The sequence below is a fragment of the Lysinibacillus sp. FW301-JW8 genome (assembly GCF_058788755.1).
The window spans coordinates 1-41,573 of sequence record NZ_JBYTBB010000050.1 but is presented as its reverse complement, the minus strand read 5'-3'; the positions used below and the strand labels follow the sequence as shown (position 1 = coordinate 41,573).

General features: G+C 36.7%; 42 protein-coding genes and 8 tRNA genes. 8 read left to right on the top strand and 42 right to left on the bottom strand.

What is annotated here, in order from left to right; all coding sequences use genetic code 11:
- Nucleotides 1–200: 200 nt before the first annotated feature.
- From AC3WOM_RS18630 to acpS, 20 genes are all read right to left on the bottom strand, one after another.
- Nucleotides 201–274 (bottom strand) — tRNA-Gly (locus AC3WOM_RS18630).
- A gap of 10 nt (nucleotides 275–284) precedes the next feature.
- Nucleotides 285–361: transfer RNA gene (locus tag AC3WOM_RS18625), tRNA-Arg, on the bottom strand.
- 25 nt (nucleotides 362–386) lie between these two features.
- Nucleotides 387–472 (bottom strand) — tRNA-Leu (locus AC3WOM_RS18620).
- Nucleotides 473–538: 66 nt separating this feature from the next.
- Nucleotides 539–611, bottom strand: a tRNA-Lys gene (locus tag AC3WOM_RS18615).
- 15 nt (nucleotides 612–626) lie between these two features.
- Nucleotides 627–701, bottom strand: a tRNA-Gln gene (locus AC3WOM_RS18610).
- A gap of 5 nt (nucleotides 702–706) precedes the next feature.
- Nucleotides 707–782: transfer RNA gene (locus tag AC3WOM_RS18605), tRNA-Asp, on the bottom strand.
- A 22-nt stretch (nucleotides 783–804) separates the two neighbouring features.
- A tRNA-Glu gene (locus AC3WOM_RS18600) sits at nucleotides 805–876 on the bottom strand.
- Between the two features lies 1 nt (nucleotide 877).
- A tRNA-Asn gene (locus AC3WOM_RS18595) sits at nucleotides 878–954 on the bottom strand.
- Nucleotides 955–1,044: 90 nt separating this feature from the next.
- Nucleotides 1,045–1,506, bottom strand: coding sequence for a SprT family protein (locus AC3WOM_RS18590; protein ID WP_427546545.1), 462 nt, complete (start codon nucleotides 1,504–1,506; stop codon nucleotides 1,045–1,047).
- 65 nt (nucleotides 1,507–1,571) lie between these two features.
- Nucleotides 1,572–3,746 (bottom strand): Tex family protein, encoded by a 2,175-nt coding sequence (locus tag AC3WOM_RS18585; RefSeq protein WP_492447905.1) that lies wholly within the window; start codon nucleotides 3,744–3,746, stop codon nucleotides 1,572–1,574.
- A 155-nt stretch (nucleotides 3,747–3,901) separates the two neighbouring features.
- Nucleotides 3,902–4,687 carry an RNA polymerase sigma factor SigB gene (sigB, locus tag AC3WOM_RS18580; protein ID WP_427546551.1) on the bottom strand — a complete coding sequence of 262 codons (786 nt, stop codon included), beginning with the start codon at nucleotides 4,685–4,687 and terminating at the stop codon, nucleotides 3,902–3,904.
- Nucleotides 4,665–5,135: an anti-sigma B factor RsbW gene (gene rsbW / locus AC3WOM_RS18575; RefSeq protein WP_427546554.1), complete on the bottom strand. Its 471-nt coding sequence runs from the start codon at nucleotides 5,133–5,135 to the stop codon at nucleotides 4,665–4,667. The genes sigB and rsbW overlap by 23 nt, the downstream gene beginning before the upstream one ends.
- On the bottom strand, nucleotides 5,135–5,467 hold the full coding sequence (locus AC3WOM_RS18570; protein WP_492447904.1) for an anti-sigma factor antagonist: 333 nt from the start codon (nucleotides 5,465–5,467) through the stop codon (nucleotides 5,135–5,137). Before AC3WOM_RS18570 ends, rsbW begins: the two co-directional genes overlap by 1 nt.
- Nucleotides 5,468–5,540: 73 nt before the next feature.
- The gene (locus AC3WOM_RS18565) at nucleotides 5,541–6,539 is read right to left on the bottom strand and encodes a PP2C family protein-serine/threonine phosphatase (protein ID WP_492447903.1); all 999 of its coding nucleotides are present in this window, start codon (nucleotides 6,537–6,539) and stop codon (nucleotides 5,541–5,543) included.
- A 9-nt stretch (nucleotides 6,540–6,548) separates the two neighbouring features.
- A complete protein-coding gene (locus AC3WOM_RS18560; protein WP_427546561.1) occupies nucleotides 6,549–6,950 on the bottom strand; it encodes an anti-sigma regulatory factor in 402 nt (133 codons plus the stop codon).
- A gap of 301 nt (nucleotides 6,951–7,251) precedes the next feature.
- The gene (locus AC3WOM_RS18555) at nucleotides 7,252–7,602 is read right to left on the bottom strand and encodes a type II toxin-antitoxin system PemK/MazF family toxin (protein WP_004232054.1); all 351 of its coding nucleotides are present in this window, start codon (nucleotides 7,600–7,602) and stop codon (nucleotides 7,252–7,254) included.
- Nucleotides 7,603–7,606: 4 nt separating this feature from the next.
- Complete coding sequence (locus AC3WOM_RS18550) at nucleotides 7,607–7,870, bottom strand: hypothetical protein (RefSeq protein ID WP_427546565.1); 264 nt, start codon at nucleotides 7,868–7,870, stop codon at nucleotides 7,607–7,609.
- 281 nt (nucleotides 7,871–8,151) lie between these two features.
- Nucleotides 8,152–9,273 carry an alanine racemase gene (gene alr / locus AC3WOM_RS18545; RefSeq protein WP_492447902.1) on the bottom strand — a complete coding sequence of 374 codons (1,122 nt, stop codon included), beginning with the start codon at nucleotides 9,271–9,273 and terminating at the stop codon, nucleotides 8,152–8,154.
- A 202-nt stretch (nucleotides 9,274–9,475) separates the two neighbouring features.
- Nucleotides 9,476–10,540, bottom strand: a complete 1,065-nt coding sequence (locus AC3WOM_RS18540; protein WP_427546571.1) for a LolA family protein — start codon at nucleotides 10,538–10,540, stop codon at nucleotides 9,476–9,478.
- 381 nt (nucleotides 10,541–10,921) lie between these two features.
- Entirely contained in the window at nucleotides 10,922–11,275 is a 354-nt protein-coding gene (gene acpS, locus AC3WOM_RS18535; RefSeq protein WP_427546574.1) for a holo-ACP synthase, read from the bottom strand.
- A 64-nt stretch (nucleotides 11,276–11,339) separates the two neighbouring features.
- Here acpS and AC3WOM_RS18530 point away from each other — a divergent pair, with 64 nt between their 5' ends.
- The gene (locus AC3WOM_RS18530) at nucleotides 11,340–11,963 is read left to right on the top strand and encodes a rhomboid family intramembrane serine protease (protein ID WP_427546576.1); all 624 of its coding nucleotides are present in this window, start codon (nucleotides 11,340–11,342) and stop codon (nucleotides 11,961–11,963) included.
- Between the two features lie 54 nt (nucleotides 11,964–12,017).
- On the opposite strand, the gene AC3WOM_RS18525 is transcribed toward AC3WOM_RS18530, so the two are convergent.
- From AC3WOM_RS18525 to AC3WOM_RS18485, 9 genes are all read right to left on the bottom strand, one after another.
- The gene (locus AC3WOM_RS18525) at nucleotides 12,018–12,593 is read right to left on the bottom strand and encodes a GNAT family N-acetyltransferase (RefSeq protein WP_427546579.1); all 576 of its coding nucleotides are present in this window, start codon (nucleotides 12,591–12,593) and stop codon (nucleotides 12,018–12,020) included.
- A 114-nt stretch (nucleotides 12,594–12,707) separates the two neighbouring features.
- Nucleotides 12,708–14,180: a PH domain-containing protein gene (locus AC3WOM_RS18520; protein WP_492447906.1), complete on the bottom strand. Its 1,473-nt coding sequence runs from the start codon at nucleotides 14,178–14,180 to the stop codon at nucleotides 12,708–12,710.
- Complete coding sequence (locus AC3WOM_RS18515; RefSeq protein ID WP_427546585.1) at nucleotides 14,173–14,652, bottom strand: PH domain-containing protein; 480 nt, start codon at nucleotides 14,650–14,652, stop codon at nucleotides 14,173–14,175. Before AC3WOM_RS18515 ends, AC3WOM_RS18520 begins: the two co-directional genes overlap by 8 nt.
- Before the next feature lie 112 nt (nucleotides 14,653–14,764).
- A complete protein-coding gene (gene cshA, locus AC3WOM_RS18510) occupies nucleotides 14,765–16,294 on the bottom strand; it encodes a degradosome RNA helicase CshA (protein ID WP_427546588.1) in 1,530 nt (509 codons plus the stop codon).
- Nucleotides 16,295–16,644: 350 nt separating this feature from the next.
- Nucleotides 16,645–17,337 carry an alpha/beta hydrolase gene (locus AC3WOM_RS18505; protein ID WP_492447901.1) on the bottom strand — a complete coding sequence of 231 codons (693 nt, stop codon included), beginning with the start codon at nucleotides 17,335–17,337 and terminating at the stop codon, nucleotides 16,645–16,647.
- Nucleotides 17,338–17,383: 46 nt separating this feature from the next.
- Complete coding sequence (locus AC3WOM_RS18500; protein WP_492447900.1) at nucleotides 17,384–17,581, bottom strand: hypothetical protein; 198 nt, start codon at nucleotides 17,579–17,581, stop codon at nucleotides 17,384–17,386.
- A 19-nt stretch (nucleotides 17,582–17,600) separates the two neighbouring features.
- A complete protein-coding gene (locus tag AC3WOM_RS18495; protein WP_492447899.1) occupies nucleotides 17,601–18,965 on the bottom strand; it encodes a UDP-N-acetylmuramoyl-tripeptide--D-alanyl-D-alanine ligase in 1,365 nt (454 codons plus the stop codon).
- An 11-nt stretch (nucleotides 18,966–18,976) separates the two neighbouring features.
- Nucleotides 18,977–20,056: a D-alanine--D-alanine ligase gene (locus AC3WOM_RS18490; RefSeq protein WP_492447897.1), complete on the bottom strand. Its 1,080-nt coding sequence runs from the start codon at nucleotides 20,054–20,056 to the stop codon at nucleotides 18,977–18,979.
- Between the two features lie 133 nt (nucleotides 20,057–20,189).
- Nucleotides 20,190–20,942, bottom strand: a complete 753-nt coding sequence (locus AC3WOM_RS18485) for a BAR domain-containing protein (RefSeq protein ID WP_427546601.1) — start codon at nucleotides 20,940–20,942, stop codon at nucleotides 20,190–20,192.
- A gap of 219 nt (nucleotides 20,943–21,161) precedes the next feature.
- Between AC3WOM_RS18485 and AC3WOM_RS18480 the strand changes: the two genes are divergently transcribed.
- Complete coding sequence (locus AC3WOM_RS18480; protein WP_427546604.1) at nucleotides 21,162–22,349, top strand: FtsW/RodA/SpoVE family cell cycle protein; 1,188 nt, start codon at nucleotides 21,162–21,164, stop codon at nucleotides 22,347–22,349.
- Nucleotides 22,350–22,421: 72 nt separating this feature from the next.
- On the opposite strand, the gene AC3WOM_RS18475 is transcribed toward AC3WOM_RS18480, so the two are convergent.
- Complete coding sequence (locus AC3WOM_RS18475; protein ID WP_166672133.1) at nucleotides 22,422–22,559, bottom strand: Lmo0850 family protein; 138 nt, start codon at nucleotides 22,557–22,559, stop codon at nucleotides 22,422–22,424.
- 496 nt (nucleotides 22,560–23,055) lie between these two features.
- On the opposite strand from AC3WOM_RS18475, the gene AC3WOM_RS18470 reads away from it, so the two are divergent.
- The 3 genes from AC3WOM_RS18470 (at nucleotide 23,056) to cls (ending at nucleotide 26,790) form a co-directional block, all read left to right on the top strand.
- Nucleotides 23,056–24,216: an MFS transporter gene (locus AC3WOM_RS18470; RefSeq protein ID WP_427546607.1), complete on the top strand. Its 1,161-nt coding sequence runs from the start codon at nucleotides 23,056–23,058 to the stop codon at nucleotides 24,214–24,216.
- A gap of 186 nt (nucleotides 24,217–24,402) precedes the next feature.
- On the top strand, nucleotides 24,403–25,194 hold the full coding sequence (locus AC3WOM_RS18465) for a YwqG family protein (RefSeq protein WP_492447896.1): 792 nt from the start codon (nucleotides 24,403–24,405) through the stop codon (nucleotides 25,192–25,194).
- 138 nt (nucleotides 25,195–25,332) lie between these two features.
- Entirely contained in the window at nucleotides 25,333–26,790 is a 1,458-nt protein-coding gene (cls, locus tag AC3WOM_RS18460) for a cardiolipin synthase (protein WP_492447895.1), read from the top strand.
- Nucleotides 26,791–26,842: 52 nt separating this feature from the next.
- Here cls and AC3WOM_RS18455 read toward each other — a convergent pair whose 3' ends face one another.
- From AC3WOM_RS18455 to AC3WOM_RS18440, 4 genes are all read right to left on the bottom strand, one after another.
- Nucleotides 26,843–27,616 carry a M15 family metallopeptidase gene (locus AC3WOM_RS18455; RefSeq protein ID WP_492447894.1) on the bottom strand — a complete coding sequence of 258 codons (774 nt, stop codon included), beginning with the start codon at nucleotides 27,614–27,616 and terminating at the stop codon, nucleotides 26,843–26,845.
- Nucleotides 27,617–27,840: 224 nt separating this feature from the next.
- Nucleotides 27,841–28,092: a hypothetical protein gene (locus tag AC3WOM_RS18450; RefSeq protein WP_427546618.1), complete on the bottom strand. Its 252-nt coding sequence runs from the start codon at nucleotides 28,090–28,092 to the stop codon at nucleotides 27,841–27,843.
- 55 nt (nucleotides 28,093–28,147) lie between these two features.
- Nucleotides 28,148–28,909 (bottom strand): membrane protein insertase YidC, encoded by a 762-nt coding sequence (gene yidC / locus AC3WOM_RS18445; RefSeq protein ID WP_427546621.1) that lies wholly within the window; start codon nucleotides 28,907–28,909, stop codon nucleotides 28,148–28,150.
- A gap of 180 nt (nucleotides 28,910–29,089) precedes the next feature.
- A complete protein-coding gene (locus AC3WOM_RS18440) occupies nucleotides 29,090–29,884 on the bottom strand; it encodes a helix-turn-helix transcriptional regulator (protein WP_492447893.1) in 795 nt (264 codons plus the stop codon).
- Between the two features lie 504 nt (nucleotides 29,885–30,388).
- Here AC3WOM_RS18440 and AC3WOM_RS18435 point away from each other — a divergent pair.
- The 3 genes from AC3WOM_RS18435 (at nucleotide 30,389) to AC3WOM_RS18425 (ending at nucleotide 34,253) form a co-directional block, all read left to right on the top strand.
- On the top strand, nucleotides 30,389–31,039 hold the full coding sequence (locus tag AC3WOM_RS18435; RefSeq protein WP_054609424.1) for a LytTR family DNA-binding domain-containing protein: 651 nt from the start codon (nucleotides 30,389–30,391) through the stop codon (nucleotides 31,037–31,039).
- Between the two features lie 426 nt (nucleotides 31,040–31,465).
- Nucleotides 31,466–32,986 carry a succinyl-CoA:acetate CoA-transferase ScpC gene (gene scpC / locus AC3WOM_RS18430; RefSeq protein WP_427546628.1) on the top strand — a complete coding sequence of 507 codons (1,521 nt, stop codon included), beginning with the start codon at nucleotides 31,466–31,468 and terminating at the stop codon, nucleotides 32,984–32,986.
- A 121-nt stretch (nucleotides 32,987–33,107) separates the two neighbouring features.
- On the top strand, nucleotides 33,108–34,253 hold the full coding sequence (locus tag AC3WOM_RS18425) for an MFS transporter (protein ID WP_427546631.1): 1,146 nt from the start codon (nucleotides 33,108–33,110) through the stop codon (nucleotides 34,251–34,253).
- 13 nt (nucleotides 34,254–34,266) lie between these two features.
- Here AC3WOM_RS18425 and AC3WOM_RS18420 read toward each other — a convergent pair whose 3' ends face one another.
- The 8 genes from AC3WOM_RS18420 to AC3WOM_RS18385 all read right to left on the bottom strand — a co-directional run bounded on the left by AC3WOM_RS18420 (nucleotide 34,267) and on the right by AC3WOM_RS18385 (nucleotide 41,358).
- Nucleotides 34,267–34,578, bottom strand: a complete 312-nt coding sequence (locus AC3WOM_RS18420) for a YbyB family protein (protein WP_427546634.1) — start codon at nucleotides 34,576–34,578, stop codon at nucleotides 34,267–34,269.
- 840 nt (nucleotides 34,579–35,418) lie between these two features.
- Nucleotides 35,419–35,700 carry a GNAT family N-acetyltransferase gene (locus AC3WOM_RS18415; RefSeq protein ID WP_427546636.1) on the bottom strand — a complete coding sequence of 94 codons (282 nt, stop codon included), beginning with the start codon at nucleotides 35,698–35,700 and terminating at the stop codon, nucleotides 35,419–35,421.
- A gap of 113 nt (nucleotides 35,701–35,813) precedes the next feature.
- Entirely contained in the window at nucleotides 35,814–36,728 is a 915-nt protein-coding gene (locus AC3WOM_RS18410) for a DUF1002 domain-containing protein (protein WP_427546639.1), read from the bottom strand.
- A gap of 167 nt (nucleotides 36,729–36,895) precedes the next feature.
- Nucleotides 36,896–37,753 carry a CvfB family protein gene (locus AC3WOM_RS18405; protein WP_492447892.1) on the bottom strand — a complete coding sequence of 286 codons (858 nt, stop codon included), beginning with the start codon at nucleotides 37,751–37,753 and terminating at the stop codon, nucleotides 36,896–36,898.
- A gap of 42 nt (nucleotides 37,754–37,795) precedes the next feature.
- Nucleotides 37,796–38,212, bottom strand: coding sequence for a transcriptional regulator MntR (mntR, locus tag AC3WOM_RS18400; protein ID WP_283869818.1), 417 nt, complete (start codon nucleotides 38,210–38,212; stop codon nucleotides 37,796–37,798).
- Between the two features lie 197 nt (nucleotides 38,213–38,409).
- On the bottom strand, nucleotides 38,410–38,709 hold the full coding sequence (locus AC3WOM_RS18395) for a late competence development ComFB family protein (protein ID WP_427546656.1): 300 nt from the start codon (nucleotides 38,707–38,709) through the stop codon (nucleotides 38,410–38,412).
- Between the two features lie 170 nt (nucleotides 38,710–38,879).
- Nucleotides 38,880–41,006: a heavy metal translocating P-type ATPase gene (locus AC3WOM_RS18390; RefSeq protein ID WP_492447891.1), complete on the bottom strand. Its 2,127-nt coding sequence runs from the start codon at nucleotides 41,004–41,006 to the stop codon at nucleotides 38,880–38,882.
- Nucleotides 40,984–41,358, bottom strand: coding sequence for an ArsR/SmtB family transcription factor (locus AC3WOM_RS18385; RefSeq protein ID WP_427546648.1), 375 nt, complete (start codon nucleotides 41,356–41,358; stop codon nucleotides 40,984–40,986). The genes AC3WOM_RS18390 and AC3WOM_RS18385 overlap by 23 nt, the downstream gene beginning before the upstream one ends.
- Nucleotides 41,359–41,573: the final 215 nt, after the last annotated feature.

Genomic DNA, 41,573 nt, shown 5'->3' with positions numbered 1-41,573 from the left:
TTAGCTCAAATTGTTTTGCTGGCATCAATTTTGATGTCCAAAATTTTTGCTTTGTTCACCAGCAGAAGCTAGCTACTTAAAACTTTATTGATTACGTTTTGCTTGTTCAGTTTTCAAGGTTCATAATGTCGTCTTTAGCGACAACTACTATATCGTACTACATATAAGTGTAATTGTCAATAGTTTTTTAAAAGTTTTTTTGGAGCGGGTGATGAGAATCGAACTCACGACATCAGCTTGGAAGGCTGAGGTTTTACCATTAAACTACACCCGCATTTTTATTATGGCGCGCCCGGCAGGAGTCGAACCCACAACCTTCTGATCCGTAGTCAGACGCTCTATCCAATTGAGCTACGGGCGCAAATATAAATATTTCAAAATCGACTTGGTGCGGCCGAGAGGACTTGAACCTCCACAGGGTTGCCCCCACTAGGCCCTCAACCTAGCGCGTCTGCCATTCCGCCACGACCGCATTCAATTAGGAACTTTCTTATTATACTATGATAATCCGAAAAATCAACCTTTTTTCTTAAAAAGATGAGCCATGAAGGACTCGAACCTTCGACCCTCTGATTAAAAGTCAGATGCTCTACCAACTGAGCTAATGGCTCAAATTAAGAAATGAATGGCTGGGGTACTAGGATTCGAACCTAGGCATGACGGAATCAAAATCCGTTGCCTTACCGCTTGGCTATACCCCAATAAGTGGCGGTCCCGACCGGGATCGAACCGGCGATCTCCTGCGTGACAGGCAGGCATGTTAACCGCTACACCACGGGACCAATGTTGCTATATTTTTTAAAATGACCCCTACGGGATTCGAACCCGTGTTACCGCCGTGAAAGGGCGGTGTCTTAACCACTTGACCAAGGGGCCATGGCTCCGAAGGCAGGACTCGAACCTGCGACAACCTGATTAACAGTCAGGTGCTACTACCAACTGAGCTACTTCGGAATAATTCATGTTATTTGTCGTAGTTATCTTGTCGACTTTTACTATTATAGTGACATTTCAAGTAAACGTCAACACTTTTTTTAGTTTTTTTTATTCCAGTAATTTCAAACGACCTAAACATTTGCTACAGCAGTATTTCTCTACATTCATCCTAATTTTCCTTACATATAACTGTTGGCATTTAACACACGAATATGTATAGGGTCGACTTTGCTTTTTTCGCAAAGTGTTAGAAGTATGAAGAGTTGAACAAAACCGAGGAGCATTCACTTTTTTTAACAGCTCGCGAAAATCTCTATCTCGATGCTGGTAACCTTTACCCTCTAAATGTAAATGATAGTGGCAAAGCTCATGACGAACAATGCCCTTTACCTCCTCAAGACCATACAATTCATATGCTTTTGGATTAATTTCAATATTGTGTGACTGTAAGAGATAACGTCCGCCAGTAGAACGTAGCCTTGCATTAAAATATGCTTGATGCATAAAAGGCTTTTGGAAACTTTCTAATGATATTCTACTGACAAGCTTTTGTAGTTCCTCATTGTTCATATTAAGATCACCTCTAACAACAAGAATACCACACTGCGTAGTATAGACAGTGTGGTCTCATTTTATTACATTTCCGTTATTTGATTTTTAGGTGGTAACATAGTTAATGAAATGCGCCCTTTTTTTGCATCAATTTGTTCTACCCAAACTGTTACAATATCTCCTAGCGAAACTACTTCTAAAGGATGCTTAATACGTCTTTTTTGTAATTTAGAAATATGCACAAGTCCATCCTGCTTCACACCAATATCAATAAAGGCTCCGAAATCAACAACATTTCTGACTGTCCCCTGCAATTCCATGCCAACTTGTAAATCTTCCATCTTTAATACATCTGTTTTTAATAGTGGCTGTGGGAATGCATCACGTGGATCACGGCTTGGCTTCATTAATGTATCTATGATATCACGGACTGTAACAACCCCAATATCAAGTACCTCACTTAAATTTTGAACATTAAGGGTAGCAATCGCTTCCTCAGCCTTCTGAGTACCAAGCTCATTTTTATTAATTTGTGCAACCTCTAATATTTGCTCAGCCAAACTGTAGCTTTCAGGGTGAATTCCCGTCGCATCAAATGGGTTCTTTGCTTCAGGTATACGTAAGAAACCAATTGCTTGCTCGTACGTTTTAGCCCCAAGTCGTGGAATTTTCTTTAATTGAGCACGTGTCTTGAACTGCCCATTTTCCTCTCGCATCTTCACAATATTCTCGGCAACAGTTTTTGATAACCCTGAAACATGTTGTAGTAGAGAGGCTGATGCAGTATTAACATCTACACCCACCTGGTTCACGGCTGTCTCTACAATAAACGTTAAGGATTCAGTCAATTTCTTTTGCGATACATCGTGTTGATACTGACCTACCCCAACCGCCTTAGGCTCAATTTTCACTAACTCTGACAAAGGGTCTTGTAGACGACGTGCAATGGAAACTGCACTACGTTGCTCTACCTGTAAATCCGGAAACTCTGCCCGGGCAATGTCAGATGCTGAATAAACAGATGCACCCGCTTCATTGACAATAACATAGGCTATATCGGTATCAAGCTCGTTTATAACATCAGCAATAAATTGTTCTGTTTCGCGCGAGGCAGTCCCATTACCAATAGCAATTATTTGAATTGGGTACTTTTCTAATAATCCCTTCACAATTGCCTTTGATTTTGCTATGTCCGGCTTAGGAGGGTGAGGATAAATGGCTGTAACCTCTAACATTTTCCCGGTTTCATCTACAACTGCTAACTTACAGCCAGTACGATAAGCTGGGTCTACACCTAATACATATTTTCCTTTCATAGGAGGCTGTAAAAGCAGATTGCGCAAGTTCTCTGAGAAGATATGAATAGCCTGTGCTTCAGCTTTTTCAGTAAGCTCATTTCGTAATTCTCTTTCAATTGAAGGCTGGATTAAGCGTTTATAAGAATCCTCTATCGCAAGCTTGACCTCTGAAATCGCTGGAGAAGAACCAGTTGCAGGAATCCATTCTTTCCACATAATCATTAATACACGCTCTACTGGAACATTTATCGTAACCTTTAGAATTTCTTCTTTCTCTCCACGATTTACCGCTAAAATACGATGAGGAACAATACGATTTACAGGCTCTTCATACTCATAGTACATTTCGAAAACATTTTTATCATCAGCCTCTGCATTTTTCACACTTGTTACGAGTAGTCCATCTTTCCATGAATACGCACGAATTTTTTCACGAATTGCTGCGTCATCAGCAAAGCGCTCGGCTAAAATGTCTCTTGCACCAGCTAATGCATCCTCTGTGTTTGTAACGTTTTCCCCATCTATTAATTCGGCAGCCAATTGCTCTAATATATCAGGACGATATTCTACTAAAAGATCCGCAAGAGGTTCTAAACCTTTCTCTTTTGCAATTGTCGCCTTTGTACGACGCTTTTGTTTATATGGTCGATATAAATCTTCTACCCTCTGTAAAACAATTGCCGCTTGGATAGCTTGTTCTAGTTCTGGCGTTAACTTATTTTGTTCTTGAATTAATCGAATAACCTCTTCTTTGCGTTGTTCAAGTTGCTGTATGTAGTGATAACGCTCCTCTACAGCTTTAATTTGCACTTCATCAAGGGACCCAGTAGCTTCTTTTCGATAGCGCGCTATGAACGGTACGGTATTTCCCTCTTCTAATAATTTAATAACAGCCTCTGCTTGCCCTGGCTTGATTGCAACATCCTTTGCAATAAGCTGTAACAATTGCTTTTGATCCACATCATCACTACCTTTTTCTTTTCATTTTACCATTACACTTTACTAAAAATGCAAAAAAATAGTCTACTCAGAACTTAGAGTAAACTATTTTAATGACTTAGGAGACAACTATTACTTTTGATTAGCTTTAGCAATAAATGCCCCAATATAAAAGTTTAGAGCGAAACGCCACCACTTGCTAAGATAACCTCTTGTAATTTCTTTATTGCTTTTCTTTGTACTCGGGATACGTGCATTTGAGAAATTCCTAATAGTTCTCCAGCTTCTCTTTGACTAAGCTGCTCTAAATATGTAAGCTGAATGACTTGCTTTTCCCTATCATTTAAAACGTTCATAGCATCCAAAACAATTAATCTTTTATTGGTTATTTCGTAGCCATCGTCTACTTTACCCATTATATCAAATAAGGTTACTGTACTCCCGTCAGAATCTGACTCAATTGAATGATCCATTGAAAGAGCTTGATAGCTACGACTCATCTCCATAGCCTCGAGAACTTCTTCCTCTTCTACCTCTAATTGATCTGCAATTTCTTTGATAGATGGAGAACGCTGCAACTCAATGGTCAGCGCTTCCACTGTTGTTTTAATTCGTGGTCCTAACTCTTTTATACGTCTTGGCACATGAACATCCCATGTTTTATCGCGTAAAAAACGTTTAATCTCTCCAACAATCGTTGGTACAGCAAATGCTTCAAAACTACTACCAACATTGGTATCAAAACGTCTAATAGCACCGAGTAACCCTAGCATACCTACTTGAATAAGATCATCGTAGTAAGATTTCCCATTCGTATACTTACGTGCTATGGCTTCAACTAAATATCGATAATGAATCACTAAATTTGTTTGCGCTTCATCATCCTCCGTTGATTGGTACAATGCAATCCACTCTAGTACATCTTCATTGGACGAAGACTTATGTAGTGATTCTTTCGACATTTTTTTCCACCTGCTCCCTAGCGACATACTTTGTCATAAAGACAGTTACGCCACCATCGTTATTAATCATCACCTCATCCATCAAAGTTTCCATTAAATAGAGTCCCAAACCACCTTCACGTAAACCAGCTATACTCTCTCCTGGATGATATGGACCAATTTTTGACTTTATCTCTTCAAAATTAAAACTATTTCCGTAGTCCGCAATCATCATTTCTAACTTATTTTCATACAAGGCACACCCAATAACGATTTCACCCTCTTCGTCATCCTTATATGCATGATGTACTACATTCGTAACTGCTTCACTTGTTGCGATTTTTAAATCCTCGATATCATCATAATTAAAGCCAACTCGACTAGCCAAGCCAGAAACCGTTAACCGAATTACACTGACAAATTGCGGTTTTGCAGGAACCCTTATCTCAATATAATCAAATTCCTTCATTATCTTAATTCCACCTTTTTATCAGTTTCAATATCCATTAAATCGCTTAATCCAGTAATTTCAAATAATCTTTGTAATCTATTCGATAAACCAACAAGTTTTACTTTGCCATTCTCACGTAATGCTTTTTTATAAAAGGATACAAAAATACCTAAACCTGTACTGTCCATATAATTTACTTTTGATAAATTAAGTTCTATTTCTAACCCTTCAGTAATCTTTATAGCCTCTAGCTCTTCTCGAAGGACTGAGGCAGTAAAGGTATCAATTTCACCCTCTACAAATCCATATAATTTATGATCAATTTCTTTAAAATGTATCGCCATGTCCATATAGCACACCTCCACCATATTTGTTAGACTGTACTTCATTTCCCGCTTAGGGAAAAAATTAAACCTTCTAATCCTATTTTTTTAAAATAACAACTGTAAAATCATCTGATAGTTTAAAATCCTGTAGTTCTTCAATTTGTTTATAAAGAAGATTACATAGCTCTTGGGCTGTTAAATGCTTATTCTCTGCTAACAATGCAGTGATAACCTCTCGTGAGTTCAATTCTTCATGTGATCTAAATTCTGTAACACCATCTGTCATCATCATGACGATATCATTTTTCTCTAAAGTAATTTCATTATATATATACTTTGTTTCAGGCAGTACACCTAGTAATAAACCTTTTGCCTCCAAAGTAAAAAATTCATCTCGTCTAGCACAATAATGGAGCGCTGGCTCATGACCTGCTGAAGCGTAGGAAAAAATATTATTTTGAATATCCAAGCAACCGTAAAACATGGAAACAAACATACTATCATCCACGCCTTTTTCAATTACTCTATTAATAACTTCTAACACATATGAAGGATCTTTATAAGTATATTCTAAAGTTTCCAGACCATACTTCACCATAGACATACATAAAGCAGCCGGGACACCTTTTCCTACCACGTCTGTCACCGCTACGCTCAAATAATCCTCTCGGTCATGTAAAAAATGTACATAATCTCCATTCATCTTGCGAATTGGAATCGATATCATTCCTATGTCAATACTAGACAAATGTGGCACAACTGTTTTGAGTAATGTTTTTTGAATGTTTGTAGCGATTTTTATTTCCAAATCATATTCAGCCTGTTTCTGTAATAAGCTTTGGTGCTCTCTATGTGCCATGCCATAATGGACCATCACCTCAATTAGAAAATCATATGCTGACTGTTCCTCACTCATTCTATCAGGTAATATTTTGCTAACTGCGTTTTTGTGAATACTTACAACATCCTCTGGAGAGATATTCTTTTGGATTAACTGACGTGTGAAGTTTTGAGCAATATACAAATTCTTTTCTGTTTGGTCAGCCAAATAATCCGACAAAATTTTCTTATATTGTGACTCTAATTGATTCAACATTTCCACATCCTATCGCAGCCATTTTTCAGCTCTGATGGTTGTCCCCTCTCCGATAACTGAGTGGATGGTCATAGTATCCATTAATCTATTCACGCCTGGTAAACCTGCCCCAAGTCCTCCAGAAGTAGAGTAACCATCCTCCATTACCTTGCGAACATCTTTTATTCCTGGACCTTGATCAGTTGCAATAATCATTATTTTCTTTTCTGTGTCCGTCTCAACTCTTTCGATTTCAATGAAGCCTACATTTGCATATAAGTATATATTTCGAGCCAATTCACTAATAGCTGTAGTTATTCTAGCCTGATCAACAGTGCCAAATCCAAGTGCCTTTGCTTCATTGCGCCCCAGTTGTCTTGCTGTAACTATATCCCATTCAGTAATAATTTCAACCGAAGACCTCATTGCCACCGCTGTCCCCCCAATTCCTTTCGCAGTTATACTTTACACTTTTATTCAACCTGAATTATTTTTTATAGTTGATTTCATTTCATAATTATCTTATAAAGGGTATATTCTATGTATATTTTCATAAACCTTTCTATATTTTTTTCAAAAATCTATTTTGAATGATATCTTATTTTCTCCTTAAATCTATTAATACCATTTTCGAATTACAAATTCAATTTATGGTAATGTAGAATTTGAGAGTATAATACAAAAAAGCATCGAGATGATTTTTCATCTCGATGCCTCTATACATATATGTATATCAAAATTTGACAAGCCCTAAACTAATCATCAGTGCACCATCAACCTTCTCCATCACTGCATGATCAAGCTGCGTTATACGATCCGTCAATCTTGACTTGTCGATTGTTCGCACTTGCTCGAGCAGAATAACCGAGTCACGTTCAAAACCATACTTTTCAGCATTGATTTCAACATGAGTCGGTAACTTTGCTTTCTGAATCTGTGCAGTTATAGCTGCGATGATGACAGTCGGACTGAATCGATTGCCAATATCATTTTGAATAATCAGCACCGGCCTAGTTCCTCCTTGCTCGGACCCAATTACCGGCGATAAATCTGCAAAAAAAACGTCACCACGTTTTACATTCAAAGTGTCATCCCCCGCTAACGAGACGCTCCACCATATGTTGTGCTTCATATTCCGCATGCAAGCATTCACTTGCAATCATCAGATTTATATGAGACATTTCAACATATCCTTTCATCATAGCTTCCCGTATTTGATTTGGTTGCTCCTGCATTAAAATATTGCGCGACAAAACACGCGCAAACGATTCACCTTCAATTACTTCCTTTGTTTGTAGAAATAGTCTGTCTTGAACAGCAATTGTAGCTTCTCTTAACTTTTTCTCGTACACAGCAAGCACCTCCAACGGAACCATCCACTTTTCATTACTACTCATTCTATCATTGAAAGATATTGTTGAAAAGACATGAAATGACAAAATATCTGACAATTTGAAGGACAAGTTGTAAAAATATGTAGGTTGTCGAAGGTATGTGCCGATTCATCTTATTAGCAACAATCAGCAAATTAAGTTTTTAGTGAATTTATATTTTCTCCAGTGTTATCATTCACCAATTATGAAAGAAAGTCGTTGTTCAAAGCTGTATAGTGTAACTATTTTTGTGCCTGCTTCTAAATATATATTCGAGGTACTCTTGCGGTAATTATGCATGGTACTTCGTAATTAATGGTTTCAAGTTTAGCTGCCCATTCATCAATTGAAATGACATCTTTCCCTTGACGACCAATAAGTGTTACCTTCTCCCCTATAGCATATGCTTTTGGTAAGGCAACCATACATTGATCCATACAAATTCGTCCGACTATCGGCATTCTTTGACCATCAATTAATACTTCTTGTCCACCTAATTTACGAATTACCCCATCTGCATAGCCTACTGGTATTGTCCCTATCCACATATTTTTTGAAGCAGCAAACGTAGCCCCATAGCCAACAGAATCACCTGCTTGTAATTGCTTCACATGGACAAGCTCACTTTGAAGTGTAAATGCAGGCTGTAACTGGAAAGGCAGAATACTTTCCACATAAGGCGACGGTGATAATCCATACATTGAAATACCATATCTGACAGCATCATATTGTAAATGAGCATCTTTAACTAAAGATGCAGCCGTATTAGAGGCATGGACAAGTCTAGGCTTTTCAGGTAAAACAGATAGGCATTGCTCAAAGAATTGAGCCTGTTTATCGAAGTAGGATGTATCCTCCTCATCTGCTGTTGCAAAATGTGTGAATATCCCATCAAGTTTCATATTATTTGCAGTTTGAATTGTATGAGACAGCTCAAAAAGCTCTTGCTCAGAGCGAACACCGATTCTACCCATCCCGCTATCTACTTTTATATGTAGTCGTAAGGGGTCAGCTTCATGTACTATCAACCGAGCAGCATGCTGGACCCATTCACTTGCAAATACAGTAAGAATAATGCGCTTTTGAGCTGCAAAAGGTACAAACGAAACTGGAGACGCGCCCAAAACTAGTATGTCAGGTTCTTCAAAATGTGCTCGAATATGTAATGCTTCGTCTGGTGTTGCTACGGCAAGGATAGTTGCACCAGCTTCCAAGGCTGCTTTTGCAACAGCTACATCTCCATGACCATATGCATTGGCTTTTACTACAGCAATAATTTGAACATCTGGTTGAAGTAATCTTTTCAAATTTTGTACGTTTTGTTGGATTGCTTGTAAGTCTACAATTGCTTTTGTTGGTCTAAAATGTTGCTGTGTCATCATTAGGATACCCTCTTTATTTTTTATTAAAACATTATGTATTGCCATAATTTCGTTCCAATGCACATGTTACCGTTCATTATACTCACTTTTAATAACTACTATAATATACTATACAACTTAAAACTTTCTAAACAGTGATTAATCACTACTTAGCTTAATAAGCTACAGCTTTCAGTGATTTGAAAGCTGTAGCTGCAAAAAGTTACTTCATACTACTTATCGTCATAGAAGTAGCAACTTCTATCATTTCATCACGAGTTAATTTACTTGATGCAACAAAGAATGCAACTCCATCCTTTTCCCAACTAATAGATGTATCTGTAATTGCACCGATTGTAAAGCCTAAATCTACCGGATCACCTGGTGACGATACTGGTAACATTGCACTCTCTTTAGTAGCTGGTTGTTGCATAACTGTAAATGGCTTGTCACCCTCGAATGTTAAGATGACACGATCCATACCGTTCTCACGGATAACCTTTTCACCAGTCATCTTCGTATTTTCCCAATTAACAACAGGGTAATTTGTTTGGAACTCTTTATTTTCAATTTCAGCACCTACTGCTTCTTTACCATCTTTTTCACCTTTATCATCCTTTTCTGGAGGAGCAGCTTGTTCACCTTTTGTTTGATCTGTTTCCGTAAATTGCTCAACTGCATATTCCTTGGCAGCATGTTGAACACCTAATTTTATATTTTTAAATGTAATACGTATTTGTTCTTCCTTTACGTCATTCATTATGACTACAGAAGTTGGGAGCAATGTTTTCTTATCTACTGTAATCACTTGATGAGGCATACTATTTTTATAGCTATTTCTAGTAGCTGCTTCAAATATATATGCTTTTTCTTGCTCTTTCATGACTACATTTTTATCTTCAGCTAAATCTTCTGCCAGAGCACCTATTAAATATGCCTGACTGTTTTTCTTTGGCCAGTCACTTTGGAACTTATACATTTTGTTCAAAGTTGGTGTAACTACAAACACTCCATCTGCATTTCGTACTATCATCTGTGAAACATCTTTCCCACTTTCTACTACTTCTACTCGATAAAAGTCAGGTTTAGTATGCCAAACGGTTACATCATATTTCCTTGGCTCTCCACCCGATTTAATCTCCATCGAGGCATTTAACTCATAACCATTTGTCTCTGCCCATTTACCATTAACCTTCTTCAACACTTTTTCCTGTGAGGCTGTACCACACGCTGACAGAAGTAATATTGTACAAATTAAGACGAGCCATTTAACTATACGGTTGCCCACGCTTTCACCCTTTCTTCTTTCAAATCCACTACGACAATATATGAACCTTATTTGTCAGTTATGTCATCTGAAGAACAGGCAATATATTTATCTTCATTCAACAGAAGACTCCCACCTCTACAGATGGTGAGATGAATACGGTTTTTGGTTTCTTTTCAGTGGGTATCCAAACACCTACTGAAATAGAGGAACTCAGTCTAAGGACGCCACGTCCTGTGGCAATTTATCTGTGCGAAAGCGAAGCGACAGCAACAAATGTTTTCTGTAGCAAAAGCAAAGCGGCAGCTACAATTACGCCAAGGCGAAATTGACCTTTAATGTTCAAAATATTTACAGAAGGTAGAGCGTCTTTTTTTATGGCAGTCCGATATCCACTATTACTTACAGCAGCAATATTACTTGCGCTGCTGCGTATTGCTTAGCATGTGTGATACTGACAAACCCATTTACAAGTTTTCCTTTAAAATATAAAACAGGATTCCCAGCTTCTCCTCTTAAAATTTCAATATCATGAAGCTTGCATTGCTCGCCAATACCCGTTCCTAGAGCTTTGGAAAATGCCTCTTTTGCAGCGAATCGCCCAGCTAAAAATTCTATTCTACGAGTTTCAGAGTGTGCCTCAAATAAAACTCTTTCCTTTTCAGATAAAATCCGATCTTTAAATTTATTTGTTCGTGTCAGTGCCTTAGCAATTCGATCAATTTCCACAATGTCGAGACCAATTCCTTTAATCATTTGAACTTCTCCTTTTCCTATTGCCAAAAAGCCATGTATAATAATTGTAAATTGAGGTGGAGCCATGTTTAGTAGAACAGAAAATTTTAAGCAATATACAAAGTACTACCCTGTTGTTTCTACGTTTATAGCGATTAATTTAATTTTTTATGTATTAACTATTTTACCTGGTGTTGGGATCCTTGTATTGAATTATGGAATCCAAGTGAATTTCCTAATCCAGAACGGTGAATGGTGGCGTATTTTTTCTGCAATGTTTTTACATGCCGGCTTCTTGCACGTGCTCTTTAATATGTTTTCATTGTATATATTCGGGCCAGAGCTTGAAAAAATAGCAGGTAAGGCACGTTTTATAACAATTTATTTATTATCCGGCATTGTAGGAAACATGGCGACCTATCTACTTCTTAATGATAGTAGCTATGGCAGCCTTGGCGCAAGTGGGGCTATTTTTGGAATTTTTGGTGCTTTTGGGGCGCTTGTTTATTACACACGACGCACAATGCCTATGCTTCGCAAGCTTATTTTGCCAATCATTGTGATCAGTGTCATTATGACTTTTATACAGCCCAATGTGAATGTCTATGCGCATTTAGGTGGCTTAGTAACTGGATTCATTCTTGGACTTATCTATTTACATCCCAAAAGAATTTTAAGCTGGCGTAAACAAAAGATGGCAGGTAAATAACGGTACAAAGAGGAGAATCCTTAGAAAAACGGGATGCTCCTCTTACTTTTTATTTTATAAAACGGTAGTATTCTCGTTCGCTGACTTTAGTTTTTTCCATTCAACTGCCGTTAATCCGTAGACAACTTGATCTACATAGTGATCATGTAACCACTCAGCATCTCTCAGACGACCTTCCTCGTTAAAGCCTAGCACTTTTGGTATTGTACGGCTTCGAATATTTCCTACAGCAACTCGTACTTCAATGCGATTTAACCTTAAATAACTAAAGGCATATTCAATAAAGGCTTTCATAGAATTAGTAACTAATCCCTTACCAACAAACTCATTTCCTAACCAATAACCGATACTTGTCCATCTATGTTGCCAATTCACTTGATGATAGCCAATGACTCCTGCAAGTTTCCCCTCATAATAAATCCCTGCTTGTATGCCATTATTATTTGCATATTGGTGCATCGCATTTCTTACGAATCTTTCTGTATCCCCTACCGTTTTCACTTCATCCACGAAGAGCATCCACTCTCGCAAAGTTTCCCTAGATCGATCTGTCAACGCAAATAATTCATCAACATCGTTTAAATCCAACAATTTCAAATACGTGTTTTCGCTAATATCATATTTAAACAAAAATTCCACCCCTTTTGTTAGATATATTCTATTATATAAATTATTCTTGTTTATTTATAGCTAAAAAAAGGCTAACCATTACAATAAATTGTAAATGGTTAGCCTTCCATGAGATTAATGGTCATACCAAGATAATATAGTTTCGGCATCTTTTTGTTCTAAGCTCGGAACATTTCCAGTCATTCCAGTCATTCCAGACATTACAGTTGCTTTTATAGACATAACATTTTTTCTTTTTTGGAAGTATGTTTGAGTACTTTCAATAGATTGTATACGTTTTTTCTCCATAAAAAATGTAATACGATTAAAAACACGATATTGCATTGTAAGCTGCTTTCCATCAATCATATAACCAGCTGTTTTATGCTGCCAAATGCCCAGAAGTATCGTAAGCGGAATGAGCAGCAGTGAAAGTAAACCATAAGGATATAAGAAATAACTACATGCACCTATTATGGGGATGAGCCAAATAAAATCGATACGATAAAAGAATGGACGAGCACGTTTCGGTGAATGGATAAATTCTGGATACCAGTTCATCTCTGGAAAGAGCTGTTCTAATGTTTCCAGACAAGCCTGTTTTTTTATGAGTGGAAATAAAGTAATCTTCTTATCTTTACCGCTCTCACCATTTCCTCCAGCACTCTCAACAACTACTGTTGCAAAACCAAATAATTGACGTAATGGATTCTCTACAACACGAATTGCCTGAATTCGATTTAAAGGTAAGGTGATTCGCTTTTTCTCAAGTAACCCTTTCGTAATGATTAACTTTTCATCTTCAATTTTGACTGTGTACTCATAATAGTTAATTAATGTAATTACTACAGAAACAAGCCATGCAACGATTAAGATGAACATTACTGTTAGTGCAACTAAAAAAGCACCAATCTTTACGAAGTCAGCCAACTCATGAAATACAGTTTCATAAGGAATTATATCTGAAAACTGAGAGACTATTGCTGCAAGACCAGACAGTACGACGCCAATTCCACCCGAGGTCGTTGCCAACACTAGTAAATCACGGATTGACATATGATAAATCTGCGGAATTACTACTTCCTCTGTCATTTGAATAGGTTGTTCATCATCAATATGTTCTACTATTTGTTTTTTTGCACGACGCATTTCCAGCTCTATTGCATCAGCTGCCGGTTTACGTATTGCCGTTAACTCTGCCTCAGGCTTTCCATCCTTACTCCCTGCAGTTTCAACCTGTACTTTTACTAAACCAAATAAACGGTGAAAAATCCCCTCATTGTAATTTAAGCTTTGAATACGTTCAAATGGAATGTAGCGCTTCTTTTTAACAAACAGGCCATACTTTACGCGTAATTCGCCATCTTCAAACCAATAGACAAAAGTACGCCATCTAATAATTCCACTAACAACCGCAAGTACAGCCACCACTCCCCAAACGCCGAACAATAACAATGTTTGAAAGAAATGATTACTATTAACATTAAACGAGAAATTAAAACCATTCGTTACAAAGATAATAGCAACAGGTAAAATCATGCTTTTTAATACTTTTGCACTCGTTATAATAGCTGAAATTGGATGTAAACGATTAATTTCCTTAGACATCATCTTCCGCCACCCTTGCTAATTCCGAAATTCTTGCACGAAGTCCATCAGCTTCATCCATCACAAGCGCAGGAATCGTATGTACAGTTGCTGCTGTTGATATTGAAATATTACCTAAATCATATCTTTTTAATATTGGCCCTTGTGTTGTATCAACATGCTGTACACGCACCATTGGAATAAGTGTACGTTTAACAACAAATAAACCATGCTGTACTTCAATTTCATTCTCACGTACCTCATAACGCCAGCGTTCCCATCTTATTTTCGGAAATAGATAAACTGAAAAAATAATACTAAGTAAGACCACTGCAGCTGCGATGAAATAAATAAATGATGGCCACTCAAAATAATACGTGCAAAAAGAAACAATTACTGCCGCAATCAATAGCAATATTGTTTGAAATACACCATATAAACGCCACACGGTTAACCCTTTTCGGGAAATTTTATGAATTGGCTCTGCTCTCAAAGTTTCTCCCTCTCTTTCTTTAATTACGTATACGAGATTAAAGCTGCTTTTGTTTCAATATATACGAAAAAAAACCTTACAGCCACTTTGACTGTAAGGTTTATGATAAAATTTAATCTTCGTGACGTCGTGGTGCACGAGAACGTCCTTGTCCACCTTCACGACGAGCACCACCTTCACGGCGCCCGCCGCCATCTCTACGATTTCCGCCGCCACGGCGATCTCCGCTACGTCCGCCGTCTCGACGTCCGTTAAAGCTACGGTTATTACGTCCACGATCTCCGCCACGATTGTTAGAACTAGAAGAACGTTCACGACGCATTGGTAATGGTCGCTCTTCAGTAATAGTTACTGGTGTATCATCTGGCTCTTTTGTTAATGTACGAAGAGCAGCAGCAACTACATCAAGCGCATCATGGTTTTCAAGTAATTCTGCAGCAAATGTACGATAATCACCTAGATTGTTATTAGCGATAAGACCTTCTAGAGTCTCTACAGCTAGACGTTGTTGACCTTCAAGAGCTTCATCAGAAGTTGGTGGACGAAGTGGTGTCATACGTTTTTTCGTTGTTTCCTCTACAATACGTAAATAACCCATTTCACGTGGTGTTACAAATGTCACTGCAAGACCTGATTTACCTGCGCGACCTGTACGACCAATACGGTGAACATATGACTCAGGATCTTGAGGAATATCAAAATTATAAACATGTGTCACACCAGAAATATCAAGTCCACGAGCAGCTACATCTGTCGCAACAAGAATATCAATTTTATTTTCTTTAAATTGGCGTAATACCGAAATACGTTTTGCTTGGCTTAAATCACCATGAATACCTTCTGCAAGATAGCCACGGATTGATAATGCTTGTGCAAGCTCATCCACGCGACGTTTTGTACGTCCAAAGATAATAGCAAGTTCTGGTTGGTGAACGTTTAATAAACGAGATAAAACGTCGAACTTTTCACGTTCTGCAGACTTCACAAAATATTGATCAATATTATCAACTGTTAATTCTTTGGCTTTAATTTTTACGATTTCTGGATCACGCATGAATGTTTCAGCAATTTTGCGAATAGCTGGTGGCATTGTTGCTGAGAACAGTAATGTTTGACGCTCAGTAGGCACGTTTTCTAAGATTGAATTAATATCATCGATAAAGCCCATGTTTAACATTTCATCTGCTTCATCCAGTACTAATGTTTGTACATCTTCTAATTTTAACGTACGACGATTAATATGATCAATAATACGTCCTGGCGTACCAACAATGATTTGAGGTCTATTTTTCAGTGCACGAATTTGACGGCCAATTTCTTGCCCACCGTAAACTGATAATAATTTTACACGTTTATCATAACCAATTTTATAAAGCTCTTCTGATACTTGAATCGCTAATTCACGAGTTGGAGCAATTACTAATGCTTGGATATTTGGATTTTTTGGGTCAATTTTTTCGATAAGTGGAATCCCGAAAGCGGCTGTTTTACCAGTACCTGTTTGCGCTTGACCTAATACGTCGCGACCTTCAATAGCAAAACGAATAGTACCTTCTTGTATTGGTGTTGCTTCTTCAAACCCCATACGCTTTACAGAGCGTAATGTCGATTCACTAATATTTAATTCTGAAAAATTTGTCAAACTTCTCATTCTCCTTTTTTTGCTTTTAAGTTGACAAATGGTTACATTTTCAGATGAAGTTGTCGGCAAATTCGAGCCTGTTATGTGGAACGTTTCCGTTACTTAAAAATTTCCTCTATATAATGTTCATATAGAGCTCTCTTATATGAAAAGGAAAGCCCGGTCTTTACCGAGCGGTTCGATTCTGTCGTAATAATCACTTTAGAATAAAACCGTTGTGTTCAAAAAAAAGTACTCTTCAACCAAATATGAAGAGTCTTCGCACAAAATGTATCCATTGCTTACACTAGTCTAACATGGCTTTAAATCGTATGCAACGATAACGCATGAGTCGTAATAATCTGACTATTTCATTTCCCCTTTAAAAACGTCAAAACTTGAGAAAACCACTTAGCACAATCCTTGTCGAAACATATATGGTGCTTCCCACTATCAGAAAAATACAAAGTTTTATCGTTTGAGATTAGTTCATCATATAAGAGTTGAGCTGTGTGATAAGGCACTATACCATCTAATTTTCCTTGAACAATATAAACAGGAATTTCAATATCTTTATAGTATGGCTCGACCATTCGTACAAGCTTCATAAATTCTATTGTTGAAGATAGAGGTACATTGTTAAACTTATGTCGATATCGCATATACAGCTCATTATTAGATAGATTGCGTTGATACGCCTCTGTGGCAAGCATTTTAAAATCCTTGACCAATTGCTTTGGACTTACATATTTGGCAGCCGCGCTTAGTAATACAAGCTTTTTCACCTTATAGCGCTTAGCCAGATATAGCGCTATAATACCGCCCATTGAAAAACCAACCACTAGAACCTCATCTACTTTCTTAGCCAGTGCACGAAAGGCGAGTTCAGCATCCATTAACCAATGCTTAGCAGTAAAGCCTCTCATCTGTAATTCCTCACCGTGTCCTGATAAAGTAGGCTTTTCAATGAGCCAATCTGTATGAGCTCGTAAATAGGAAGTAAAAGGCTCTACCTCATATGGACCTCCTGAAAATCCATGTATACATAACACACCTACTGACATTACTTTCACCTCTATCAATTTCGCCTTGGCGTAATTGTTGCTGTCGCTATGCTTTCGATACAAAAAACATTTGTTGCTGCCGCTTCGCTTTCGCTACAGAAAACATTTGTTGCTGCCGCTTCGCTTTCGCTACAGAAAATATTTGTTGCTGCTGCTTCGCTTTCGCTACAGAAAATATTTGCTGAATGAAGATAAATGCATTGAAGCTTATAGAATGAAGAAATCGGTGAGAGTGTTGTCTCACCGATTCGTTGTATCATTTATCACGTAAAAGCATTTAAAATTGTTTCTAATTTCATCCCTCGAGAACCTTTTAATAAAACAATAGACTCTTTATTAGCTTGCTGTAGCTTTTCAATAATTGGAACGTAATCATCCTTAACATGTAATAAATGCTCCGCATCAAAATGATCTTTTAAAATATCATATAAATAAACCATGCGTGGACCAAACAAGCAAATATAGGAAATTTCCTGTGCATGAATATCCTCTGATAAATTCTCATGAAAGAACTTTTCATTTGGCCCAAGTTCAAGCATATCACCTAACACAAGCCATTTTTCTGAACGGATTGTTGAAGATGCGATAAATTGGATAGCAGCCTTTACAGATGTCGGAGCAGCATTATAGGCATCATTTATAAACAATGCGCCATTTGTTCCGTTAATTTGCTGCATACGCATATCTGTGAGAGTCACTTGTTTTAAGGATGCACGAATTTGGTCATCGTTTAAACCTAATTTTTGAGAAATTAACATGGCTGCTAGTGTGTTTTTCACCTGATGCTTCCCAAGAACTGAAATAAAGAAGTTACCCTCAATCACTCCATGTGCTGTAAAGCTACTGCCATCCGTAGTTGTCTCGATATTCTCAGCATACAAAAGGTTTTCAGGAGTTAAGCCAAAGGCCATTGCATGAAGATTTTGCTCGTTTGCTACTAATTCTTTAAGCAACGGTTCATCTCCATCATAAAATAGTACGCCATTTTCTGACATCCCTTGAACGATTTCAAATTTTGCTTTTGCGATCCCCGAACGTGAACCCAAATCTTGCATATGAGCTTCTCCAATGTTTGTAATCACTGTTATATGCGGTCTAGCGAGCTTCGTTAAAAATTCAATTTCCCCAAAGCCGCTCATTCCCATTTCCAGCACAGCAACATCTGTATCTTCATCAAGCTGTAAAATTGTAATCGGAAGACCAAGCTGGTTATTAAAATTCCCAATGGTTTTTTGTACTTTAAAAAACGGTACAAGTATTCCAGCTAAAATATCTTTCGTTGACGTTTTACCATTTGAACCAGTAATCCCAATAAATTTCGCCTTATGCTCACTTCTATAGGCATGTGCCATTTGCTGTAATGCTATTTCTGGGTCATCTACAAATAATAATGGTACATCTTGTGGTGGATTTGGTTCATCCTTTTGCCACAGGGAAGCGCCTGCTCCTTTTTCAAATGCCTGCTTAACAAATTTATGACCATTAGTCTGTTCGCCTCGAAATGGTACGAATAAATCTCCTTGCTGAATCGTTCGTGTATCAATCGAAATACCTGATACTTCTGTATCACCAAAAGCTGGTACCTCATCATTTAACCATGCAGCTAATTGTTTTAATGTTTTTTTCACAATAATCCCACTCAGTCTTTTTTATAGTGAAGCTGTTGTTTTTCTTCATAACGTTCGATGGCTAGTGTAATCAGACGATCAATAAGCACTGGATAGCTTACATTTGTATGCTGCCAAAGCAGCGGATACATGCTGACAGGCGTAAAACCAGGCATTGTATTTACTTCATTCATATAAATGTTGTTCTCGGCTGTCACAAAGAAATCTGCACGAACTAATCCGCTTCCATCTATTGCTTTAAATGCTCGCTTTGCTAGCTCCTGTAAGCTTGTTACTGTTTCAGCAGATAGCTTTGCTGGAATAATAAGAGCTGTTGAGCCATCTTTATATTTTGAATCGTAATCATAAAACTCAGTGACTGGTTTAATTTCTCCAGGTACAGAAACTTCAGGGAAATCGTTTCCAAGTACTGCTAGCTCAATTTCGCGGGCTACAACCCCTTGCTCAACGACAATTTTACGGTCATATTGTAGTGCTATGTCGATTGCAGTCACTAATTCTTCACGATTAGTCGCTTTGCTAATCCCGACGCTTGAACCCAAGTTTGCAGGTTTTACAAACATCGGCCATTTCAATTGTTCTTCACAACGAGCTAAAATCGTTTGCTTTTCGTTCACCCATTCGCTGCGAATAAAGTACGTATATGGCACTTGTGGTAAGCCAGCAATCTCAAATAACTGTTTCATGATTACTTTATCCATGCCTGCTGATGATGCTAATACACCATTACCAACATACGGTAAATTAAGAACCTCAAGTAACCCCTGGACAGTGCCATCCTCCCCATTTGTTCCATGTAACAACGGAAAAATAACATCAAACTGTGTAGCTTTCCCATTTTTATCGATTAAGAAATCCGTAATATTATTTTCTAGAATTGTGGCTTCGTCACCAAATTGTAATTCTTCAATTGTACTTGCGAGTTTTTCTAGACGCTCACCTCGACGCCATTCTCCCTCAGGTGTAATGAAAATCGGATATACCTCATACTCCTCGAAATTCAAAGCTCCAGTGACTGCACGTGCCGTTGATAATGACACCTCATGCTCTGCTGACTTTCCGCCGTATAATAAACCGATTCTTTTTTTCATTTTTGTGCCCTCCACATACTTCTTGAGTATTATTAGTTTATCATGAAACGTCTTGACAAATGACATAAAAATCTCACCGTATTTTTGACGGTGAGATTTAAGTGTATATTCATTCTACGTGTAGAAAGAATCGCTAAATAATATAAATCAATTCATCGTGCTCATTTTTCAAAATCGTGTTTAAATCATCCCACACTTCATCTGGGAATGAATATTCCGATAGGTTGCGAATTTCAATACCATAGGCTAGTTTTGGTTTTTCAATTCTATACAGTGACAATAGTGCTCCATCTTTAGCAAAAGACCGATAGGCACGTAGAAATTCAGGTGAAATAGAAGGAATACTCGGTTTCACTTTCCTTCGCCAAAAACCTGAGCTTCGTTCTTTTTCTCGAATTAAACTGTTAAATACATTAGCCATGAGTAAATCCGAATCACTTAAATGACGAAAATAAATTTTAGTCATTTTCTCTAAGTCTGAGGAGTAGTAGACAAATCTATTTTGTAATTTATTAAAAAAAGGCGAAGTAATTGGCTCCTTTTTATGACTTATGTACAGCAATTCCCCCTGCTCCATCGGCGTTAATTGGTCTAGCCTCTTTTCATCCATAAAATCTACCCAGCATAATTCCTTAGACTCCGCAGCTTTTTTTACAAACTGAGGTACTTCTTCGTCTGGTATAAAATCAAACTGTGTATGCATATTAAATGAACCGTCTTCATATGAATGTTTTAATAACAGTAAGTGATGCAGTGGTTCAAGAGCAGCCACAAATTGCGAGAATTTTAGACCGCTAAAAATGACAAATTTATCGACATCATTCATATGAACATAAACATGGTACATAAAATCCTCAGCTGACTTCAATTTTTTAGCCACAATCATCACCCCATTCTTCACTACATTATAAGACTAATCGTGAATTTTTTGAAACATTTTATGTTAAATATCGTCTTAACAATATTCACAGGCGTAAAAGTGTTTTTTACGTTATAATGTGAATGTTAAACATGCTATTGCATGGATGTTCAACTACTCTTATATAGTAAATGGCATAAACCCAATTTTACTCATAAAGAGATACTATTTTAATAGGTGGCTTGTATGGAAAATAAACGAAATTTCGCGAATCGTTTTGATTGGACACTCGCTTTTATACTTTTTACCTTCCTGGTCATTAGTTTGCTAGCCATTGCATCGGCACAAACATCCGGGCAGTATGGCATCAACTATGTTCCTAAACAGCTTCAATGGTACATAATTGGTGCAGTAATTATTGGTATAGTTATGTTTTTTGAGCCTGATCAATATAAAAAAATGTCATGGTATATGTATGGTGCAGGTATCGCTCTGTTAGTACTTCTTATTTTCATGCCTGAAGGTAAAGGACAAATAGGAGAGCCTGTGAACGGTGCAAAAAGCTGGTATCATACACCAATGGGGAATATGCAGCCCTCTGAATTTATGAAAACTTTTTACATTTTAGCACTTGCCCGTCTTATTAGTAAGCATCATGAGTTTCATTCATTACGATCTTTAAAAACTGATTTTATATTATTAGTTAAAATCGCTGCTACATTAATAGTTCCTTTAGCACTGATTATGCAGCAGCCTGACCTTGGTTCAGCCCTTGTGTTCTTTGCCATTACAGCTGCGATAATTATCGTAGCAGGTATATCCTGGAAAATAATTTTACCAACCCTTTTTGGTGGAGCTATCGCTGGTGGTACACTTTTATGGATGGCGCTCTATATGCAGGATTTTTTAGAGAAAACATTTGGCTTTAAGACTTATCAATTTGCTCGAATTTATTCGTGGTTAGATCCCTATTCATATTCTTCAAGTGATGGCTATCATTTAATTACTTCCCTCAACGCCATTGGCTCTGGAGAAATTTTTGGTAAAGGTTTCAGAGGACGTGAGGTTTACGTTGCTGAAAACCATACCGATTTCATATTCACCGTTATTGGCGAAGAATGGGGCTTTGTTGGTGCTAGTATTGTAATCTGTATTTTCTTCTTATTAATTTATCATTTAACAAAAACGACATTACTATTAAAAGATCCTTTTTCAACCTATGTATGTGCTGGTATTATTGCCATGATTACGTTCCACGTATTTGAAAACATTGGCATGACAATTCAGCTATTACCAATAACAGGTATTCCTTTACCGTTTATTAGCTATGGAGGCAGTTCATTAATGGGGAACGCCCTCGCTATCGGTCTTGTCTTTAGTATGCGCTTCCACTATCGTACCTACATGTTTACTACTCATGATGACGATGATTGATTGAGCTTATATTAGATAATGAAAATGGATAGTCTCCGTTACAAAGAGACTACCCATTTTCATTTGTACGAGTTAAGCTTGAACCTGCGGTGTTTGCGTTGGTGGTGTGAGCACTTTTAAAAGTTCAAGTCGAGACTTTGTTACAGTGGCTGTTACACCCAACTTAGATAAATTCGAAACAATTTTTTTCAAATCTACTTCTTTTTTCATACATTCCACCTCAATCTTTCCTCGAATTAATATAACGTTTTATTTTCAAAAAAGTTTCATTTTTCTTTCTACGTGTATGATGTCCGACGAGTATATCACTTCTTATCATACCACTTAACTCATCTTTAAAATTTTTCATTTTTGTTACAATGTAAATTTTTCCTTCACTACACTAATACCACCAAATTCAGAAAAATAAAACTTACATTATATACCCTATAGAAGTATACCCCGAATTTAAATTCCTATACCATATGACAATCAAAATAAAAGCATGTAATTAACTTTAAGCTCATGTTATTTTAAACGCATAAGCTCCCCTGTTAACCATTTGCATTTTTCACAGTAAATAAATTCAATTAATTTTCTACATTTTTTGAGAGAAAAAGATTTTTACTGTGTTCTTCTAATGTTCTATCTTCCGTTTTCTTGTAATAACAAGTTCAAGAGAGGTAGAATATACATACTGAAATATTGTATGAAAGCAGGGAACTGTATGAAAAAGGCAATTTTATTATTAATGTCTGTTCAATTTCTCGTATATCTAGGATTTGGGATTATAATTCCTGTCTTACCAGAGGTTATTGTTCAGCACAATTGGGATGATCTACATGTGGGCGGCTTGCTAACTGTGTACTCTCTTGCGAGTTTCTTCACTGCACCACTTTGGGGTATGCTATCTGATAAGGTAGGACGCAAACAGCTTATTTTAATGGGCCTAGTTGGTTTTAGTTTAAGCTTTGTTATTTTCTCTTTATTTATAGATAATCTAGCAATTTTATACGTCTCACGTGTTGTGGGTGGTTTATTCTCAGGCGCACTATACACAGCAGTAACAGGCTTCGTTGGTGATATGTCGAGTGAGGAAGACCGCAATAAATATATGGGTCTAATGGGCATGTCCATCGGGCTTGGTTTTATTTTTGGTCCAGCAATCGGGGGTATGCTAGGTCATTATAGTCTACAATTACCCTTTATTAGTTCAGCACTATTAATTGCACTATTATTTATTTATGCAAGTTTCGTTTTAAAAGAACCTGAAAAACGAAAAGATACAAATAAACGTGCTATTGTGCCAAAAGGTGCTGGTAAAATGCTGCAATATCGAGTGCGTTATTTGTTTATGTTCTCCTTTTTAGTGACTTTTATGCTAGCAGGAGTAGAGGCAACATTCCAGCTGTTTCAAATTGATCGCATTCAAATTTCCCCATTACAAATTGGTTATTTATTTATGTTTAGTGGTTTTGTAGATGCGGCCATTCAAGGCGGGGTTGTAAGAAGGATTAAAGATGGACATGAGACAGCCTGGTTAATAGGTGCTCAAATCATAACAGCTATTGGTATGCTTTTATTCACTTTAACTGCTAACTTATTTATAGCTGGTCTTGCTCTCTGTGTCTTTACTGCGGGCAATGCACTTGCAAGAACTTGTGTTGTATCACTGTCATCTAAAGAATCTGGGGGCCAATATGGGACAGCTGCTGGTCTTTCCTATTCCATGGATAATTTAGGGCGCATTCTAGGTCCATTATTTTTCACTTGGTTATTTACAGTCCAGTCGAGCCTTGGATATTATACTTCAGCGGCAATAGCTGTTGTTTCGATAAGTATCATATTTATCTATAAAGCCTCAAATAAATCTTTACGACTTGAATAAATTGTTCAAAAAAAGCCGTAACTTAATAGGTAACCTAAAATATTTTGCCAAAGCGCAGGGAATTTAAAAATATACTATTTACTATTAAGATTATGGTACTAAATCTATAAGCACATAGAATCTCTAAATATAAAGAACTAATTAAGAAATAATTTATTGCTTAAGAGGAAAAACGGAGGGCTCTGCATGATGAATAAAACAACAAATCTCTTACTTCCAAAAGAGCTAGAATTGCTTCGTTTCGAAATTGAAAACACAGTGCTTTCATCAATGATTATTACACCTTACAAGCGTTCAACCACCATAACAGAAAGTAAATTTGCTGGTGTGCCATATTTACCATATTACCAGACATATCCTAAAGATATAACAGGTGAGCCAATGCGGCTATTAGCGCAAATTAACTTTGCGGAGATGCCGCCACTAAAGGATTTTCCAACTCAAGGTATTCTTCAATTTTATATTTCATCTAATATTTTTGTGAATGCGGATCATTACCATGAAGATATTTTTCAGCAGTTTTATAAAATTAGATTTTATCCTGCCATAAATTCTAAAGTGGCATTTCCCACACAGGAATTTATAACATATTCTGATGATTGGTTCCCTATTCATCAAGAATTAGCATTACAATTCCACCCAACTCAGGAACCTGTATCGGCTTTAGATTACCGTGCTGTATGTTATTTGCCTCATTTAATACCTTCACAGGTGGATATGGATTTACAGGAGATTTATCTTCAACATTTTTTAGGGGCCGGTGCTAAAATTGGTGGCTATGCCTATTTTTTAGAGGATGACATCCGTCATGAATCAAAGCTCCTTCAGCGCTATGATGTCTTGTTACTCCAAATTGACTCTAACGATGAACTCGGTATTATGTGGGCAGATAGCGGTGTAGGAAAATTTTTTATCAATCATGAAAAGCTACTTCAAAAAGATTTTTCTGATATTTTATTTCAATGGGAGCATTACTAATCACTTTTCGGATTACTTCGTTCCATATTACGGGGTAATCCTTTTCTATGCTTATGGTTAAATTTCTTCTCTTCTTTCCACCAATGAAGTAAGCTATACTAAGATATATTGTGAAATATAGTAAAGGCAGGTGCAGGAATGAGCATTTTTACAGATGTGGAATATCTAGTACCTTTAATTATGTTTGTAAACATTTTAGCAGCGTTGACGATTATTTTTTTAGAACGTAAAGATGCTACTTCTACATGGGCATGGATTCTCGTACTATTTTTCCTTCCATTAGCTGGATTTATTTTATACCTACTATTTGGCCGACAGCTAAGAAAAAAGCATTTATTCCGTTGGGAAGGACGTAAGGATATAGGGATCGACAATCTCATTAGCTATCAAACGGATGCCATCCGAGATGATACATTTGAGTTTCGTATAGAGAATGCGGAAAATTATAAAGAAATGATCTATATGCATCTGAAAACAAACAATGCTGTGTTAACACAGGATAACTCCATTAAAATTTTTGATGATGGTGCCGATAAATTTGAACAGCTACTAAATGATATTGAAGTAGCTAAGGACCACATCCACATTCAATATTATATTTTTCGTTTGGATGACTTAGGTACACGTATTGTGGATAAGTTGATAAAAAAAGCAAAACAAGGTGTAAAGGTTCGTCTCTTATATGATGAAATGGGCTCACGAAGTGTTAAGAGGCGTCATTTCAAAGAACTGATTAATGCTGGTGGCGAGGTAGAAGTTTTTTTCCCATCCATCTTCCCCCTTCTAAACCCTCGTTTAAACTTTAGAAATCACCGAAAAATCGCTGTTATTGATGGACGTATTGGTTTTATTGGTGGCTTTAATGTAGGTGATGAGTATTTAGGTCTACAAAAGAAGTTTGGCTATTGGAGAGATACACATTTACGTATTGAAGGTAGCGCTGTACACCCCCTTCAAACACGCTTTTTATTAGACTGGAATCAGGCTTGTGCACAGCAAAAAATGGGATATTCAGATAGGTACTTTCCGGCTATCCCCAAAAAGGGCAATGTAGGTCTGCAAATCGTTTCAAGTGGACCGGATTCTGACTGGGAACAGATTAAAATTGGTTATTTAAAGCTCATTAATATGGCTCAAAAATACATTTATATTCAAACACCATATTTTATTCCTGATGTTAGCTTTTTAGATGCTATTAAAATTGCTACATTATCAGGTATTGATGTACGTATTATGATTCCAAATAAGCCTGACCATATGTTTGTTTATTGGGCTACCTATTCATATGTTGGTCAATTATTGCGTGCAGGGGCAAAAGTATATATTTACGAAAAGGGCTTTATCCATGCGAAAGCCATAATAATCGATGATGAAGCCTCTACTGTTGGAACTGCCAATATCGATGTTCGAAGCTTCAGTTTAAACTTTGAAGTAAATGCCTTCATTTATGATTCAACTATTTCTCATCAGCTTGCTGAGCTATTTGAAAAAGATATTTTTGATTGTACCGAATTAACATGGGAAATGTATCAGAATCGTTCCAATTTGATTAAATTTAAAGAATCCATTTCTCGCTTACTAACGCCTATATTGTAGAACAAAAAGGAAGAGGAGCTAGCCCATAACCTATGGAGTAGCTGCCCTTCCTTTATTTTACGCCTAAATATTCTTCTAAAGTTATACTTTTCTTCTTAATTTCTTTTGCAATATCTATACCTACATAACGAAAATGCCATGATTCATACATATACCCTGTAATATCTTCCTTGTTTTTTGGGAATCGTAATATGAATCCGTAGTCCTGCGCATTTGTCAACAACCATTGTCCTGCAGGTGTTTCTCCAAACTCCTCAGTAAGCCATAGATTTTCTTTGCCACGCTCACCAATATCAAAGGCTAAACCTGTTTGATGCTCTGAGTAACCTGGTCGCGCACTGTAACGGTCGGCTGCTGCCTGTCCATCACGATTCACATAATTATTATATAATGTTGTTTGATAATCAAAGGAGCGATAACCACTAAATGCCACAAAATCAAAACCTTGTTTTTTAGCAGTAGCTAACATTTTATCTAATTCTTGACGTGCTTCCTTATTTTCTCCTGGCGCAAAGGTAGATGGGAGTGGATATATTTTATTCGCTAGTAAAATACCATTAATATACGTAGGTTCAGTGGGTAATGTTTGGTTTGGTAAATATCCATTTTCGTCGGGATGTTGCTCTGGTTCCACAGGCTTTTCAGTTGCTTTTTTCGGCTCTTCTGTTGTCACTGAATCATTTTTAGTTGGTTCGGTTGTTATTGATTGCTTCTCTGCTTCATTACTTACTTGCTTATTTTTATAGTTATAAACTACGAAAATAGAAACAATTAGTGCTACTGAAATGAAAGCACCAATAATGAGTAATAGACGATTTTTTTTCACTATTTTTACCCCTTTTATAATTTTTCAAGTACTAAGTGGTTAAGATTCCCCGTATTTATTCACATGAGAAAATGCCTTTATGCTAGTACTGAACATTTACCTCTTGCAGGTACATCAGAAATGATTGTTATTGTGCCTTCTAATATTCAACCTTATTGGTATAGTCTCATTTTAGCACTGTTCACAATTTAGGGTGTAAGTTTTCACTATAGATTTAAATTAATTTATTTGTCAGTGAGAATAATAATTATTACAATTATAGATGCAATGAAGAAAAAAATGGCCATATACTTCATCCATTTTGCTTCCTTCACATAGCCCTGTTCCTTAAAGCTTTTAGCTCTGAAACCATTTGATAAAGCAAACATAATCGTCATTGCCAGTACTGCAAAGTTAAAATTCCCCATAATGATAAATACTATAGCCGCAATACTAAAAAGCGCCACTAAAATAGATGATAGCCATTTTATGTTCATCCTGTTGTCCTCCTAAAAAAATCGAGGCTACTAAAGCGCCTCGACGTAGATTAATTTATGAATTTGCTTTTTCCGGATGTTCCGAATAATACTTTCGACCAATATAGGTTTGAATAATCAGTAAAGCACCACTGACAGACCAATATAGTGGTAGGGCAGCCATAGATGACATCGAGATAAAGACAATCATAATCGGTGAAATATAAATAAACATTTTCATTTGTGCTTTTTGTTGCTCTGGGACAGTCCATAATGACACACGTGCCTGAACTAAATACACAATACCCGCAACAATCGTCATAACAATATCAGGTGATCCTAAGCTAAACCATAAAAACTCATGTGATTTTACATCTGATGAATATAAAATTGAGAAATAAAGACCCATGATAATAGGCATTTGAATCAACATTGGTAAACAACCCATATTTAATGGATTGATGCCATGCTTTTGATATAGTGCCATCATTTCTTGCTGGTGTTGCATTTGCTCTTCTTTCGTCTTTGCTTCCTTCATTTTCTTCTGAACAGCTTCCATTTCAGGTTTAAACGCATCCATTTTCGTTTTCATTAATTGCTGCTGACGATAATTTTTTAACATAATCGGCATTAAAACTAAACGAATCAGAACTGTAATTGCAATAATTGCTAGACCATAGCTACCTGAAAAAATAGTATTTCCGAAAAACTCCAATAAAAACTCCATAGGCTTCACAAAAATACTATAGAAAAAACCTTCTTTGTTTTGCACAGCTTGACAGCCACTAAGAACAAAAACGACAAGCCCAAGCATTGAAAATAGCTTCAAATTTTTCATTTTTCCACCTACTATTATTTATCAACTAAAGTGAAGTATACATTATAGGGTCTATTTTTATCAAATAGCAAGGTGCTACTAATTACCTCTTATTTTGCAAGAGCATAAAAAAGATGCGAGCTTTAGCATCGCTAACATGTCCGCATCCTATTCATTCATACCTTATATATTGTCATGTCATTAAATATTTTGAAGCTCAGTCTCCGCCATTTCAAAACGATAAAACTCATGATGTAGCTCATCACGGAAATGCTTGGGAGTAACCCCAGTGTATTTTTTGAAAATACGAGTAAAGTAACTTTGGTTACAGAAATGGAATTGATCTGAAATAGAAGTAATACTTTTATTTGTATGACGTAGATAATATTGCGATTCTTCTACACGACGAACATTTAAATATTCAACCAGTGTAATACCAACATGTTCTCTAAAAATACGCGATAAGTGACTAGTACTGATATGGAAGTTATTTGCGATGCTTTCAACTGTTAGGTCATTTTCTAATTCATCATTTATATACATAATCACTTTGTTAACTGTCTGGTGACGGAAAGTCGGTTGTTTGCGATCTGCGATAAAATAGACAAAGAAATCAATTAAATCATCAGCAAATTGTAAAAATTCCGCGTCTTTCATCTGATTTTCAATCATATCATTACAAGCAATGTTAAAAGCAAAGGCTTTTTTCGAAGGTACTTGATTGTCTAGCAATTTACGTGCAACAATTGACGACAGCACAGAAAAATAACTTCGAACCATTTTAATGACTTGCTTGCCAAAACGTATTGAGAGAATATCAATTAACTCATGCAAAGATTTCTTAGCCTTTGCAGATTCTAAATGGTAAATTTCAAATATTAATTTCGACTCAATATTAAAAAATTCTTCTACACCGATGTATTGATTAATATTATCGATTTCCTGGAAGTATCTTTTTGATATCGTTTCTGACATAGAATGTTGATGTAGTTGCATAATCTTCCCCATCTTTCCTCAGATTGCACGAATTACTTTTACAAAATCAGACATCAAATTACATATTTAGAATAAGAAAATAGTATTTCTTTATTTATTATATGAATTGAGTCCTATTTCACAAATTTATATTGAATACAACTTAAAAATAACCCAACTAAAACACCAGTTTTAAAAAAAATAGACTATACAGTGAATTTTACCATATTCTGCGATTTCCTTTCAACCACATTTTACGCTCCACTCTAGTTCTAATTTATCATATACTCACAGTAGAAACCTCGTAAACTTATTTTGCACAATTAAATTTTACCATATACATATTAAAAAAAATTAGTAATTAATTAAATTTTGTGACAAATTGTGCTAGGTATTTTGCACGTTTTTTTTTCAACAATCGACATATCTCTTTTTTATTCCGAAATCTTCTCTATATAATTTATATGAATATGTAGTAAAATAGATGATAATACTATTTTTAAAAGCTAAGATGAGGTGTTAATAGTGGATCCAAAACAAATAGAAGAGATTATGGAGATTATTAAGGAGTTCTTCCCCGAGAATACTTCAATCGCAATTTCCGACACGAACGAATACTTGTACTACCAGCCAAGCAAGAAAGTTGATTTAAAAATTAAGCCGGGCGATCCAATTAAAGAAGGCTCAGCAGCTCATAAAGCATTAAGCTATGGGCAAAAAATTAGCTCTTACATTGAGCCAGATGTATTTGGCGTAGCCTACTACGGTATGAGTATTCCTCTTATGGAGGAAGGCGAAACGAAGGGGGCCATTACTGCTATATTCCCACAAAAACCATCAGCATTTTTAACGAATTACATCACAATCAAAATTGATGATTGCTGGTACCCGATTAAACATGATCAAGTTATTTATCTTGAAACACAGCTCCGAAAAACATTTGTTAAAACAATGAGTCGTGAGGGCTACCACCGCTTAAACCTAAGTGATTTAGAGTTATTTTTAGCACCTGATTCATTCATTCGTTGTCACCGCTCTTACATTGTTAATATTGACTACATCGATGAAATTCAACCAGACTCACATTCAACGTTTTTATTAATCATGAAAGATGGTACTCGTATTCCAGTAAGTCAACGCTATGCAAGTTACTTCCGTCGTTCTTTAGGTTTCTAATTATTAAAAAGTACAGCGAGCATCTTATTTTCAGCCCGCTGTACTTTTTTATCTTCATTCAGCAAATGTTTTCTGTAGCGAAAGCGAAGCGGCAGCTACAAATGTTTTTTGTATCGAAAGCAAAGCGGCAGCTATAATTACGCCAAGGCGAAATTGATTTAGTTTTTGTACTTGTAAATAATATTTTCTCTAAAATTATATAGCTCTACATTAAAACGTTTTCTCTGTCGAAAATTCACAATTATGCTCGATTTTCCTATTTTTTCTTATTTTAATGCTTATCCTAAAGTTTTTGTGACAAATTGGTGATAGTATTATTCAAATGGTTGGAGTTATACTACAACTAAATAAACAGAAAATTCTTACACGTTTTTTCTAGTTTTGTAATCGGTTTCCATCAAAACTTTTTAGGGGAGGATTTTTTTAATGGATGCAAATGTTCAAAAACGCCTAGGTATAAAAGAACTAGAAAGTAAAATTGTTACTGCTGATGAAGCTGCAGCACTTATCTCTGACGGTGATGTAGTTGGTATGAGTGGATTCACTCGTGCTGGGGACGCAAAAGTTGTTCCAATGGCATTAGTAGAGCGCGCTAAAAATGAAAATTTCAAAATCGATGTTTATACAGGGGCATCTTTAGGTCCAGAAGTAGATAAATACTTAGCTGAAGCTGGTGTTATCCGTAAACGTGGACCATTCCAAGGAGACGCTGGTATTCGTAATTTAATTAACTCTGGAGCTATCCAATATGTAGATGCTCACCTTTCCCATAACGCTGAATTAGTTCGCCAAGGAATTATTGGACCAATTAAATATTTAATTCTTGAAGCGGTTGCTATTACAAAAGATGGATTCATTATCCCAACAAACTCAGTGGGTAACTCTCCAATCTTTGCAGAATACGCTGAAAATATTATTATTGAATTAAATATTTCACACCCTGAAGCTTTAATCGGTATCCATGATATTTATGTACCAGCTGAGCAAGGTAAACGTGAAGCAATCCCAATGACTGATGCAATGCAACGTATTGGTGAGGTTGGTATCAAAGTTGATCCAGCTAAGATTAAAGCAATTGTTATTTCAGAAGAGCCTGATGCGCCTTCATTAATCGTTCCACCGGATGAAGAAACACAAACAATGGCAAATATTTTATTAGATTTCTTCCGCGATGAAATTAAAGCTGGTCGTCTAACGAAACAATTAATGCCATTACAATCAGGTGTAGGTTCTGTAGCAAACGCTGTTTTAGATGGCTTCGCTGATTCAGAATTCGAAGATTTAGTCGTTGCATCTGAAGTACTTCAAGATGCAGTATTTAACTTAATCGATGCTGGTAAAGTTAAGTTTGCAGCGGCAACATCTATTACACTTACTGAAGAATTACAGAAAAAAGTATATGGTAATTTAGAGAAATATGCTGATAAAATTTGCTTACGCCCACAAGAAATTTCTAACCACCCAGAGCTTATCCGTCGTTTGGGTCTAATCTCAATCAACACTGCTCTTGAGTTAGATATCTATGGTAACGTAAACTCAACTCACGTTTCAGGTACTCGTATGATGAACGGTATCGGTGGTTCAGGTGACTTTGCCCGTAACGCACGTTTAGGTATTTTCGTTACAAAATCCTATGCAAAAGGCGGCGCAATTTCTTCAATCGTACCAATGGTTTCTCACGTAGACCATACTGAGCATGATGTTGATGTAATTATCACTGAGCAAGGTATTGCTGACTTACGTGGTCTTGCACCAAAAGAACGTGTACCTTTAATTATTGAAAACTGTGCACATCCTGATTACAAAGAGCAATTATGGGATTACTACAACCGTGCTGTAGAAGCAACTGGTAACCAACAAACACCTCATATTTTAGAGGAAGCACTTTCTTGGCATGTAAACCTTGCTAAAAACAAAACTATGAAAAAAGAAGTCGCTAAAGCTTAATAACTGCGGTTCGAGAACGTCTAAGAAGTTGAAAAAAACTTATTAGACGTTCTTTTTTGTCGAAAATGATATAATAAAATCTAGTTATTTAGTAAATACATAATTGATCATCGGAGGAGCTATGAAAAAATTTATTTATGTCATTATTTTCTTTTCATTTTTTGATCTTTTTACCCAGCTTCCTGTTATGAGTACATATGCAGAATCATTAGGGGCATCTGCCTTCTTAACTGGTCTAGCAGTAGGTATGTATTCTCTATCCAATACATTTGGTAATATTATTTCTGGCTTTTTAACAGATCGTAAGGGGCCTTTTGTTATTTTAATTATAGGTCTTTTGACAACTGGTTTATCTCTTTTGCTCTACAATGTAGTCGAAGACCCTACTACTTTACTATTTGTTCGTTTTGTCCATGGATTAGTAGCAGGCTTTATTGTCCCAGCTGCCTTCACATTTTTAGCAAATGCAACCGAACAGGAAAAAAGAGGTAAGGGCAGTGCTATTTCTGGCGCCTTCGTTGGTATTGCTGCCATCATTGGTCCTGCATTCAGCGGTATTTTAGCAAGTCGTACTAGTGTCCCATTCGTTTTTAATATTACAGCCAGCTTTATGCTCTTATTAGGTATTCTTGCCTTCTTTATATTAAAGTCAAATCAAATTAAAAAAGAAAGATCTACACCAAGCACATATATACCTATAAGTGTATTTTTCAATAATCCAGGCACATTAAAAGCATTCTCTGGTGCATTTTTTTTAATGTTCTCTCAGGGTGTGATTGCCTATCTGCTTCCTCTAAAAGTGCAATCTTTAGGCTTTGATTCACGTTTAAGCGGAACATTGATGAGTACATTTGGAATTATTGCGGTCCTTGTATTTATCTTACCAACTAACCGAATTTTCGATAAGGTTGCTCCTATAAAAACATTATCATTAGGCATAGGCTTAATGGGGTTAAGCCAATTACTTATTAGCCAAGCAGATTCAAGTACATTACTTTATATAGCAATGACCTGCTATGGTATTGGATTTGGATTCTTATTCCCATCCGTCAATTCCCTTTTAATAGACTCTACAACTACTGATATTCGTGGGAAAGCATACGGTTACTTTTATGCCTTCTTCTCACTAGGTGTTGTCCTTGGCTCATCATTGCTTGGGTGGCTATCTTTAGGTATTGTCAGTGGCTTTATCTTTACAGGAATAGTTTTATTGATATTTGCTAGTGGTCTTCTTATACCACATAAAAGACCTTCTCATGCTAAATGAGAAGGCTTTTGCTTTATTTATCTTGCTCCTGAATTTGTTCATTATAGAAATGAACCCCTGTATGTCCTCCACCCTCAGCCACCATTTCATTCGAAGCGATTTTCGTTGGCGATGTCCCAGCCTCTGTAGCTACCTCAGTAGTTACTCGCTCTGCAACCCTTTTATGCATGTCAATATTTGAAGTATTTAAATACGATTCAAATTTAGACTTTACATTATTAAACATATTTAATGCTTTATCACGGTTTTCTTTTTTACTTAAATAAGATGCTGCTAACCCTGCTAACCCTGCAATCACAACACCTTTTCCTTTTCGTTTTGCCATTTAATAATCCCTCCCAAAATTATCAATTTCGCCTTGGCGTAATTGCGTCCGGATTTTGAATTGCGCTGGCACAATTCATTCCTTTGAAAATCCGTGACATCCGCCGGAGGCTTTATCTTCATTCAGTAGTTGTTTGGACACCCACTAAAAAAGAAACAAAACTGCATTCATCTCACTACCTGTAAAGGTGGGGGGCTTCTGTATCTGCAGCTACGCTTCCAATACAAAAAACATCTGTTGCTGCCGCTTCGCTTTCGCTACAGAAAACATTTGCTGAATGAAGATAAAAACTAGCTCTGTAATATATCTTTTCCCTATTTCAAGACGACTAAACATAAATTTTTTTGGACGCTTAAGCATATATATTAGTGAGAGATAACTGTACCCTTTTCTTAGTCTTTTCACTAATTCAGCAGCTTACTTTATAGTATGTCTTAACTTCAAAAATATATTATTCTCCTACCAATTTTTATATCCATTATGCTCCAGCCCTGACGATTTGCTTTCGGTACAAAAACATTTGTTGCTGTCGCTACGCTTTCGCACAGTAAAGATTTGCTGAATCAAGATAAAACGTAATATTTTGACACGAGAATATTTTTGTAACTATTTATGATTATAAAAGACAAGCTAAGGGAATTAATGAATTAATACCATTATTAGGAGAGTGATGACATGAAGGATTTAGACTTAGTATATGATTGGATAGATATGGCTTCATTAATAGGTGGCGCAGGTCTCTTAACAGTATTAATATATAGTGTTATTCAATTGTAGGGAGTTGCATGATAAAAAGTTAAAAGGCAATCCGCTTATCTTCTAAGCAGATTGCCCTATTTTTTATCGTTTTACATCATCATAAGCGCTTGATTTTTTAAAGGCTGCTACTACATAAGAGCACACAGCTTCCATTTTATAATCATGTTCACGAGCATATGCTGCCGCTTGATCTAATAGTTCCTTAGCGACACCCTGACCGCGGAGCTTATCCGATACATAGGTGTGATCCATGACCATTACTTGCCCGTTTTGCTGCCATGTAATTTCCGCTAACTTTTCCCCTTCTTGCTCATAGATGTAAGCAAGCTGGTTTCCTGCCAATTGCTGTAATTGGAATTCCATTTCTCACCACTCCTTTTATCAATAGTATCATAGCTGTTTCTATTTTTTCAAAGATAGCAATTAGGAGTTTCCGTGACATCAATATATAAGAAATTAGCAGATTTCTTTATTTCTTAATTAAACCATGATGAAATCGTATCTTTTAAATTGGCAAAGAAATTTTTCACACTCGTCCAGAAGCCTTCATCTTCCATAAGTGACCCGAATTTCTCCTTAATGGTATTACTAATATCATCTAATTGTTCAGACCATTTACTAAAATCAATATCTAGCTTACTAATTTTATCCATTAAATCAACAAGTAATTGTCGATCTTTTTCACTTAAATTGATATCCAGTTTGTTTAACTGCTCTTGCACAATTTTTTCAACATCTTCTCGAGTTGCTGGCTTTAATTCCGCAATGTCCTTTTTAATTTCTGTAAGTAGCTCTGCAACCTTAGCATCATCAACTCCTGCCGACTTTGCAAGGGTAGTAGCCACTGAGAGTTCCTCATTCGCTACATCTGTACGATCAATGTCAAGTGTTTCACCTGTTGTAACTTCATAAGCTTTATAAATTCCTACAAGCGCTGAATGCCCAGTTACTGCTTTTGGTGCAGCCACCTGTACAATAGCATCTTCAATACCTGCTGTCAGCATTGCATTGGCATACATTTCTGCCGTAACCTGTGTAATATTGGATGGCGTAACAATCTCAATGACCAAGCCTTTTCCTGCATCTTTACGTGTAATTTTTGCAGAGGAATACATACGGGAACTTGAATTACTATCTTTAATGTATTTAACTAAATCTTCGCCTGATACTGTAATTTCTTCAATTTCAGGCTCTTCTTTCACCTTCAAAGATTTTTTAACGGACTCTTTTTCATCTTCAGATAAATTTGCACCGTATACAACAATTGGAACACCTAGTTTTTCATCAATTGCTTTGGGAGGCGTATTATCGGCAGCAAAGCCTGTTGCTGGTGCCATCACTCCAAATACTAACATAGTTGCTGCTAGTATTTTCATCCATGCTTTTTTCAATTTGTGCGACCCCTTTCGCTCAAAAACTCATTTGACCTGTATAATGTATGTCATTATACAATAATTAGTACGAAAAAAAGACGAGAAGGTTTCAATGGGATCTCTCGTCATTTCTTCTTTACTACGTATGGCAACTGTTCACCATATCTTACATTTGGAACAAAGCGTTACATTTCTTCTGTCCAGCCATCCTCCTGTTTTACCCTGCCTGCTTTCATTAGTGTACCTAATGCACGTTTAAAAGCACCTTTACTCATATTAAACATTTCCTGAATCTCTTCTGGAGAGGATTTATCGCCAAACGGCATTCTGCCTCCAACCTCTTTTAGATAATTTAAAATTCGTTGTGCATCATCTGAAATACGTTCATGCTTACGCGGTAAAAGTGAGCCATTCAAGGAACCATCCTCTTTTACATCAATTATTCGTACAACTATGTCTTGTCCAAGTCGCGGCTCTGTATTACGCTCTGATTCATGAACAAAAATACGGTAAGGATTATCTACACCTAGTAAAAACGAACCGACTGGCAGCAATCGATAAGGGCGTGCTGTAATGTTTTTATTATGCATCTCTTCAAATGCACCTTCATATAGCTCAGAAATTTTTTCTTCTGTTGCTAAACGACCAAATAAGTCACCATTGCGATCAGTACGTAATGTCATAAATAAATGATCTCCTGGTATTGGCCAAAGCTCTTTTAATGCAGGCATATCCTCAGCCTTTACTAGCACTTCCCGTGAAGTACCGATATCTACATAAGCTCCCTCACGCTCCACCACTTTCAGGACACGAGCCCAGCCATACTCGCCCTGTACAAAAGATGGGATGGCTGTTGTTGCAGCTAATTCACCACGGCGATCTACAAATAAAAATACTTCAAGGTGATCACCTACAGCAAGTGGCTCTGTTACCTCTGAAGCATTTAAAGGCAGTTCTTTAAATCCATTTGTTAAAATCCATCTCGATGCTTGTTGCTCTAGTATCGTTAACGTAACAACTTCACCTGATTTTAATTCGTTCATATTGTCTTCCTTTCCTTCACACCATCATTTTCGCAAAAAATTTTATAAATTGTGTGTCCTAGAAGCCTCTAATTTTTTCGCAATGTCTGGGTTTTCTTCCATTACCTGCACAAGATCTGCAATGCGGTCAATTGAGTTCCAACTTAAATGATGCTCGATTCCTTCTACATCATCATAAATACGCTCTTCATCTACACCAATGATTCGCAAAAATTGCTCTAGAAGTTCATGGCGCTGTACGAGACGTTTTCCAAGCTTTTCTCCTTTGGCTGTCAATGTAAGACCACGGTATTTTTCGTAAACTAAATAACCATCTTTATCTAATTTTTGAACCATTTTTGTAACAGAAGAAGGAAGAACAGATAATGCTTCAGCAATGTCAGACACACGAGCATATCCTTTATGAGCGATTAATAGATATATTTGTTCGATATGGTCCTCCATACTAGGTGTTGGCATATCTTATTCCCTCTCTTTCCTATTCTTACTCTCTAGTTTACTACAAGCTTACCTTAAAAGTTAACTGAAAATACATATGCCAGAAAATCGCTACATGTATAACACAAATTGTATCTCCTTAAGTTGTATTAAAAGGAGTAACTCAGGTCATCCACTGGTATTTCATACTTCTATATATAACATAAAAAGAGCCTGCTTCAGATAGAAGTGGGCTCTACTTTATGTCGAGGATGCTTATTGACCACATGTAATGCATGAATAATTTCTCTGTTAATACGTTCGATATTTTCAGGTGTATTCATGACTCTAAATGCTTCATCTCGGGATTCCATAGATGTAACATACTTACTAGGCAATGCATTTAATGTTAGTGCTACTGTGTCAAGTTCACACATTTCACATTTACAAAATGTTTGATATTCTGGTCCTCGTAATAGGAAGCTAACTAAACCACGCACAATTTCCTCTGTAACATTTACTAAAATAGGATCTGACATATTCAAACTTTCGCCTCATTTATGTTTAATTGTTACATTGCTCCTGAAATTATAATAGCGTTATTAGCGGGCTTTTTCAAGAATCCCTAGTAGCATCTATATCAACAAAATTACTAGTACCTCAGTAAGATGAATTTCCTATATAACCTCAACACTTTAAATCATATTTACTACTTTTTTGTTTTAATTAATCGTAATGAATTAAAAACAACTAATAATGTTGCACCCATATCTGCGAAAATGGCAATCCACAGGGTTAACCATCCAGGAATGACGAGTAACAGCGCTATTAATTTTAAGGCTAGGGCAAATATAATGTTCTCTTTAATAATACGTAATGTTTTTCTGCTTAAACCAATTGTATAAGGAAGCTTCGTTAGGTCATCACCCATTAACGCAATATCAGCAGTTTCTAGAGCCGCATCCGTGCCGGCACCACCCATCGCAATACCGACATTAGCAGAGGCTAGGGCAGGGGCATCATTAACCCCATCACCTACCATTGCTACTGCACCAAATTCCGTACGTAAGTCTTTAATGGCCATCAACTTATCAGCTGGTAATAAGCTTGCGCGCACATCTGTCATATTTAGAGAGGTCGCAATTGCTTGAGCAGTAGGTTCTGCATCACCTGTCAGCATTACTGTATGCTTCACTTTAAGCGCACTTAATTTACTCAACACATCTTTACTTTCATGTCGTAATTGATCTGCGATTCCAATCATGCCAATAAATTGATCATTACTAACAGCCGCTACTACTGTTTTACCCTGCTTTTGTAATTCCTTAACCTGTTCCGTTATTTTTTCATTAACTACTGCTAACGTTGCAATCCATTTTAAGCTGCCGACATAGATAATCTGATTATCAACCGTTGCATAAGCGCCCTTACCTGTAACAGATTGGAAATCAACAGGGATCAGCTCTGTTAAATTTACATCATGTAATTTCTTTAAAATTGCTTTAGCTAATGGATGCTGCGATTGTTTTTCAACAGCGGCTACTAGCTGTAAAACGTAATCCTGAGAAAGTTCCCCTGCTGTATAGATATCTGTTACAGCAGGTTGACCTTTTGTAAGGGTACCTGTTTTATCAAAAGCTACCGCTTCAATATGACCTAACTGCTCTAAATGTATGCCACCCTTAATAAGAACGCCTTGTCGAGCAGCATTCCCTATGGCCGTAACGATTGCTACTGGTGTAGAAACAACAAGTGCACATGGACAACCAACCACCAGAACTGCTAAGCCTTGATAAATCCAATGCTGCCAATCCCCCACAAAAAGAGGTGGAATAACTGCTACAAGTAATGCAACTATCATTATCGCTGGGGTGTAATATTTGGCAAATCGATCAACGAACTGCTGTGAGGGTGCCTTCTCTGCTTGTGCCTCTTCAACGAGATGAATGATTTTGGCAATGGTTGTATCCTCCACTCGCTTCGTTACACGTATCTCTAGTGCTCCCTCTTCATTTAACGTCCCCGCAAATACTTCATCATCAATTGTTTTATTAACTGGAATTGATTCGCCTGTTATCGCCGCTTGATTTACAGCAGATAATCCGTTAATAACGATGCCATCCATCGCAATCTTTTGACCTGGCTTAACGATTAAAATATCTCCAATTTCAATTTGCTCTGTTGGCAGCTCCATCTCATGAAAATGTTCTCCATGTGCTCTCTTTATCGTTGCTGTTGGCGGTGCTATATCCATCAGCTGTCGAATAGATTGACGTGCTTTATCCATCGAATAAGCTTCCAATGCTTCACTTACTGCAAATAAAAAAACAACAACAGCCGCTTCTTCCCATTCACCAATAACGGCTGCGCCTATAACCGCAATAGTCATAAGTGTTTTCATATCAAATTCAAATCGAACTAAATTGCGGAAGCCTGTTTTAAAAATCCCCATACCCCCAACTAGAATCGCAATAATAAACATTCCAATCGGTAGTGGGTCTGTTTCACCACGCCATGCTCCAAAAATATAACCAAGCACTACAAATAATAATGATATTCCAGCTAATATATTTTCCGTTTTTCGATAAAAGGGTATTGATTTTTCCAAAGATCTAGTTGGAGATTGTGAAACCTTTATGCCATCAAAAGCACCAGCCTCTTCAATTTGATCAACACTAATATCTCCAATAACTGTTATTTTAGAAGCACCGAAGTTAACTTGTGCATCTTGTACTTTTGGAATAGCTTTTACGTTTTTTTCAAATTTCGCAGCACAGCTAGCACATGACAAGTTTTGTAGTCTATATTCTTGTTTACTTGGTGTCGTTGCTGTCATTAGCTTTCCCCTCTTTCGCATGTTCATAGGCAATGGTTACAATTTGATACACATGCTCATCCTCTAAAGAGTAGTACATTTGCTTCCCTTTACGATGTGATCTCGCTAAATTATTTTCTTTTAAATATCGTAAATGGTGGGATGCTGTCGCTACAGATGAACCAATAATCGAAGCTACATCACACACACATAATTCATCCTCCACCGTTAAGGCAAAAGCAATTTTTAATCTTGTTTCATCGGATAATGCTTTCAAAAATTTTGCTACTCCTGATAAATCAGGCATTTGATTTTGCACCTTTATGACCGCTTCTTCATGAACCAGTGTCACTTCACATACTTCTTTTGGCATTTCCTCACCTCATTCAAATGTCGGTTTGATTGTTCTCACTATAACATTATATTCCATCTTATTCAAACTATTATTTGAATGTATAGGATTTATATCATTATTTCCATAAAAAAATTTTAATCATACACTTACGAAATAAATCGAGTAGGAGACTAGCCATTAATTGACTAGTCGACCTCTCACACCACCGTACGTACGGCTCCGTATACGGCGGT

Bases quoted from the DNA above. Each gene is read 5' to 3' on its own strand.
- AC3WOM_RS18590 (WP_427546545.1), bottom strand. From the start codon at position 1,506: ATGAACAATGAGGAACTACAAAAGCTTGTCAGTAGAATATCATTAGAA.
- sigB (WP_427546551.1), bottom strand. From the start codon at position 4,687: ATGTCGAAAGAATCACTACATAAGTCTTCGTCCAATGAAGATGTACTA.
- rsbW (WP_427546554.1), bottom strand. From the start codon at position 5,135: ATGAAGGAATTTGATTATATTGAGATAAGGGTTCCTGCAAAACCGCAA.
- AC3WOM_RS18570 (WP_492447904.1), bottom strand. From the start codon at position 5,467: ATGGACATGGCGATACATTTTAAAGAAATTGATCATAAATTATATGGA.
- AC3WOM_RS18565 (WP_492447903.1), bottom strand. From the start codon at position 6,539: ATGTTGAATCAATTAGAGTCACAATATAAGAAAATTTTGTCGGATTAT.
- alr (WP_492447902.1), bottom strand. From the start codon at position 9,273: ATGATGACACAGCAACATTTTAGACCAACAAAAGCAATTGTAGACTTA.
- acpS (WP_427546574.1), bottom strand. From the start codon at position 11,275: ATGATTAAAGGAATTGGTCTCGACATTGTGGAAATTGATCGAATTGCT.
- AC3WOM_RS18530 (WP_427546576.1), top strand. From the start codon at position 11,340: ATGTTTAGTAGAACAGAAAATTTTAAGCAATATACAAAGTACTACCCT.
- AC3WOM_RS18520 (WP_492447906.1), bottom strand. From the start codon at position 14,180: ATGTCTAAGGAAATTAATCGTTTACATCCAATTTCAGCTATTATAACG.
- AC3WOM_RS18505 (WP_492447901.1), bottom strand. From the start codon at position 17,337: ATGTCAGTAGGTGTGTTATGTATACATGGATTTTCAGGAGGTCCATAT.
- AC3WOM_RS18490 (WP_492447897.1), bottom strand. From the start codon at position 20,056: ATGAAAAAAAGAATCGGTTTATTATACGGCGGAAAGTCAGCAGAGCAT.
- AC3WOM_RS18485 (WP_427546601.1), bottom strand. From the start codon at position 20,942: ATGATTGTGGCTAAAAAATTGAAGTCAGCTGAGGATTTTATGTACCAT.
- AC3WOM_RS18480 (WP_427546604.1), top strand. From the start codon at position 21,162: ATGGAAAATAAACGAAATTTCGCGAATCGTTTTGATTGGACACTCGCT.
- AC3WOM_RS18475 (WP_166672133.1), bottom strand. From the start codon at position 22,559: ATGAAAAAAGAAGTAGATTTGAAAAAAATTGTTTCGAATTTATCTAAG.
- AC3WOM_RS18470 (WP_427546607.1), top strand. From the start codon at position 23,056: ATGAAAAAGGCAATTTTATTATTAATGTCTGTTCAATTTCTCGTATAT.
- AC3WOM_RS18465 (WP_492447896.1), top strand. From the start codon at position 24,403: ATGATGAATAAAACAACAAATCTCTTACTTCCAAAAGAGCTAGAATTG.
- cls (WP_492447895.1), top strand. From the start codon at position 25,333: ATGAGCATTTTTACAGATGTGGAATATCTAGTACCTTTAATTATGTTT.
- AC3WOM_RS18450 (WP_427546618.1), bottom strand. From the start codon at position 28,092: ATGAACATAAAATGGCTATCATCTATTTTAGTGGCGCTTTTTAGTATT.
- yidC (WP_427546621.1), bottom strand. From the start codon at position 28,909: ATGAAAAATTTGAAGCTATTTTCAATGCTTGGGCTTGTCGTTTTTGTT.
- AC3WOM_RS18440 (WP_492447893.1), bottom strand. From the start codon at position 29,884: ATGCAACTACATCAACATTCTATGTCAGAAACGATATCAAAAAGATAC.
- scpC (WP_427546628.1), top strand. From the start codon at position 31,466: ATGGATGCAAATGTTCAAAAACGCCTAGGTATAAAAGAACTAGAAAGT.
- AC3WOM_RS18425 (WP_427546631.1), top strand. From the start codon at position 33,108: ATGAAAAAATTTATTTATGTCATTATTTTCTTTTCATTTTTTGATCTT.
- AC3WOM_RS18420 (WP_427546634.1), bottom strand. From the start codon at position 34,578: ATGGCAAAACGAAAAGGAAAAGGTGTTGTGATTGCAGGGTTAGCAGGG.
- AC3WOM_RS18415 (WP_427546636.1), bottom strand. From the start codon at position 35,700: ATGGAATTCCAATTACAGCAATTGGCAGGAAACCAGCTTGCTTACATC.
- AC3WOM_RS18405 (WP_492447892.1), bottom strand. From the start codon at position 37,753: ATGAACGAATTAAAATCAGGTGAAGTTGTTACGTTAACGATACTAGAG.
- mntR (WP_283869818.1), bottom strand. From the start codon at position 38,212: ATGCCAACACCTAGTATGGAGGACCATATCGAACAAATATATCTATTA.
- AC3WOM_RS18395 (WP_427546656.1), bottom strand. From the start codon at position 38,709: ATGTCAGATCCTATTTTAGTAAATGTTACAGAGGAAATTGTGCGTGGT.
- AC3WOM_RS18390 (WP_492447891.1), bottom strand. From the start codon at position 41,006: ATGACAGCAACGACACCAAGTAAACAAGAATATAGACTACAAAACTTG.
- AC3WOM_RS18385 (WP_427546648.1), bottom strand. From the start codon at position 41,358: ATGCCAAAAGAAGTATGTGAAGTGACACTGGTTCATGAAGAAGCGGTC.